Annotated in this window: 50 protein-coding genes and 1 pseudogene (2 of these 51 only partly in view); 28 read left to right on the top strand and 23 right to left on the bottom strand. The window is 33.0% G+C overall.

What is annotated here, in order from left to right; all coding sequences use genetic code 11:
- From ACTG3Y_RS00820 to panC, 8 genes are all read right to left on the bottom strand, one after another.
- Nucleotides 1-97, bottom strand: partial view of a hypothetical protein gene (locus ACTG3Y_RS00820; RefSeq protein ID WP_439151022.1) — the 5' portion only. The gene continues 74 nt to the left of window position 1, outside the view; only the first 97 of its 171 coding nucleotides appear in the window; it begins with the start codon at nt 95-97; its stop codon lies beyond the left edge, outside the window.
- Nucleotides 98-122: 25 nt separating this feature from the next.
- On the bottom strand, nt 123-296 hold the full coding sequence (locus ACTG3Y_RS00825; protein ID WP_439151023.1) for a hypothetical protein: 174 nt from the start codon (nt 294-296) through the stop codon (nt 123-125).
- Between the two features lie 319 nt (nt 297-615).
- Complete coding sequence (radA, locus tag ACTG3Y_RS00830; RefSeq protein ID WP_439151024.1) at nt 616-1,974, bottom strand: DNA repair protein RadA; 1,359 nt, start codon at nt 1,972-1,974, stop codon at nt 616-618.
- A 199-nt stretch (nt 1,975-2,173) separates the two neighbouring features.
- A complete protein-coding gene (locus ACTG3Y_RS00835) occupies nt 2,174-3,355 on the bottom strand; it encodes an alpha/beta hydrolase (RefSeq protein WP_439151025.1) in 1,182 nt (393 codons plus the stop codon).
- A 78-nt stretch (nt 3,356-3,433) separates the two neighbouring features.
- Nucleotides 3,434-4,582, bottom strand: a complete 1,149-nt coding sequence (locus ACTG3Y_RS00840) for an alpha/beta hydrolase (RefSeq protein ID WP_439151026.1) — start codon at nt 4,580-4,582, stop codon at nt 3,434-3,436.
- Nucleotides 4,583-4,631: 49 nt separating this feature from the next.
- Entirely contained in the window at nt 4,632-5,585 is a 954-nt protein-coding gene (locus ACTG3Y_RS00845; protein ID WP_439151027.1) for a lysylphosphatidylglycerol synthase transmembrane domain-containing protein, read from the bottom strand.
- A 4-nt stretch (nt 5,586-5,589) separates the two neighbouring features.
- Nucleotides 5,590-5,940 (bottom strand): aspartate 1-decarboxylase, encoded by a 351-nt coding sequence (gene panD, locus ACTG3Y_RS00850; RefSeq protein WP_439151028.1) that lies wholly within the window; start codon nt 5,938-5,940, stop codon nt 5,590-5,592.
- Nucleotides 5,941-5,953: 13 nt separating this feature from the next.
- Nucleotides 5,954-6,805, bottom strand: a complete 852-nt coding sequence (gene panC, locus ACTG3Y_RS00855) for a pantoate--beta-alanine ligase (protein ID WP_439151029.1) — start codon at nt 6,803-6,805, stop codon at nt 5,954-5,956.
- Between the two features lie 110 nt (nt 6,806-6,915).
- Here panC and ACTG3Y_RS00860 point away from each other — a divergent pair, with 110 nt between their 5' ends.
- From ACTG3Y_RS00860 to ACTG3Y_RS00890, 7 genes are all read left to right on the top strand, one after another.
- Entirely contained in the window at nt 6,916-7,728 is an 813-nt protein-coding gene (locus ACTG3Y_RS00860; protein WP_439151030.1) for a glycogen/starch synthase, read from the top strand.
- Nucleotides 7,729-7,736: 8 nt separating this feature from the next.
- On the top strand, nt 7,737-9,437 hold the full coding sequence (locus ACTG3Y_RS00865; protein WP_439151031.1) for a DUF4270 domain-containing protein: 1,701 nt from the start codon (nt 7,737-7,739) through the stop codon (nt 9,435-9,437).
- Between the two features lie 10 nt (nt 9,438-9,447).
- Nucleotides 9,448-11,295 (top strand): glutamine--fructose-6-phosphate transaminase (isomerizing), encoded by a 1,848-nt coding sequence (glmS, locus tag ACTG3Y_RS00870; RefSeq protein WP_439151032.1) that lies wholly within the window; start codon nt 9,448-9,450, stop codon nt 11,293-11,295.
- A gap of 169 nt (nt 11,296-11,464) precedes the next feature.
- Nucleotides 11,465-14,317, top strand: a complete 2,853-nt coding sequence (locus tag ACTG3Y_RS00875) for a TonB-dependent receptor domain-containing protein (protein WP_439151033.1) — start codon at nt 11,465-11,467, stop codon at nt 14,315-14,317.
- Nucleotides 14,318-14,329: 12 nt separating this feature from the next.
- A complete protein-coding gene (locus tag ACTG3Y_RS00880) occupies nt 14,330-15,874 on the top strand; it encodes an SGNH/GDSL hydrolase family protein (RefSeq protein WP_439151034.1) in 1,545 nt (514 codons plus the stop codon).
- 169 nt (nt 15,875-16,043) lie between these two features.
- On the top strand, nt 16,044-17,552 hold the full coding sequence (gene atpD / locus ACTG3Y_RS00885; RefSeq protein ID WP_439151035.1) for a F0F1 ATP synthase subunit beta: 1,509 nt from the start codon (nt 16,044-16,046) through the stop codon (nt 17,550-17,552).
- A 49-nt stretch (nt 17,553-17,601) separates the two neighbouring features.
- Nucleotides 17,602-17,880, top strand: coding sequence for a F0F1 ATP synthase subunit epsilon (locus ACTG3Y_RS00890; protein ID WP_439151036.1), 279 nt, complete (start codon nt 17,602-17,604; stop codon nt 17,878-17,880).
- Between the two features lie 78 nt (nt 17,881-17,958).
- Here ACTG3Y_RS00890 and ACTG3Y_RS00895 read toward each other — a convergent pair whose 3' ends face one another.
- Both ACTG3Y_RS00895 and ACTG3Y_RS00900 read right to left on the bottom strand, forming a co-directional pair.
- The gene (locus ACTG3Y_RS00895) at nt 17,959-18,132 is read right to left on the bottom strand and encodes a hypothetical protein (protein ID WP_439151037.1); all 174 of its coding nucleotides are present in this window, start codon (nt 18,130-18,132) and stop codon (nt 17,959-17,961) included.
- Between the two features lie 98 nt (nt 18,133-18,230).
- Nucleotides 18,231-18,998: an XRE family transcriptional regulator gene (locus ACTG3Y_RS00900; RefSeq protein ID WP_439151038.1), complete on the bottom strand. Its 768-nt coding sequence runs from the start codon at nt 18,996-18,998 to the stop codon at nt 18,231-18,233.
- Between the two features lie 76 nt (nt 18,999-19,074).
- Between ACTG3Y_RS00900 and ACTG3Y_RS00905 the strand changes: the two genes are divergently transcribed.
- Complete coding sequence (locus ACTG3Y_RS00905) at nt 19,075-22,098, top strand: DNA polymerase III subunit alpha (RefSeq protein ID WP_439151039.1); 3,024 nt, start codon at nt 19,075-19,077, stop codon at nt 22,096-22,098.
- On the top strand, nt 22,088-23,305 hold the full coding sequence (gene dinB / locus ACTG3Y_RS00910) for a DNA polymerase IV (protein WP_439151040.1): 1,218 nt from the start codon (nt 22,088-22,090) through the stop codon (nt 23,303-23,305). The genes ACTG3Y_RS00905 and dinB overlap by 11 nt, the downstream gene beginning before the upstream one ends.
- Here dinB and ACTG3Y_RS00915 read toward each other — a convergent pair whose 3' ends face one another.
- From ACTG3Y_RS00915 to ACTG3Y_RS00925, 3 genes are read right to left on the bottom strand one after another with little or no spacing between them, the layout of a single operon-like run.
- Entirely contained in the window at nt 23,306-23,512 is a 207-nt protein-coding gene (locus ACTG3Y_RS00915; RefSeq protein ID WP_439151041.1) for a helix-turn-helix domain-containing protein, read from the bottom strand.
- Nucleotides 23,513-23,514: 2 nt separating this feature from the next.
- Nucleotides 23,515-24,102, bottom strand: a complete 588-nt coding sequence (locus ACTG3Y_RS00920) for a DUF2975 domain-containing protein (protein ID WP_439151042.1) — start codon at nt 24,100-24,102, stop codon at nt 23,515-23,517.
- A gap of 2 nt (nt 24,103-24,104) precedes the next feature.
- Complete coding sequence (locus tag ACTG3Y_RS00925; protein WP_439151043.1) at nt 24,105-24,614, bottom strand: DUF2975 domain-containing protein; 510 nt, start codon at nt 24,612-24,614, stop codon at nt 24,105-24,107.
- Nucleotides 24,615-24,736: 122 nt separating this feature from the next.
- Here ACTG3Y_RS00925 and ACTG3Y_RS00930 point away from each other — a divergent pair, with 122 nt between their 5' ends.
- The 7 genes and pseudogenes from ACTG3Y_RS00930 (at nt 24,737) to ACTG3Y_RS00960 (ending at nt 31,433) form a co-directional block, all read left to right on the top strand.
- The gene (locus ACTG3Y_RS00930) at nt 24,737-25,150 is read left to right on the top strand and encodes a putative signal transducing protein (RefSeq protein WP_439151044.1); all 414 of its coding nucleotides are present in this window, start codon (nt 24,737-24,739) and stop codon (nt 25,148-25,150) included.
- Between the two features lie 29 nt (nt 25,151-25,179).
- On the top strand, nt 25,180-27,006 hold the full coding sequence (locus ACTG3Y_RS00935; protein WP_439151045.1) for a TonB-dependent receptor plug domain-containing protein: 1,827 nt from the start codon (nt 25,180-25,182) through the stop codon (nt 27,004-27,006).
- A 293-nt stretch (nt 27,007-27,299) separates the two neighbouring features.
- Nucleotides 27,300-27,944, top strand: coding sequence for a hypothetical protein (locus ACTG3Y_RS00940; RefSeq protein WP_439151046.1), 645 nt, complete (start codon nt 27,300-27,302; stop codon nt 27,942-27,944).
- A 32-nt stretch (nt 27,945-27,976) separates the two neighbouring features.
- Nucleotides 27,977-29,401, top strand: a complete 1,425-nt coding sequence (locus ACTG3Y_RS00945; protein ID WP_439151047.1) for a flotillin family protein — start codon at nt 27,977-27,979, stop codon at nt 29,399-29,401.
- Between the two features lie 58 nt (nt 29,402-29,459).
- Nucleotides 29,460-29,933, top strand: a complete 474-nt coding sequence (locus ACTG3Y_RS00950) for a hypothetical protein (protein WP_439151048.1) — start codon at nt 29,460-29,462, stop codon at nt 29,931-29,933.
- An 84-nt stretch (nt 29,934-30,017) separates the two neighbouring features.
- Nucleotides 30,018-30,887: a cupin-like domain-containing protein gene (locus tag ACTG3Y_RS00955; RefSeq protein ID WP_439151049.1), complete on the top strand. Its 870-nt coding sequence runs from the start codon at nt 30,018-30,020 to the stop codon at nt 30,885-30,887.
- 55 nt (nt 30,888-30,942) lie between these two features.
- A pseudogene (locus ACTG3Y_RS00960) lies at nt 30,943-31,433 on the top strand (DUF6646 family protein).
- A gap of 52 nt (nt 31,434-31,485) precedes the next feature.
- Here ACTG3Y_RS00960 and ACTG3Y_RS00965 read toward each other — a convergent pair.
- The gene (locus tag ACTG3Y_RS00965) at nt 31,486-31,962 is read right to left on the bottom strand and encodes a regulatory protein RecX (protein ID WP_439151050.1); all 477 of its coding nucleotides are present in this window, start codon (nt 31,960-31,962) and stop codon (nt 31,486-31,488) included.
- Between the two features lie 105 nt (nt 31,963-32,067).
- On the opposite strand from ACTG3Y_RS00965, the gene ACTG3Y_RS00970 reads away from it, so the two are divergent.
- Nucleotides 32,068-36,864 (top strand): hypothetical protein, encoded by a 4,797-nt coding sequence (locus tag ACTG3Y_RS00970; protein WP_439151051.1) that lies wholly within the window; start codon nt 32,068-32,070, stop codon nt 36,862-36,864.
- A gap of 58 nt (nt 36,865-36,922) precedes the next feature.
- On the opposite strand, the gene ACTG3Y_RS00975 is transcribed toward ACTG3Y_RS00970, so the two are convergent.
- The 4 genes from ACTG3Y_RS00975 to gdhA form a co-directional block, all read right to left on the bottom strand.
- Nucleotides 36,923-39,337: a TonB-dependent receptor gene (locus tag ACTG3Y_RS00975; protein WP_439151052.1), complete on the bottom strand. Its 2,415-nt coding sequence runs from the start codon at nt 39,335-39,337 to the stop codon at nt 36,923-36,925.
- Nucleotides 39,338-39,375: 38 nt separating this feature from the next.
- Nucleotides 39,376-40,095, bottom strand: coding sequence for a DNA repair protein RecO (gene recO, locus ACTG3Y_RS00980; protein ID WP_439151053.1), 720 nt, complete (start codon nt 40,093-40,095; stop codon nt 39,376-39,378).
- 6 nt (nt 40,096-40,101) lie between these two features.
- The gene (porZ, locus tag ACTG3Y_RS00985) at nt 40,102-42,486 is read right to left on the bottom strand and encodes a type IX secretion system anionic LPS delivery protein PorZ (RefSeq protein ID WP_439151054.1); all 2,385 of its coding nucleotides are present in this window, start codon (nt 42,484-42,486) and stop codon (nt 40,102-40,104) included.
- Nucleotides 42,487-42,607: 121 nt separating this feature from the next.
- The gene (gene gdhA / locus ACTG3Y_RS00990; RefSeq protein ID WP_439151055.1) at nt 42,608-43,951 is read right to left on the bottom strand and encodes an NADP-specific glutamate dehydrogenase; all 1,344 of its coding nucleotides are present in this window, start codon (nt 43,949-43,951) and stop codon (nt 42,608-42,610) included.
- Between the two features lie 219 nt (nt 43,952-44,170).
- Here gdhA and ACTG3Y_RS00995 point away from each other — a divergent pair, with 219 nt between their 5' ends.
- Nucleotides 44,171-44,959, top strand: coding sequence for a THC0290_0291 family protein (locus ACTG3Y_RS00995; protein WP_439151056.1), 789 nt, complete (start codon nt 44,171-44,173; stop codon nt 44,957-44,959).
- Between the two features lie 66 nt (nt 44,960-45,025).
- Here the strand turns inward: ACTG3Y_RS00995 and ACTG3Y_RS01000 are convergent, their stop codons facing one another.
- Complete coding sequence (locus tag ACTG3Y_RS01000) at nt 45,026-46,165, bottom strand: cystathionine gamma-synthase (RefSeq protein WP_439151057.1); 1,140 nt, start codon at nt 46,163-46,165, stop codon at nt 45,026-45,028.
- 139 nt (nt 46,166-46,304) lie between these two features.
- Between ACTG3Y_RS01000 and ACTG3Y_RS01005 the strand changes: the two genes are divergently transcribed.
- Nucleotides 46,305-47,024, top strand: a complete 720-nt coding sequence (locus ACTG3Y_RS01005) for a PdaC/SigV domain-containing protein (RefSeq protein WP_439151058.1) — start codon at nt 46,305-46,307, stop codon at nt 47,022-47,024.
- Here the strand turns inward: ACTG3Y_RS01005 and ACTG3Y_RS01010 are convergent.
- Nucleotides 47,021-48,268 (bottom strand): cation:proton antiporter, encoded by a 1,248-nt coding sequence (locus ACTG3Y_RS01010; protein ID WP_439151059.1) that lies wholly within the window; start codon nt 48,266-48,268, stop codon nt 47,021-47,023. The genes ACTG3Y_RS01005 and ACTG3Y_RS01010 overlap by 4 nt on opposite strands.
- A gap of 4 nt (nt 48,269-48,272) precedes the next feature.
- Nucleotides 48,273-48,728: a DinB family protein gene (locus ACTG3Y_RS01015; protein WP_439151060.1), complete on the bottom strand. Its 456-nt coding sequence runs from the start codon at nt 48,726-48,728 to the stop codon at nt 48,273-48,275.
- 83 nt (nt 48,729-48,811) lie between these two features.
- Between ACTG3Y_RS01015 and ACTG3Y_RS01020 the strand changes: the two genes are divergently transcribed.
- From ACTG3Y_RS01020 to ACTG3Y_RS01030, 3 genes are all read left to right on the top strand, one after another.
- Nucleotides 48,812-49,168: an arsenate reductase family protein gene (locus ACTG3Y_RS01020; RefSeq protein ID WP_439151061.1), complete on the top strand. Its 357-nt coding sequence runs from the start codon at nt 48,812-48,814 to the stop codon at nt 49,166-49,168.
- On the top strand, nt 49,158-50,051 hold the full coding sequence (locus tag ACTG3Y_RS01025; RefSeq protein WP_439151062.1) for a DMT family transporter: 894 nt from the start codon (nt 49,158-49,160) through the stop codon (nt 50,049-50,051). Before ACTG3Y_RS01020 ends, ACTG3Y_RS01025 begins: the two co-directional genes overlap by 11 nt.
- 238 nt (nt 50,052-50,289) lie before the next feature.
- Nucleotides 50,290-51,186 (top strand): hypothetical protein, encoded by an 897-nt coding sequence (locus tag ACTG3Y_RS01030; protein WP_439151063.1) that lies wholly within the window; start codon nt 50,290-50,292, stop codon nt 51,184-51,186.
- Nucleotides 51,187-51,188: 2 nt separating this feature from the next.
- Here the strand turns inward: ACTG3Y_RS01030 and ACTG3Y_RS01035 are convergent, their stop codons facing one another.
- Nucleotides 51,189-51,668 (bottom strand): acyl-CoA thioesterase, encoded by a 480-nt coding sequence (locus ACTG3Y_RS01035; protein WP_439151064.1) that lies wholly within the window; start codon nt 51,666-51,668, stop codon nt 51,189-51,191.
- A gap of 133 nt (nt 51,669-51,801) precedes the next feature.
- Here ACTG3Y_RS01035 and ACTG3Y_RS01040 point away from each other — a divergent pair, with 133 nt between their 5' ends.
- The 4 genes from ACTG3Y_RS01040 to ACTG3Y_RS01055 all read left to right on the top strand — a co-directional run bounded on the left by ACTG3Y_RS01040 (nt 51,802) and on the right by ACTG3Y_RS01055 (nt 54,272).
- A complete protein-coding gene (locus ACTG3Y_RS01040; RefSeq protein WP_439151065.1) occupies nt 51,802-52,659 on the top strand; it encodes a YicC/YloC family endoribonuclease in 858 nt (285 codons plus the stop codon).
- Between the two features lie 40 nt (nt 52,660-52,699).
- Nucleotides 52,700-53,290 (top strand): guanylate kinase, encoded by a 591-nt coding sequence (gmk, locus tag ACTG3Y_RS01045; RefSeq protein ID WP_439151066.1) that lies wholly within the window; start codon nt 52,700-52,702, stop codon nt 53,288-53,290.
- A gap of 2 nt (nt 53,291-53,292) precedes the next feature.
- Nucleotides 53,293-53,871 carry a nicotinate (nicotinamide) nucleotide adenylyltransferase gene (gene nadD, locus ACTG3Y_RS01050; RefSeq protein ID WP_439151067.1) on the top strand — a complete coding sequence of 193 codons (579 nt, stop codon included), beginning with the start codon at nt 53,293-53,295 and terminating at the stop codon, nt 53,869-53,871.
- 62 nt (nt 53,872-53,933) lie between these two features.
- Nucleotides 53,934-54,272, top strand: a complete 339-nt coding sequence (locus tag ACTG3Y_RS01055; RefSeq protein ID WP_439151068.1) for a hypothetical protein — start codon at nt 53,934-53,936, stop codon at nt 54,270-54,272.
- On the opposite strand, the gene ACTG3Y_RS01060 is transcribed toward ACTG3Y_RS01055, so the two are convergent.
- Nucleotides 54,269-54,628 carry a YraN family protein gene (locus ACTG3Y_RS01060; RefSeq protein ID WP_439151069.1) on the bottom strand — a complete coding sequence of 120 codons (360 nt, stop codon included), beginning with the start codon at nt 54,626-54,628 and terminating at the stop codon, nt 54,269-54,271. The two genes, ACTG3Y_RS01055 and ACTG3Y_RS01060, sit on opposite strands and share 4 nt — an antisense overlap.
- 204 nt (nt 54,629-54,832) lie before the next feature.
- Here ACTG3Y_RS01060 and ACTG3Y_RS01065 point away from each other — a divergent pair, with 204 nt between their 5' ends.
- Entirely contained in the window at nt 54,833-55,879 is a 1,047-nt protein-coding gene (locus tag ACTG3Y_RS01065; protein WP_439151070.1) for a helix-turn-helix domain-containing protein, read from the top strand.
- A 70-nt stretch (nt 55,880-55,949) separates the two neighbouring features.
- A protein-coding gene (locus tag ACTG3Y_RS01070; RefSeq protein ID WP_439151071.1) for a serine hydrolase domain-containing protein crosses the window boundary here: on the top strand, nt 55,950-57,671 show its 5' portion. Its footprint extends 390 nt past the window's final position; only the first 1,722 of its 2,112 coding nucleotides appear in the window; the start codon lies at nt 55,950-55,952; its stop codon lies off the right edge, out of view.

The following is a 57,671-nucleotide window of genomic DNA, read 5'->3' on the forward strand; positions in this document are numbered from 1 at the left end:
TTGTATCCCATATGGGATTTGAACTTTTATTTTCTGCCATAGTTCCATTAAGTCTGATATTATTTGCATTATGCCCAGCAGGACCTAATTGTGTCATTTCATAGCCAATAGGAGCACCGAAATTAAAAAATACTTCCGTTAACGGTTATACTTTCAATGGTAGCAGGATCTTTTCGATCTGTTTGAATATCGCTCCATTGAAACGAAACTCCCGATTGTATACTCGAAACATTGGTTTGCGCATAAATCAAACACCATGAAAATAACATTAAGAGCGAAAGTAGATTTTTATACATAATTTTAATAGTTTGGGACTATATTAATTGATGTACTTAAATCAAGTTTTATGTTAAATGGATTATAATACTTTGAGGGAAAGGGTTTTGTATGAGTTTAAAATTTATCTCATACAGCGCATAAGGATACTTAATAAGAACAAGTTGAGCAAGGAAACTGCTACTTTTATTCGTTAATCTGCATGTTATATTCGATAAAGTGTATATTTAAAAATATAAAATACACATTAAATCGTCGACTAACACCCTGTTTTTGAGGTGTTAGTCATTAAATATATGGTAATTTGATTATAAAAAAGTTATAAAGATGAAACTGAACTTAAACGAGTAAACCAACTAAGTCTTCAACTTTTGAAATAAGTTGAATTTTGATATTAGTAGTTTTTAATGAAAGCTTGTTGTACTTAGATATAAAAATAGTTGAAAATCCTAATTTCTCGGCTTCGAAAATACGTTGTTCCACACGTTGAACAGGTCTTATTTCACCAGATAAACCAATTTCTGCAGCAAAACAAAAATCACTCGGTAATGCCATATCTTCATTAGATGATAAAATTGCAGCCACAACTGCTAAATCTATAGCTGGATCATCAACCGTAATACCTCCTGTTATGTTTAAAAAGACATCTTTTGCACCTAAACGAAAGCCAGCTCGTTTTTCAAGAACAGCTAATAACATATTTAATCGCTTGGCATTAAATCCCGTTGCTGATCGTTGAGGTGTTCCATAAACTGCAGTGCTAACTAATGCTTGTACTTCAATCATTAAAGGTCTCAAACCTTCTATTGTTGCGGCCACTGCGTTTCCGGATAATTCTCCATCTTTTTCAGAAATTAGTATTTCAGATGGATTAGATACTTCGCGTAATCCTGAGCCTTGCATTTCATAAATGCCTAATTCATTGGTTGATCCGAATCTGTTTTTATTTGCTCTTAGTATTCTAAATACATGATTACGATCTCCTTCAAACTGCAGCACCGTATCTACCATATGCTCTAGAATCTTTGGTCCAGCTATATGTCCATCCTTTGTAATATGACCAATTAATAATACAGGTGTTGCGGTTTCTTTCGCAAATTTAATCAGCTCTGTTGTGCATTCTTTGATTTGAGAAATACTGCCAGCAGATGATTCTATATAATCGCTGTGAAGTGTTTGTATAGAATCTATAACTACTATATCTGGTTGCAAAGTAGTTATTTGTTTAAAAATATTCTGAGTCTTTGTTTCTGTAAGAATATAGCAGTTACTGCTATTAGGATTAATGCGCTCAGCACGCATTTTTATTTGTTTTTGACTTTCTTCTCCAGAAACATATAGTGTTTTGTAGTTGATTTGTAATGCTATTTGAAGTAAAAGCGTACTTTTTCCAATTCCTGGTTCGCCGCCCAAGAGCGTTAATGAACCTGCAACCATTCCGCCACCAAGAACGCGATTAAACTCAGCATCTCGCAAATCTAATCGTGCTTCTTGCGAGGTATCAATCTCATTTATTTTTAATGGTTTTGAGGTACGTTTTGAGGTTTTACTGGTGGTTTTCCAATCGCTTTTTTCAGGTTTTTGAATGACCTCTTCCGCAATGGTATTCCATTCCTTACAGGAGGTACATTGCCCTTGCCATTTAGCATATTGAGCACCACAATTTTGACAAAAAAATGTTGTTTTTACTTTAGCCATGTTCAGACCCAAAAATAATATGGAATCGCTTTAAAATTGAACTGCTAAATTAAGATAATTTTAATTGATGTCTTTAAACCAACTTACAATTGTCAATAGTTTTATGGCAGACAGTTTTGCAGGTAGATTGGTTAACAAAAATGACCTTACTTTTCTAAATAGATTCTCAAAATAGTAATCGGTTGACAGTGCGTTCTTTTTAATTTTCCTCATCTTCATCCTCCTCTCCTTCGTCATCTGTTTCTACAACAGTTAATTCTTCAATTTTTGAAAAGATTAGATCTCTGTTAATATGGCTAACATCATTCAATGTAAGTGCAGATTCATATAGCTTTTTTGCTTTTTTTGTTTTACCGATTCGTTCCGCATATTGCGCCAAATAATATGTACCAAGCAATGAGGTTGGGTCTAGTTTTTTAGCAAGTTTACCAATTTGCTCTAATGACTCTAAATCTTCACGTTGCTCTGCTACTTTAACTACTTTTTCAATCTCTTCGTTTGTTATGGACTTTTTAATTCCAAAAAAATCTTCGATTCTCTCATACCTATCCACTAAGTATTTATCTAAAGTATCTTCATATGGCAGTACCTTTTCTTCTAATTCTTTTTCTCGCAGTGGTTTATAGAGTTCAAAAATTTTATCAAAAGATCTTGCAATTGCACTTGTAACAAGCGTGTAGTGAGATTCATTTTTAAAATCATCGAAATAATATGTCAGAAATTGATTTTTTACTTCAGATATTTGGCTGTGTGCGTTCAGTACAGCTTCTCTTATTCCTGGCAAGTCTTTGTCAGAAGTTGCCATATAATAAAAAATATCATCTTTAAAAAACTCCAATCGTTTTCCTAAATAATCTCTAACAGTTCCAGATAAGTCAGGACTGATACACACATAGGCGTTAAACATTGGTTCTTCTTTAAATAGATAAGAATTGATAAAATTACCCATTAAATCATGCCCAACAGCAACTCTAAATTTACTGGTATTGTATTTATTATCTAAATATGGTATCAGTTCTTCTGAAATAAAGTCATGAAATCTTAAACCTGATTCTTTTGGCAAACCGTTTACCTCATCGCAATAACCATCGTAAAAACGCTCATTACCCTGCACAACACCAACAACTATTGAGCCTGGCATATCGTCAAAATAAGTTTGAAAATCTACTTGACCAGCGACTGGCTCAAATAAATAATCTCCATCAAACACAATAATTAATGGATACTTAATATCTGATGAAGGATCGTAATTTTTTGGAAGTTTAATCTTTAATTGTCTAACAGCATTGAGCTTAGAGGATCTAATCTCGTCATAACTCGTTTGAGCGCAAATAGGAATGCATAAGATACATGCAAAAACTATTAAAATAGTCTTTCTCATTAGTAAGTAGGTTTAGTTAAGGGAACCCAAACATACTAAAATATCGTTAAGTTGTAAATTTTTTTCGATGAAATACACTTAATCGTTTAGCGCATCTTGTACATCGTACATTTTTTCGAGCATTATTTCTTTGTCAATGTATTGGGAAGGTTCTAACAATAATCCTGCTTTATAGCGCTGTAACGCTTTTCTTAAGTTGCCTTCTTTTTCATAGTACATACCTAAGTAATAAGCACTTAACATAGATTCTGGAAACTCTTTCTTTACTAATTTAGCCAAAGATTCTAATGCCTTTAAATTATCTTTTTTGTTACAGGCGGCAGCAATTGCTCTGATATCGTTCTCAATTAACTTTTTTTCGAAACCATAAAAATATTCAATGTCTTCATACTTTTTAATCAGATAGTCGTATGGAGAGCCTTCAAAAGTCAGTACTTTTTCGTTGTATTCTTTTCCATTAATAGGTTTATACAATGCAAATATTTCATTTAGTGCTTTTGGAATACCACGACCTACAAGAGAATAATGATTTGCGTCTTCAAAAACATCAAACTTGTAATGTAGCTTAGCATTTTCAATTGGTTTTAATTTGGCATCACACTCTTTAATTGAATTTCTTAATACTTTCACATCAGCATCTGCTGTAGCCATATAATAAAATGTTTCCTGTTGCAGAGAGGCTAATCGCTCTGATAATCTATTTACCATTTCTGGTGCTAAATCCGGACTCAATGCCATGTAAGCTCTAAATAAAGGCTCATCTTTAAATAAATAGTAGTTGATAAAATTGGCACTTAAATCATGCCCTATTATAATTCTAAAATTTGAAGCGCTATAAGTGCCTTCAATATATGGTATTAATTCTGCGGAAATAAACTCATAAAAGTCTGCTCCTTCATGCGCCGGAAAGTAGACATCATCATCGTAATAAAAATCATCTTCTCTAGTACTGCCTTGTTTTATTCCAACTACAATACAATCTGGAATATCCTCCCAGTAGGCTTGATAATCGATATTGCCAGCGACAGGCTCAAAAAGATAATCACCATCTAAAACTATAACCAATGGGTAGGAACGTTTAGATTCAGGATCATAATTTCTAGGCAACTGAATTTTTAAATCTCTTTTGCCGTCAAGCTTATAAGAATCAATCGTTTCATAAATGGCTTGCGCATTCAATCCTAAAGCAACAAAACAGAGTAATAATAGTGTTAATGATTTCTTCATCAGTTAATTGACTTAATAAGTTGTAGCAAGGTAAAAAATATTTCTAAATTCAAATTTTCTTCCGATTAAAGATAGGTAAGTATATCAAAGATAAGCCACCTAGAATAACAATAGCTAAAGTTTGTGTTGTCCACATAATCCAACCAAATGCTCTACTTGGATCTTCAGATATATTAAATAATAAAAATGCAATGACTATGGCTTCTGGAAAGGAACCAATACCGCCATTAGTTGCTGCTATACTAAAACTAGCTAATATAAATGCAATGAGTATGGCTGCGAGAGAGATATTTTGTAATTCTGGTAAAGCAAATGTCGTCACGTAAAACATTAATACGTACATAACCCAAATAAAAATAGTATGAACGATAAATGCCCACTTATTTTTCATCTTAAAAATACTTAACGCACCTTCAATTAATCCATTGAAAAAGGTTTTTACTTTTAAGGCAAATTTAGATTGGCTTCTTCTAATGAAGATAATCAAAGTAATAGTAATTAGAGCTAATAATGAAGCACCAATTGCAAGTGCAATCGGATTGAATTTTCTCATAAAGAAGTCATAAATAAATTCAAACTCTAAAAAAAGAGCTGTGAGAACAATAATCAATAGCATAATGGTATCTGCCACGCGCTCTGCTACAATTGTACCAAATCCTTTTTCAAAGGGAATAGACTCATAGTTAGTTAAAATGGATGCTCTGGCTATTTCACCAGCTCTTGGAATTGTAAAATTAATAAGGTATGCTGAATACACCGCCATAAAGCTATTAGCAAACTTGGGTTTAAATCCCAACGGTTCTGCCATATATAACCATCTATAGGCCCTGGAGGAATGACTTAAAATGCCAAGTACTAAACCTAGTAGGATCCAGGTGTAATCTGCATCTTTAAAATATTGAACTAAAGTTGTAACAGAAATTTGAGATAACGAATACCATACTAAAGCGACTCCTAAGAGTAAGGGTAAAACAACTTTTAGGATGGTTTTAGGATTGTTCAATTAATTATTTTAGAAGATTTGTAGCTTCATCTGGGAACACTAAAGAGGGTTTAAAACCTTTAGCGTCTTTAATATCCATAAAAGCATAGGTAATAAGAATTAGAATATCACCAACGGCAACCTTTCTTGCAGCAGCTCCATTTAAAGTAATTTCGCCACTGTTTCTTGGTCCTGGTATACAATAGGTCTCTAATCGTTCTCCGTTGTTATTGTTTACAATCTGAACTTTTTCTCCCTGTATAATATTGGCAGCATCCATTAAATCTTCATCAATAGTTATACTACCAATGTAATTTAATTCAGCGCCTGTACATTTAACGCGGTGAATTTTCGATTTTACAACTTGTATTTGCATGAGGCAAAGATAATTAATTTAAGGCGATATTATCTATTAGTCTTATATCACCAGCATATACTGCTATAAAAGCTCTATATATCTTTTTTGTTGATTTTCGTTTTACTGGTTTTAAGGTTGTTTTATCTGCAATAATAAAATATTCCAAATCTAAAAGTGGTTCTTTTTTAAATTGCTTTTCAACCCATTCCGTTACATATTTAGCACTTTTTGTGCCAAACTTTGCTTTTGCAGTTTTTAATGTCTTATATATAAATGGCGCTACATCGCGTTGTTCTTTTGTCAGTCTAGTATTTCTAGAACTCATAGCAAGACCATCTTTAGCCCTATGAATAGCACAGCCTATTATTTTTACAGGAATTTTATGTAGTTCTACTAATTTTTTAATAATCTGTAATTGTTGAAAATCTTTTTCACCAAAATAAGCAGCATTTGGCTGTACAATTTCAAATAGACGCTTTACAATAGTGCCAACTCCATCAAAATGTCCGTCTCTAAACGCACCTTCCATTTCGTGTTCCAGACCATTAAACGTAAATTTTTGAGATTCTATTGCATCTTGATAAATATCCTTTATAGTTGGAGCATAGACTATAATTTTCTTATCGCAAACCGTTTTTAAAAGTGCTGTATCTGCATCTAATGTTCTAGGATATTTTTCTAAATCTTCTTTATTATCAAATTGGGTCGGATTAACAAAAATACTAACCACAACAATATCGTTTTGACTTAGGCCTTTTTTAACCAAAGATAAATGCCCATTGTGAAGCGCACCCATAGTAGGTACAAACCCTATGGAGTTACCTTTTGCTTTTAATTCATCAATATGATGAGATAATTTCGATTTATTATGAAATATAATCACTACTGTAACAAAAAATTAACGCGTGCAAACATAATATTTTACTGGCAATCTGCCCAAAATTTTGTAATTTTGCATGTTTTTTACTTTTAATTTTCAAAAGCAGCAGATATATGAAAGATAAACGAATATTGTATGTGTCCTCAGAAGTAGTTCCTTATTTACCAGAAACTGAAATTTCTTCAATGTCGTTTGAAGCACCTAGATTGGTAAACAAACAAGGAGGTCAAATACGCATTTTTATGCCACGCTTTGGAAATATTAATGAAAGAAGACACCAATTACACGAAGTGATAAGGCTCTCTGGAATTAACCTGGTAATTAATGATTTTGATATGCCTTTAATCATTAAAGTGGCATCAATCCCAAAAGAACGTATACAGGTCTACTTTATAGATAATGAAGATTATTTTAAGAGAAAGGCAACCTTAACAGATGAGGATGGAAATCTCTTTAAAGATAATGATGAGCGCGCTATCTTTTTTGCAAAAGGAGTTATTGAAACTGTTAAAAAATTAAACTGGGCTCCAGATATTATTCATGTTAATGGTTGGCTTGCATCCTTACTTCCACTCTATTTAAAAGAATTTTATAAAACTGAACCTTTATTTACAGAGAGTAAAATAGTGACTTCTGTATACAATCAAAGTTTTGAAGGAACGTTAGATAAAAAGATGATAAATAAAGTAGCCTTTGACGGCATAGACAAGGACGCTGCAAAAGCTTTAGAAAAGCCAGATTATATCAATTTAATGAAAATTGCAATTGATAACTCTGATGCTATTATAAGAGGTTCGGAAGAATTGCCGAAAGAGCTAGACACATATATATGTGATTTATCCAAACCTGTATTAGACTATTTTTCTATTGAAGAATTTGCAGATCCATACACTGAATTTTACACAAATACTGTTTTAAACGGTTAATATTACCTATGAAAAATAATAAGTTTGCCCTACAGATTATGTCATTTGGCCTAATCGTTATGAGTTTTACAGCATGTGATAAAGATTTTGCAACGCTAGAATCTGATATTATAAACAATCAAAATGCCACAAATTTCAATATCATAACTGACCAGTACGATATAATAACATATAACAAAGTAATAGGGCCAGTACAAACCAATAATTTAGGTTTAAATACACTGGGATTTTTTAAAGATGCTTATGGTAGTACTACATCAGAGTTTGTAACCCAGGTTTCACCTTCTAATTTTGCACCATCATTTGGTGAAAATGTAGTGCTAGACTCCGTTGTTCTTTCGCTACCATTTTTTGGCTCTATTACAGAAATTGATGAAGAAGGTAATATATTTTATCAATTAGATAGCGTCATAGGTTCAAACCCAATTAAACTGAGTATTTTCGAAAGTAATTATTTCCTTAGAGATTTTGATCCGAATGCAGAATTTAACGAAATACAACCGTATTATTCTAATAAATCGACATCTAATTCAGAAATGATTTCTAATGCTGTCCTAGAAGGAGAAGAATTAGATTTAATTCAAAACCCAGATGAAGAACGTCATATCTCATTAGATGATATAGGCAATGTAGTGATAAGCGATAGCGGGTTTATCTTAACAACTATAGATGCGGAAGGAGAAACACAGGTTACACAAAGGCAACCACCAGGAATAAGACTAAAATTAAACACTCAGTTTTGGCAAGAGAAAATCTTTGACAGAGAAGACGATGCTGTTTTAACAAACCAAAATAATTTTTCAGAATATTTTAGAGGCTTATATTTTAAAGCTGAAGCCATTAATGATGACGGAAGTTTTATGATCTTGAACGTTGGATCACCTAATTCAAACATCATTATGTATTATACAAGAGATTCTAATGACGAAGATGATGAGGATGGATTAGAACAAGCTACATATACCATTAACTTCGGTCCTAATAGAGTTAACTTTATTGATAATAATTTTAATATTGCTTTGACTGATGGTGATGACATAAATGGAGACGATAGATTATATCTTAAAGGGGGAGAAGGATCGTTGGCAAAAATTTCTTTATTCAATGGTGAAGATATTGAGAACGAATTTGGTATAAGATTGGAAAATGACGAATTAAATACCTTTGAAAACTGGAAAACTAACTTCGTTGATACAGATGACAACGGTAATTTTGTAAGATCTAAGCGTATTGTTAACGAAGCTAATTTGGTGTTTTATGTAGATCAAAATTTTGTAGACGGAAAAGAGCCAAATCGTATTTATTTGTATGACATAGAGAATAAATCACCGTTGGTAGATTATTTTTTAGACGGACTTAATAATACAGTACCTTCAATTTCGGTTTCAAATCATCTAGGTCCCTTACAACGGGTTGATGATGAACCAAATGGAGAAGGTATAAAATATAAGCTCTTAGTAACTGAGCATATAAATAATTTATTGTTAAGAGATTCTACGAATGTCGATTTAGGCTTATCAGTTTCTTTAAATGTTAATTTAGAAGAATTGTTACCACAAAGAGATGTATTAACAACAGATGAAGCTGATACAACAACTCCAATAAGTTCAATCATCACACCACGAGGAACAGTATTACATGGAAATAATACTGACGATGAAGCCAAAAGAGTGTATTTAGAAATATATTACACCGAACCAAATAACTAAAAATTAACCTATGTGTGGAATTGTTGGATATATTGGCCATCGAGAGGCTTATCCTATAGTAATTAAAGGACTTCAAAGATTAGAATATAGAGGTTACGATAGTGCAGGTATTGCGCTTTATGATGGAAAAAACATTAAACTTTCAAAAACTAAAGGTAAAGTCTCAGACCTTAAGGATAAGTTAGAAAACGAAATTTCAACCGATGGTTCCCTTGGAATTGGTCATACGCGTTGGGCAACACATGGAGTACCTAATGACGTAAATTCTCACCCACACTATTCAAATTCGGGAGATTTAGTAATTATTCATAATGGTATTATAGAAAATTACGACTCACTTAAAAAGGAGCTGATAAAACGTGGTTATACCTTTAAATCAGATACTGATACAGAGGTATTAGTCAATCTCATTGAAGACGTAAAGAAAAATGAAAACACCAAACTTGGTAAAGCCGTACAAATTGCTCTTAACCAAGTTGTAGGCGCCTATGCAATTGCTGTTTTCGATAAGAATAAACCAAATGAAATAGTGGTTGCTAGATTGGGTAGTCCATTGGCTATTGGTATTGGTGATGACGAATTTTTTATTGCCAGTGATGCTTCACCATTTATAGAATTTACAAAAAATGCCATTTATCTTGAAGATGAAGAAATGGCGATAATACGAAGAAATAAAGGTGTTAAAGTCCGTAAGATTAAGGATGACCGTTTAGTAGATCCTTATGTACAAGAACTTCAATTAAACTTAGAGCAAATAGAAAAAGGTGGTTACGACCATTTTATGCTTAAAGAAATTTACGAACAACCAAGTGCCATTTTAGACACATTCAGAGGGCGTTTGTTGAGTAATGAAGCACTAATAAAACTAGCAGGTGTTGAGGATAATATGAAAAAATTCTTGGCTGCTGATAGAATTATAGTTGTGGCTTGTGGTACATCTTGGCATGCAGGATTAGTTTCAGAATATATTTTTGAAGACTTAGCAAGAATTCCTGTAGAAGTGGAATACGCATCTGAGTTTAGATACAGAAATCCAGTAATTACAGAAAAAGACATTGTTATTGCAATATCACAATCTGGCGAAACTGCAGATACATTAGCTGCGATTAAGTTAGCTAAATCTAAAGGTGCTTTTGTTTTTGGTGTATGTAATGTGGTAGGTTCTTCAATCGCTAGAGAATCTGATGCTGGTGCATATACTCATGCAGGTCCAGAAATTGGAGTAGCGTCAACAAAGGCATTTACAACTCAAATCACAGTATTAACGCTGATGGCATTAAGATTAGCCAGAGCTAAAGGTACAATATCAAGTTCTGAGTTTAGACATCATTTAATAGAATTAGAACTAATACCTGATAAAGTTAAGGAAGCTTTAAAATCTGATGCCTACATTGAAACTATTGCAGATATATATAAGGATGCTAAAAACTTCTTGTATTTAGGTCGAGGATTTAATTTCCCAGTTGCCCTAGAAGGAGCTTTAAAATTAAAAGAAATATCATATATACATGCTGAAGGTTATCCTGCGGCAGAGATGAAGCACGGTCCTATTGCTTTAATTGACGAACAAATGCCAGTTGTAGTAATTGCAACTAAAAAAGGGCACTATGACAAAGTTGTTAGTAACATACAGGAAATAAAATCTAGAAAAGGTAAAATAATCGGTATCGTTACAAAAGGAGATGAAAGTGTCAAAGAATTGGCAGATCATGTCATTGAAGTTCCTGAAACAATAGAATCTTTGACGCCACTTTTAACTACCATTTCACTACAGTTATTGTCTTATCATATTGCAGTTATGTTAGATAAGAATGTCGATCAACCAAGAAATTTAGCAAAGTCAGTGACCGTAGAATAAATAACTATTATAGAATAATTTGGAAAGCCTAAAAATTACGTGATTGTCATTTTTTAGGCTTTATTTTTTTGTAATCTTTCTATGAATGCATACTTTTTTGCAGATTTCTTATCTACTTTTCATTTATTTATTTAAATTGCTCATCTAATAAATTAACTAATTCTCTAAAATGAAGACAATCTTAAAGCTTTTCACAATGCTTTTTTGTGTGGTATCTTTTGACCAAACCACAATAAAAGGTAAAATTACAGACAATACTGGACTACCCTTACCTGGTGCAAACATTGTCGTAGTGGGCACAACATCTGGTACTGTTTCAGATTTTGATGGAAACTACTCCCTAACAGTAGAACAAACTCCACCATTTTCACTTCGAGTGACTTATACAGGTTTCAAAGAACAAATTGTCGAAGTAACTTCAAACAACCAAACAATAAATGTTACTTTAGAAGAAGGTAATGAACTAGACGAAGTTGTTATTTCTGCTTCTCGTACACCAGAACGTATTTTTGAATCGCCTGTAACAGTAGAACGATTTGGTTTAAAATCAATAAAAAATACAGCATCTGTAGATTTCTACGGTGGATTAGAAAATTTAAAAGGTGTTGATATTAACACAAACAGTTTAACATTCAAATCTATTAACACTAGAGGTTTTGCAACGTTTGCGAATACCCGTTTTATGCAATTAGTAGATGGAATGGACAACTCTGCTCCTGCACTTAACTTTCCTTTAGGAAATTTATTGGGTATGACAGAAACTGATGTTCAAAATGTTGAGCTACTTCCAGGTGCGTCTTCTGCACTATATGGTGCAAATGCGTTTAATGGTATTCTATTTATGCAAAGTAAAAATCCATTTGATTATCCTGGAATAAGTGGTTATGTAAAACGTGGTATAACTTCGCAAGAAGCTGCGGGTAATAACGACTACACCGATATTGGTATACGAATGGCATATAAATTTAGTGATAAGTTCGCTGCAAAAGTCAATTTCGCTTACTTAGATGGAACAGATTGGTTTGCTACAAACTATGATGATAAAGATATGCCAGGAGGTACACGTGAAACTAATATAAATTATGATGGTGTTAATGTGTACGGAGATAATGTGACTACAAACATCAATGATGTTGCACAGACTTTAGAAGGCTTGGGACTTGCTCCAGCAGGATCATCTTCATTGGTGCCATCTGTTGCTGTTAGTAGAACAGGATATAGAGAAGTAGATTTAACAGATTATAAAGCAGAAAGTATAAAAGCAGATTGGGGATTATACTTCCGTCCTTGGGGAGATGACTTCGAAATTCAGTACGTTGGTAAAGTCGGTACTGGATCTACGATCTATCAAGGTGCGCAACGCTATAGAATTGACGGATTCTCACTACAACAGCATAAAATAGAAGTAAGAAATGATAACTTTTTTGTAAGAGGATATATTACATCTGACAAAGCTGGAGACACTTATGTAATGGATGTTGCTGGTCCTAATTTACTTCAGTCATGGAAAGCGCACGATGTTTGGTTCGGTGAATACGTTGGAACATACATCGGACAAACTTTAGCTGGCGTGACAAGTGAACAGGCACATGCTGCGGCAAGAGCTGTAGCTGAGCAAGGAAGACTTGAGCCTGGCACACCAGAGTTTCAACGCGCTTTTGACACAGTAACATCTGACACTAATTTCTTAACTGGTTCTGCATTTAGAGATAATTCTAAAATTTATCATGGTGACGCTAATTATAATTTTGGTGACTTAGTCGAATTTGCTGAGATACAAGTTGGCGGTTCTTACAGAACGTATAGATTAAATTCTTTTGGAACAATCTATGCAGATGCTAATGGACCAATTACCTACTCAGAATTAGGTATATATACACAATTACAACGCTCTCTTGAGTTAAATGAAAGTTTAGAACTTAAATTAACTGGATCTATCAGATATGATAAATCTGAGTTATTTGATGGATTCTTCTCACCTAGAATTTCTGCTGGTTTAACTGTGAATGAAAATCATAACTTTAGAGCATCTTTTCAAACAGGTTTTAGAAACCCAGATACACAGTCACTTTACATTGGTTTAGAGACTGCTCTTGGTACATTGATTGGTGGAGCAACAGATATTGGAGATCGTTATACTAGAGATTACGGTGTAAGTCAATTTGCTCAGAACAATCTCGGACAACCCTCTACAATCGCTCAAAATGGAGCTGCTGCCTATACTAATTCACTTTTTTCATCTGTCGGTGCTGCGTTATCGAACCCTAATTTAAATACAGATGGTAGTGAGTTTATTGGTAATTCTAATTTCGTTGATCCAGAGCGTGTAAGTTCTATTGAACTTGGTTATAGAGGTAAAATTCAAGATTTCATAATAGATGCTTCAGCATATTATAACACCTATAATGACTTTTTAGCAAATGAAACTGTAATTGCACCTCTTTATGGTGATGTTTCTAACTTTGATCTTACAGGTTATGATCCGAGCAACCCAGCAACAGTAGCAGGTCTTAATCCTGACACACAGCAAATTTTAGCTGCTTTACAAAATGATGACTTTGCGAGATATCAAACGTATACAAATTCAGAAGAAACTGTTAATTCTTATGGTGCAGCTATCGGAGTTTCAACAAAAGTTTTTGATGGATTTGATTTAAGCGCTAATTACACTTGGTCTAAATTAGATTTTGATGTGGCAGGAAATCCGGATTTCAGAACTAATTTTAATACACCAGAGCACAAAGTAAAATTAGGCTTTGGAAAAACTGAGTTATTTACAAACTTTGGCTTTAATGTTGCTTGGAGATGGAGTGACAACTATTTCTGGGAAGCTTCTTTTGGTGATGGTGAAATACCTGCATTTAATGTTTTAGATGCCCAGGTAAACTACAGAATCCCAAGTATAAAATCGACAATCAAAGTTGGTGCTACTAATTTATTAGCGGATGAATACTTTACAGCCTTCGGAACAGGGTTTATAGGTTCTCAATATTATGTATCATTAACAATAAACAATCTTTAATAAAATAAAGCAATGAAAAAAATAAAGTATATAATTTTATCAATGCTCACATTATGTTTTTTTGGATGTGAAAACGATGCATTAGATGAACTAAGAGATAAGAATCGTGAAGAAGTTGTTGTATTGCCAGATCTAACAGCTGGTACAGCTGACTTCTCTAATTATGTAGCATTAGGCGCATCATTTACAGCTGGTTTTGCTGATAACGGATTATTTATAGCATCACAAGAAAATTCATTCCCAAATACATTAGCAAACAAATTTGCTATTGCAGGTGGAGGCACCTTTACACAACCATTAATGAGTGATAACTTTGGTGGTTTGGCTATTGCTGGCAATCGTATAACTGACCCTAGACTAGTTTTCGGAGGAGCTGGACCAGTTCCGATAGAATCTTTAGTTGGACCAATTACAGTTGCAACAGATATTGCTCTTAATAACCCTGAAGGACCTTTTAATAATTTGGGTGTTCCTGGTGCAAAGAGCTTTCATTTAGTGGCACCTGGATATGGGAACATTTCTAATTTCCCAGCTGCTGCTAATCCATATGCAGTTCGTTTAACAGGTAATGCACCTAATGCTACCATTGTAGAATTGGCAGTGGCTCAAAACCCAACTTTCTTTACGCTATCAGAATTTGGTGGAAATGATGTTTTAGGATACGCCACTTCAGGAGGAGACGGAAGTAATCCTATTACTCCAACGGCAACTTTTGATGCAGCCCTAAGCGCAACGGTAGGTGCTTTAACAGCTAATGGAGCAAAAGGAGCTATCGGTAATTTACCAAACATTACAAGTTTATCATATTTTACAACTGTCCCGTTTGATGCTTTAGACCCAAGTAATCCGGCTTTAGCCCCTCAAATTGCGGTTTTAAACGCACAGTTATATGGTCCTTTAGACAATATTTTTACAGCCTTTGGTGAACCAGAGAGATTGAATCTTTTATCTAGCACATCTGCTAATCCAGTACTGATAAATGATGAAGATGCCGTAGATCGTTCTGCTGAAATTACGGCGGCTCTTACTCCAGTGTTAGGTGCTCCAACCGCAGGAGCATTTGGTGCCATTTTTGGTAAAGCGCGTCAAGCAACATCAGATGATTTAGTACTTTTAACGGCAGCGTCTGCTATTGCAACAACAGTCCCAGGACCTCCTGCTCCAGTTAATGTTAATGGTGTAAGTTATCCATTAGCAGATAACTTTGTATTAACACCAGAAGAGCAAAATGATATTGAAATAGCTACTCAGGCATACAATGCTAGTTTATCTACAGCAGCCAGTTCAAATGGTCTGGCCTTAGTGGATTTAAATGCTATTTTAGATGAGGCTTCTTCAACAGGTATTATCTTTGATGACTATAATTTAAATACAGATTTAGTATTTGGTGGATTAGTAAGTTTAGATGGTGTACATTTAACTGCAAGAGGTTATGCGCTAATGGCTAACGCTTTCTTAGAAGCAATAGACGCCACATATGGTTCTAACTTTGTTGAATCTGGTAATCTAGCTAAAGCAGATGACTTTATTGTCTCATACCCTGTAATAATACAGTAATTAAAAAACAATATAAAATAGAAAAAGTGCATTCGAAATGAATGCGCTTTTTTTATGGAAAAAAGCCAATAAAAAAGACTTTTATTTTTAAATAAAACTATATCTTTGCAGCGCAAAAAACAGCTCGTTTTTCATATTTAAATTATTGCAAAACAAAAACATATAAGTAATGTCAAAAGTTACAGGTAAAGTTGCACAAATTGTAGGCCCAGTTATCGATGTAGAATTCGCTGCTGGTTCAGAACTTCCAAAGATTTATGATTCGTTAGAAATTAAAAGACCTGATGGTTCTATATTAGTACTAGAAGTACAGTCTCACATTGGTGAAGATACAGTCCGTACTATAGCCATGGATTCATCCGATGGTTTAAGCAGAGGTACTGAAGTTACTGCAACTGGTGCTCCTATCCAAATGCCTATTGGAGAAGATGTTTACGGACGTCTTTTCAACGTAATTGGCGATGCTATTGATGGATTAGGTGATTTACCTAAAGCTGGTGAAGCAGGTTTACCTATTCACAGACAAGCTCCAAAATTTGAAGATTTATCAACGTCTACAGAAGTTTTATTTACTGGTATTAAAGTAATTGATCTTATTGAGCCTTATGCAAAAGGTGGTAAGATTGGTTTATTTGGTGGTGCTGGTGTAGGTAAAACAGTATTGATTCAAGAGTTGATTAACAATATTGCGAAAGGTCACGGTGGTCTTTCTGTATTCGCAGGTGTTGGTGAAAGAACACGTGAAGGAAACGATTTACTGCGTGAGATGTTAGAGTCTGGTATCATCAAGTACGGCGATGATTTTATGCATTCTATGGAAGAAGGCGGATGGGATCTTCAAAAGGTTGATAAATCAATCATGAAAGAATCTAAAGCAACTTTCGTATTCGGACAAATGAATGAGCCGCCTGGAGCTCGTGCTCGTGTGGCACTTTCAGGATTAACTATAGCAGAATATTTCCGTGATGGTGCCGGTGATGGACAAGGAAAAGATGTATTATTCTTCGTAGATAACATCTTCCGTTTTACACAAGCTGGATCTGAGGTGTCTGCATTATTAGGTCGTATGCCATCTGCAGTAGGTTATCAACCAACATTAGCAACTGAAATGGGTGCGATGCAAGAGCGTATTACATCAACTAAGAAAGGTTCTATTACATCTGTACAAGCGGTTTATGTACCTGCGGATGATTTAACGGATCCTGCTCCCGCTACAACGTTTGCCCATTTAGATGCAACAACAGTATTGTCTCGTAAGATTGCGGAGTTAGGTATTTATCCTGCGGTAGATCCATTAGATTCTACATCACGTATTTTAACAGCTGATATTTTAGGTGATGATCACTATAACTGTGCGCAACGCGTAAAAGAGTTATTACAACGCTATAAAGAATTACAAGATATTATTGCTATCCTTGGTATGGAAGAATTGTCTGAAGAAGATAAATTAGCCGTTGGACGTGCACGTCGTGTTCAGCGTTTCTTATCTCAGCCTTTTCACGTAGCAGAACAGTTTACAGGGATTCCAGGTGTATTAGTAGATATTAAAGAAACAATCAAAGGGTTTAATATGATTATGGATGGTGAATTAGATCACTTACCAGAAGCAGCATTTAACCTTAAAGGGTCTATTGAAGAAGCTGTTGAAGCTGGAGAGAAAATGTTAGCGGAAGCTTAATAACTGCTTAAAGCTGTAATGTAAGCTTAAAGCCTAAAGCATTAAAACTATGTATTTAGAAATTGTATCACCTGAAGCAACACTATTTAGTGGAGAAGTAGATTCTGTTACTGTTCCTGGTGTGACAGGTGAATTTGAAATGTTAAAAGATCACGCACCTATAGTGTCAATTTTAAAAGAAGGTAATGTAAAAGTTGCTGGAAGTAATATTCAATTAGAAGAAGAAGTTGAAGACAAATTCACAAAATCTGATAGAGGTGTTTGGTTAGCTATTAACTCTGGTACTATTGAAATGAAAGATAATAAGCTAATTGTTTTAGCTGATTAATTATCTTAATATAATACTATAAAAAACGCGAAGCTAATACTTCGCGTTTTTTTATTTCTTCTATAATTAAACTTAATGTTAATTATTTATTTGACCTAAATCGGCTATAGTATTTGAATATACTTCTGTTTCAAATGCACCCATTACTGCAATAACTGATTGTGCAAAAAAGACAAGAAATATAATAAATGCTATTAGCGTAATTAAATCAAAGGCTCTGTTATAGCGAAAATCTTGATTAAGTTTACCCATTTTAAATGATTGTGTTGGTTAGTTATCTTCTAATATACTAAATTATTTTAACATATCCTTAACTTTTAAGAATCTATATAATTGATTTTCAGGGTTTTTTATATTTTTCTTACAGCTTCCAACTCTACTTTTAACTCTTGAAACATTGTCATGATACTGCTAAGTTTAAGCTCTTTTTCATCATATTCTTGGGTATTGATGCAACATGTAAATTCCCACAATTCTAAAATTCCCGATTTAGAAACTAAATAGGGCTGATAGGTCTTATTATCAGAACTCAATAATAAGTCTTCATCACTATCTTTAGGAAGATATATGCGCTTATATACTAAACCATCATCCTTAGTCAATACAACATAAGTTCTTCCATTTTTTATATGATTTATATCCTCAACATATCTAGCCACTACAAAAGCACCATCTTTAACAGGCAACATAGAATCACCTTTTATCGGAAATGCACGATGTGTTCCTGTGGGTAAAAACGGTAGCTTAATTTTTTGAAGCTGTTCTATATATTCCGGATCATCATACCCAGACAAATAGCCAGCCGAAGCTTTTGCTGGTATAATCTCAATAAGATCTTCATTATCTTCATTAACGGTAACAGGAAACAACACACGCTTATTTCCCACTTCTATAAATGAGGTATCCTTGGCCATTCGTAAATCTTTACGCACCAAAATATCAATAGGAATATTGAAATAGTTAGATAAATCTATTAAGCGCTCAATAGGCGGTTCGCTTCTTCCCTCTTCATAAGAACCAACCATAGAACGTGTCCAGCCAAGATCATCTGCAAAGCGTTCTTGTGATACTTTCTTTAAAGACCTGAGGTGCTTTATGTTAGCTTGTATAGCTTTCAATCTAATTAATTTTAACAGTATTTACTACAAATATAAGCAATAAAAACTACATATAGTAGCTAATTTTGCTAGTCCCATGTATTTAAATTGTCACACATATTATAGCTTACGTTACGGTACCATAAAACCTGAGCAATTACTGGCTATTGCTTCAGAAAATGGCGTTCAAACTTTAGCACTTACAGATATTAATACTACCTCAGCATGCTTAGATATTGTGCGTCTATCAAAAAAATATAAAGTAAAACCGGTTCTTGGTGTTGATTTTAGAAACAAAGCGCAACAAGAATTTATTTTAATTGCAAAAAACAACAATGGATTTCAAAATATAAATGATTATCTATCCAGATTTCTTCATAATCACGATTTAAAAATTCCTGAGCGACCAGAACATATTTTAGACGACTGTTTTGTGGTATATCCTTACCAAAAAGGGAAAGATTTTAAACTAAAAGCTAATGAGTTTTTGGGCATTACACCCAAAGATCTCAATCAACTAAAATTTTCAAAATGGAATACACACAGAGAAAAATTAGTGGTATTAAAAACAGTGTCTTTTCAAAATAAAAAAGGGTTTAATACACATCGTCTACTGCGAGCCATTGATAATAATACCTTATTGAGTAAACTGCCAAAGTCTGAAGAGGGTAGTGAACATGATGTGATGTTGCCTTATAATGAATTATGTAATGTTTATAGTGAGTTTCCAAACCTCATCACTAATACCAAACAACTTTTAGATAACTGTTCGATAGATTTTGATTTTGAAAACCCTATCCCTAAAAACCAACGATTTCTCACAGAGAACATCGATTCTGATTATCAGCTTTTAGAAAAACTAACCTATGACGGTATTCCCTATCGTTACGGAAACACTATAGATTCTAAAATATACAGTCGTATAGAAAAAGAACTCAGTATCATAAAGCAAAAAGGCTTTGTGTCTTATTTTTTGATCAATTGGAAAATTTTAGAATACGCTCGTAGTAAAGACTATTATTACGTTGGTCGTGGTAGTGGCGCTAATAGCATTATCGCCTACTTGTTACGCATTACAGATGTAGATCCTATTGAGCTCGACTTGTATTTTGAGCGTTTCATTAACCTCTTTAGGCAAAATCCACCAGATTTTGATATTGATTTCTCGTGGAAAGATAGAGATGATGTTACCAAATTTATCTTTAAAACATTTAAAAATACAGCACTTATCACAGTCTACAATACCTTTAAATTCAGAGCATCAGTACGTGAATTAGGCAAGGTCTTTGGCTTACCTAAGTCTGAAATGGATATGCTTACTAGAGGCAAATACAACATCCAAAAACTCGATAGATTATCACAACTCGTTATAAAATATGCTAAATATATTCAAGGATTTCCAAATTACTTAGGTATACATGCTGGTGGTATTTTAATATCTGAAAAACCCATTCATTATTACTGTGCTACGTTTATGCCTCCAAAAGGTTTCCCTACTACACAATTTGATATGGTTGTCGCAGAGGACATTGGTCTATATAAATTTGATATTTTAAGTCAGCGTGGTTTAGGAAAAATAAAAGATACTGTAGATATTATTAACCAAAACTATCAAAACCAACCACCTGTTGATATTCATAATATTAAAGGCTTTAAAGAAGACAAACGTATAAAGTATTTGCTTAAAAATGCGGAAGCCATTGGTTGCTTTTATGTGGAATCTCCTGCCATGCGTATGCTTTTAAAAAAACTACAGGTTGATGATTATCTAGGCTTAGTCGCTGCCAGTTCTGTAATTAGACCTGGAGTAGCTCAAAGCGGAATGATGCGTCAGTATATTTTAAGATGTCGTTATCCTGAAAAACGAAAAGAAGCACATCCTGTATTAGCCAAATTAATGCCAGAGACTTATGGAGTTATGGTTTATCAAGAAGATGTTATTAAGGTTGCTCACCATTTTGGTGGATTAGATTTAGGTGAGTCAGACATGCTTAGACGTGGTATGTCTGGTAAATTTCGTTCCAGAGAAGAGTTCTTAAAAGTAAAGCAAAAGTTCTTTGAAAATTGTAAAAATGAAGGGAAATCCTATAACCTTGTTGCAGATATTTGGCGCCAGATAGAAAGCTTTGCTGGTTATGCATTCGCCAAAGGACACTCAGCTTCTTACGCTGTAGAAAGCTATCAAAGTCTATTTTTAAAAGCTTATTATCCTTTAGAATATATGACAGCCACTATCAATAATTTTGGTGGATTTTACAGTACAGAACTCTATGTACACGAAGCCAGAATGCATAATGGACGTATTGAATCACCTTGTATTAACAACTCACACAACCATTCTATAATTAGAGGTAAAACTATTTATCTGGGATTTATGTTTTTGCAATCTTTTGAGTCTAAAACTACAGAGTGTATTCTTAAAGAGCGTCAACTAAACGGAAAATTTAATTCGCTCGATGATTTTATAGAACGTGTCCCAATATCAATAGAACAAATTAGCATCTTAATAAAAATCAATGCTTTTAGGTTTACAAAAATCAATAAACGCGAATTACTTTGGGAAGCACACCTAAAGATTAGCAAAACTATTATTGAAGAACATGTCATTACACTATTTAAAACACAGCGCATTAATTACAATACACCAGAATTACCAAGTACAGCATTAGAAAACGCATTTGACGAGATTGAATTACTAGGCTTTCCGCTGTGTAATCCGTTTCAATTGTTAGAACTACCATCTACAAGTAGATTACGCGCCAAATATTTAGAGCAGTTAGAAGGTAAATATATACGTATAGAAGGTTATCTCATTACTATAAAAAACACTAAAACAGCTAACAGAAAACTAATGTATTTTGGAACCTTTTTAGATTGTGATGGTGATTTTATAGATACGGTTCATTTTCCTCCTGTTGCAGCAAAATATCCATTTAGAGGAAAAGGAATTTATGAAATTATAGGAAAAGTTATGGTTGAATTTGACTGTGTTACTATAGAAGTTTCAAAATTAGAGCGATTGGCTATTATTGAAGATCCTCGTTACTCTATAAAATCCTTAAATCCTACATTTCAAAAGAAGAAAAGTTTTAAAGATCTTAAAGCACAATATGAACAATAACCGCTCTATAGTACATATGGATTTAGACACTTTTTTTGTGTCTTGCGAACGTTTGCTAGATAGCCGTCTTAACGGAAAACCAGTACTCATTGGTGGTACTAGTGACAGAGGTGTTGTCGCCTCGTGCAGTTATGAGGCACGTAAGTTTGGTGTCCATTCTGCCATGCCTATGCGTATGGCAAAACAATTATGCCCTGAGGCCATTATTCTAAGAGGAAACTCTGGCATTTATACTAAGTTTTCTAAAAACGTTACCGAAGTTATAAAAGAAAGTGTACCACTTTATGAAAAGACATCTATTGATGAATTTTATATAGACCTTACCGGAATGGATAAGTTTTTTGGTTGCCACAAACTGGCTTCAGAATTACGTCAACGTATTATTAAAGAAACAGGTTTACCCATTTCTTTTGGTTTATCGCTAAATAAAACGGTTTCAAAAATTGCTACAGGCGAAGCTAAACCTAATAATGAAATAAGAATCTTATCCGGAACAGAAAAGCCATTTTTAGCTCCACTATCCGTAAAAAAAATTCCGATGGTAGGTAATGTTACTTATAAATCGCTTTGTGATTTAGGAGTAAAGCGTATTAAAACGGTACAAGACATGCCCATGGAATTAATGCATAAGGTTTTGGGTAAAAACGGACTTTCAATCTGGAAAAAAGCTAATGGTATAGACAACAGTCCTGTAATACAATATCACGAACGCAAATCAATCTCTACGGAGCGCACGTTTGGTCAAGACACTACTAATATTCATAAACTAAGAGGACTAGTTATTGCCATGGCAGAGAACTTAGCTTATCAATTACGTCGTGGTAATAAGCTAACGGCTTGTGTTACTTTTAAAATTCGGTATTCAGATTTTCAAACCTATACCCAACAAAAACGCATACCATATAGTGCTATGGACCATACTATTATTCCTATTGTTTTAGACCTATTTAAAAATCTATATAATCGTAGATTATTGGTTCGTCTTATTGGTATTAGGTTTAGTCATTTAGTAGAAGGTGGTCATCAAATACATCTATTTGAGGATAACGAAATACAGCTTAACCTTAGCAAAGCCATAGATAAGATGCGCGAACGCTATGGAGATAGAGTTGTAATGAGTGCTGCAGGAATGGAGGCTAAAACCATTAGTCGTTTTAACCCTTTTACTGGCGAACCTCCTCCACTATTGGCTAATAGACATCAGTAATTAATCTTCGGCATATTCTAAAATATCACTGGGTTGACAATCTAAAGCTTTGCAAATAGCCTCAAGTGTCGAAAAACGAATTGCCTTTGCTTTTCCAGATTTTAATATTGAGAGATTAGCTGTTGTAATACCAATAATTTCAGCGAGTTCTTTACTCTTCATGCCTCGCTTTACTAACATAATGTCTAAGTTAACTACTATTGGCATGCTTATATGGTTAGGTCGTTTTCTTCTTTCAAGTTCTCACCTTCTTTAAAAATCTCTGCCATTATAAATGCCGAAAGCAAATAAATTACTGGAGTTAATGATACATGTGTGATTGTTTGATGTCCAGTTTCGAAGCGAAGTACGGTATAACTTGTCAGAATTGTTATAAAAACAATATATACACCAATCTGCCTAAATAGTTTCGCATTGCGTCTACTAAAGGTATTCAATGTTTTTACAGATAGCATAATTGTTTCAAAAGCCTTAATAATAAGATAGATTAAAACTACAATAATCAGTATTTTAAAATAATTTATATACAACGAAACTGTATTTAGTTTCTCAAAAGTATAAGGTTTCAAATCAAATTCAGTATCCGCAGTATCCTCCTTCCAAACCGTTGATTTTAAGTATGAAATACGTGTAAGGCTTGGGTTAGCATTTAATACAATCTCTTTATCTGTGAAAGCATCTTCATCGATTTGAGCATAAACAAATAAACCTGTGAGAGCTATTGTGGCAATTATTAATATAATTTTTAATAGCCTTGTTACCAAAATAGCGATATTTAAAAGTGTATTTTTAGTCATAATTATATGGTTAGTTCATTTTCTTCTTTAGCATGTTTAGCTATCTTAAATACTTCACTTAGCACCATGAAAAATAGACCTAGACAAATTAAAACGAGATATGGTGTTATACCTAAATTTATCACTAACTCCCCTCGAAATAATAAACGAGATATAAATGATACTAAAGTTCCACCAGTGCCAACGCCTACAAGTAAATAACCAATTTTATAAAAATTACTAATGACATTATGATGAAATGGTTTTACTCGCTGAAAATAACGGATTGTTTTTCTGAAAAGGAACAAGCAATAAATTGAAACTGATGTTATGCCTATAAATACTAATCCAAAAATTTGTTTGATGTAATTCGGTATCCTATTTCCAAAGGTTAATTCACTAAAGACCACATCTAAAGTATCAGGCTCTATAAACATATAAATTGCAAAAAAGGCCAGTAATAATAGCATTGGAATACAGATAACAATCCATATAAAATCAATCAAACTTTTAAGAATAATTAATTTTCTCATTTTAAAAAATTATTGTTTAACAATAACAAATATATAAATATTATTGTTAAACAATAATTTTTTATTGAAAAAAGATAATTTAATTAACTAATAAACAAATCCGTCTTTACTATATTTACACCATGCAAGACACGTTTGTAACCATAGCACGCTACCCGTACTCTACTGAAGCCCAAATTGTAAAAGGTCGTTTAGAAGCTGATGGAATTGAGGTATTCTTAAGAGATAATATAACTATAGACACAGATCCACTAGTAAGTCAAGCCATTGGTGGCGTTAAACTAAAAGTACTCGCTAAAGATGAAAAAGCGGCTCGAGACATACTCGAATCTATACAATCTTACTCTATAGATGATAATGGCCAACCAGTGACTTGCCCAAATTGTAACAACCAACATGTAAGCTTATATTCTACTATCACAGATTTTAAATCTTTTATGGCTTTTCTTATAGGATTTCTTTTCGGAACACTGCCCTTTAGCACGAGATATCAATATAAATGTGAGGACTGTAAGATTGAATTCCCCGTAAAATAATTTTATCTTGCACCAAAATTAACTAACTAATGAACCCAAGGAAAAGGCTATTTTTAATAGTGTTCTCACTTTTAGGAATATACACTAGTATTGCTCAAAATATGCCTCAGCAAAATTTAGATTCAATAACACTCAAATCTGCTAGAATTGATATTCCTTTTAAAAAAAATTCAAGAACATTAAATATTATTACAGCATCAGATATTAAAAATAGTGCTGCGGTAAATGTTGCTGACCTACTACAACAAATTGCTGGTGTAGATATTAGAAGGCGTGGTACTGGCGGCAGTCAGGCGGATTTATACATTAGAGGTGGAGGTTTTGATCAGACCCTTTTGCTTATTGACGGTATAAAAATGGATGATGCACAAACTGGACATCACACTATGAATGCCGCATTGCCTATTGAAGTTATTGAACGTATAGAGATTATTAAAGGACCTGCTGCACGTATTTTTGGTCAAAATGCCTTTACAGGTGCCATTAATATTGTGACTAAAAAATCACTAAACAACACCATTTCTACAAATTTAGAAACTGGTTCTTTTGGTCAATTAAATGGCTCTGTAACGGTTGGCGGTGAACTTGACAATTCGTCGCATATTGTTCATGCAGGTAAAGTTACTTCAGAAGGTTATAGAGTTAATTCAGACTACGATAATTCTAATTATTTTCTTAAAAGTGTATTCAATAAAAAAAAGCAACCTATAGAAATGATTGCGACGTTTTTTGATCGTAAGTTCGGTGCAGAAAATTTCTATACAACTAACCCTTCATTTAATGAATATGAGGAAACACAAAATAGTTTAATTGCTTTTACAACAACGTTAAGGAAGAACAATCTTAAAATTCAACCACGTGTGTACTGGAAGAGAAATCAAGATATATTTTTACTACGTCGTAATGAACCTGATTTCTTTAGAAACTTTCACATTTCAGATAAAATTGGAGCAGAAGCTAATGCCTCATATGTCTCTAAAATAGGTATAACCGGATTTGGAATAGATATGTCTAAAATCTATTTGAGAAGTAATAATCTAGGAAATCGCAACCGATTTATGACTAATGTATTTTTAGAACATCGATTTAAATTAGCTCAAGACCGTTTAGATATAACTCGAGGTGTGGCTCTCACCTATTTTTCAGATTTTAAATTTCATGCATTTCCTGGTTTAGATATAGGATTTGCAATAACAGATAATTTAAGGGCTTATGGTAATATAGGATATACCTATAGAATTCCTACCTATACCGATTTATACTACAGTGATCCAAGAACAAACGGTAATGAAGACTTAGAGCCAGAAGAAGCATTTGCCCAAGAATTAGGTATAAAGTACATCACGCGAAAATTTAGAGCATCTTTAGCCGTTTTTAATAGAGATGCCGAAAACCTAATTGACTATATTAGACAAAATACTACAGAAGAAATATTTACCGCTACTAATATTACAGAAGTAAACACAAAAGGTTTAGAGGTTGATACAGCATACAATTTTACCATAAATAACTATGCGCAAACTTTAGCATTTGGATACGCGTATTTAGATGATAATATTTTAGAACAAAATGAAGAATTATCGCGTTACTCTTTAAATACATTAAAGCATCAATATACAACGCGCTTAAGTACTAAGTTATTTAAAAACATAAGCCAAAACATTGTTTATAAGTACGCAGAACGTACAACTGGTCAAACCTATAATGTTTGGGATGCTTCGTTGGTTTACAGACTAAAACAAGTAGAATTAACAGTAACTGCTAGCAATATTTTTAATGCAGATTATATAGAGACAGGCTTTACTCCAATGCCACCAAGTAACGTTTTGTTTGGGCTTCGCTATCACTTCAAATAAAAAATATTTTGAAGAATTTGTAACAAAATTCTGTCATTTACTACTGATATATAGAAAGTAGGTCAGTACTCAATACTTTTGAGCATTACATTAATGACCTTACCTACACTAACCATCATATTAAAATTGACATTCCTAATTTGGATAATTCATATCCAAAAAAAGATTTCAAAAGACCAAGACTGGTAACGTCTAATTTGGTGGTGATTTTGTGTCTAATTTACTTTCAAAATAAAGATGAAATAGTCACGCAATGATTGTATATTTATTAACGCATTTTAAATTTAGAAGTTATGGCAGATTGGTTTTCGAATTTGGATTTTTTAGCTAAGATATATTGGGCAGTTGCTATTATAGGCTCACTAATATTTACCGTAGTGATGATAATGGCTTTTGCAGGAGGTGACGCTGACGATTTAGGAGATGTTGACACTGATTTTGATGGAGATGTCGGTGCAAGTTTTCAATTTATTAGCTTTAAAAATCTAGTCGGCTTTTTTACCATCTTTGGCTGGAGCGGAATTGCCTGTATTGATGCTGGTTTATCTAAACCACTTACTATAATTATTTCCGTGGTTAGTGGATTATTAATGATGCTGGTTATGGCAACACTATTTTATTTCATAAGCAAACTATCAGATAGCGGTACATTAAAATATAAAAACGCATTAGACGCTGTCGGAGAGGTTTATCTCACTATTGGCGCAGATAGATCCAGTATGGGTAAGGTTAGTGTCAATGTTCAAGGAACAGTACGAGAACTAGATGCTTTAACCGATTCATTATCTGATCTAACGTCTGGCACTATAATTAAAGTTGTTGATGTAACTTCTAATGGTATACTAATCGTGGATCACACTCGTAAACCCATAGAGCCTTCAATATCAAATAATAAAGAACTAGATTCTGGTGGAAACCACCTGATAAGTAACGAATAAAAATAAATACTAACCATTAAAAAAATTGTTCTATGAAATTACTCATTCAAGAAAGTATAAATATGGAAGGCTTTGGTGGACCAATGCTTCTTATTTTTGTCGCCCTGTTTATTGTACTCACAATAATCATATTAATAAAACGCTATAAACGTTGTCCGTCTGACCGCATCTTAGTCGTTTATGGTAAAGTTGGCGGTGGCCAATCGGCAAAATGTATTCATGGTGGTGCTGCCTTTATAATGCCTGTAATTCAAGATTATGAATTCCTGGATTTAACACCAATTTCAATTGAAGTTAACTTAGTCAATGCCTTATCTAAACAAAACATTAGGGTTAATGTACCATCGCGTTTCACTATTGGTGTTTCTACTGAGCCTGGTGTTATGCAAAACGCTGCTGAACGTCTTTTAGGACTGGGATTACAAGATATTCAAGAATTAGCCAAAGAAATCATTTTTGGTCAATTGCGTTTAGTTGTAGCGTCTATGGACATTGAAGAGATCAATAACGATCGTGATAAATTCTTAACTAACATTTCTCAGAGTGTTGAAACTGAATTAAAGAAAGTAGGTTTAAAACTAATCAACGTAAACATCACAGATATTGTTGATGAGTCTGGTTATATCGAAGCACTTGGTAAAGAAGCAGCGGCACATGCTATCAACGCTGCACGTAAATCAGTTGCAGAAAAAACCAGAGATGGATCTATTGGTGAAGCCAACGCAGTACAAGACGAAAGAACACAAGTTGCTGCTGCTAATGCTCAGGCTGTAGAAGGAGAAAACTCAGCTAAGATTTCTGTCGCAAATTCAGATTCCTTACGTCGTCAAAGAGAAGCAGAAGCTGAGCGTGTAGCTATTGCATCAGAAAAAGTACAAGCTGCAAAAGCGTTAGAAGAGTCTTATGCCGCAGAACAACAAGCAGAATCTGCAAGAGCAGAACGTGAGCGTTCGTCTCAAATGGCTGATGTTATTGTTCCAGCAGAAATTGACAAACGTAAAGTGGAGATTGATGCAGAAGCGGAAGCTGAGCGTATTAGAAGACGTGCAAAAGGTGAAGCAGATGCGATACTATTTAAAGCACAAGCTGAAGCAAAAGGTTTATATGAAGTCTTAACCAAGCAAGCTGCTGGTTTAGATGAAATTGTGAAAGCTGCTGGTAATAATTCTAAAGATGCGGTACTTTTATTAATCGCGGACAAATTACCTGAGTTGGTTAAAACTCAAGCCGACGCTATTAAGAACATTAAGATAGATAAAGTAACCGTTTGGGAAAATGGTCGAGGAAAAGATGGGAAATCATCAACCTCTAATTTTATATCAGGAATGTATAAATCTGTTCCACCATTACAAGAAATGTTCAACATGGCAGGTATGGATTTACCAGAATATTTAAAAGGTAAAGACAAAAAAGAAATTGACGCAGAAGATGCCAAAATTGAAAAGTCTGAAGAATAGTCATTAAAATGCAAAGTCCACTTTAAATTAAAGTGGACTTTGCACATTTATGCGTTATATGGATACATTTACATTTAAGAGAAAGCTTCCGATATGGAAACTAATTTTAGGCACTATTGCTTTAGTTATTGGTGTCATTTCCTTATTCTCAAGTTATCAAGGTTTTATATCTATAGGTGTCGGAGTTTTTCTTCTGCTTGTAGAAGGGTCGGAATTTAATTTTAAAAATCAAACCTATCGTGAGATTAAATCAATCCTTGGAATTTCTATTGGCAAATGGAAACCAATACCAGAAATAGAATATGTTTCTGTTTTTAGAACAAACGAAACTACTACACTGAGACAATTAACAGCAGAAGCAAATGTTTCAAATGAAATTATAGTACTGAATTTATTTTATGATAGGAATAAAAAAATAGAAGCCTATAACACCTATGATATTGATGACGCTTTTACAAAAGCTAAAGAGATTGCTTCAATATTAAATGTAGATATTCTTGACGCTACAGAACGTGAATCTAAATGGCTTTGATGCACAAAGCACTCAAACTTCAATAAAGCAATAATAAAATTTTAGTATCATTTTATTAACTTTGATACTCTAAACATTTGGGTATTGGATTTAAATCTACAACAGATTCCTCGTGTTGAAACCATCACGAAAACCGATTTCATAAAACACTACTTTAAACCACAAAAACCTGTGGTTATTGAGCGTTTTATAGAGGATTGGCCTGCATACTCTAAATGGAATTTAGATTATATTAAATCTGTTGCAGGTGACAAAACGGTTCCGCTTTACGACGACAGACCTGTAGATTATAAAGATGGTTTTAATGAGGCACATGCCTCCATGAAAATGAGTTATTATGTAGATTTGCTAAAGCGCGAGCCAACAAAGTATAGAATCTTTCTTTGGAATATCTTAAAAGAAGTACCTCAACTACAAAATGATTTTAAGTATCCTGACTTCGGACTTCGACTGATGAAAGGGCTGCCTATGTTGTTTTTTGGAGGTAGAGGTTCGCACACCTTTATGCATTATGATATAGATTTAGCAAACATTTTTCACTTTCATTTTGAAGGTAAAAAACAATGCATTCTTTTTGATCAAAACCAAAATAAATACTTATATAAAATTCCTCATTCTTTAATAACAAGAGAAGATATTGATTTTGCCAATCCTGATTTTAAAAAATGGCCAGCATTACAGCATGCCAATGGTTGGATCTGCGATTTAAATCATGGTGAAATACTTTACATGCCAGAAGGTTATTGGCATTATATGCGTTACATAACTCCTGGATTTTCGATGAGTTTAAGAGCAATTGCAAGAAATCCAAAAAACTTAAGTAAGGCCTTATACAATGTTTTTTTAATGCGTAATTACGATAATCTTATGAGACGATTTAAGGGTCAAAAATGGATCGATTGGAAAAATGAAAAGGCGATTATTAACACTCATAAGAGTTTACAGGAAATCTAAATATTTTAAAAACTTAAAATATATTTGTCACTTCAATTTTTAGAAAAGAAAAATTATGAAAAAAGTACTTTTTATTATTGCATTAATTTCAATATCCTTTGTTAATGCTCAGGCATTTGAAGGAAAGGGAGATCAAAAATTTCAGGTTAGTGCAAACATTCAAGACGAAGCTACAGGCATCAATGTTACTTATGACTATGGTTTGGGACAGAACATTTCCGTTGGATTATCATCTTCTTATGCATTAAGTATTGATGACCGCTTAGATGCAGACTTCGGTGATCGCTTTGATTTAAAAGCAAGGTTTAATGCCAATCTTGGGAACGTCTTAAATATTGATGAGAATTTTGATTTTTATCCTGGTTTAAGTTTAAGCCTAAAGAACTTTGGCGGTCATACAGGCGCACGTTATTTTTTTCTGATGGATTTGGTGTCTTTTTAGAAGCAACATTTCCACTTGCAAAACACAGCAATGACAAAACAGATATTGGTTATTACCTCAATAATCAATTTGCTCTAAATATTAGTGCATCGTTTAACCTGTAGTAATAAGAACTAACATATTAAAAAAGCCCTTCGCGAAATTGAAGGGCTTTTTTTATTTTTTTAAGTATTCATTGAGTTTCTCATAAATTAAATGAGACTCCCAACCACGATAGAGTAAGTAGTCTGCGACTTTCTTCTTTTTCTTGTAGAAATTCTTTTCCTTAACCTGATCTATTCTTTTTAGTACTAATTCGTCTAGTGTTTTATAATAGTCATCTTCCTCAATTTCCTTTAGTGCCGAGTCAATGCTATATTTTGAAATCTCTCTAATTTTTAACTCTCTAAATAATCTATTTTTACCCCATTTTTTTATTCTGAATTTTCCTCTTACAAAGGCTTTAGCAAAACGTTCTTCATTTAAATAGTTTTGTTGAATAAGATGAACCATTATTTTATCCACAGCTTGTGGAATCATTTTCATTTCTTTTAATTTATTCCGTACTTCTTTATGGCAACGTTCCTGATATGCGCAATAGGCTTCTAACTTTTTTTGCGCTTCATTGACACTATACGTTTTTTGTAGGTTCATACAGCGAAAATATAACATTTTGTTAATAAAACCGTATCTTACAAAGTGCTGATTTAGAATGATTTTAACGTATCTTTATAACTGATTAATAGATAATTAGTCCCTATGAAAAAGAAATACTCCCTTATCTTAATAGCGTTCCTATGCTTTATAAACTTCGGTTATGGACAAATAAATACAGGCGACGTTGCCTTTGTCCAATATAATTCTGACGGTGCCGAAATAATAAAACTATTAGCATTTGCTGATATAGCAGCTGGTGAAACTTTTGATATAACTGATAATGGCTGGTTAAACACAGGTTCATTTAGAGGTGGAGAAGGAACTTTTACATATACTGTTCCAGTTAGTGGTCACACTTGTGGTGATATTATTACAATAGATTTATCTGGAGTTGCACTTTCTGGTAGTGGAGACCAGCTTATAGTATATCAAGGGGCAACTTTTATTACTGCCATTAACTCTGAAGGTGCAGGTATATGGCAAGCAAATGCAACTAACGCAAACACCTCAGCGTTGCCAACTGGTTTAACAAATGGAACAAATGCAGTTGCTTTAAACGAGATAGATAATGCAATGTATAATGGTGTTCTTACAGGTGATATTGCTACTCTCAAATCTGAAATTCATGATAATACCAACTGGATTGGTAATAATTCTACTGTACAAGATTTTACAAGTAGTTTCTCAATTTCTGATTGTGGTGGCTCACCATCATGCTCAATTACCGATATTTCCATTTCAAATTCCGGCTCTTGTAATGATAACGGTACAACTTCAGACGCTAGTGATGATTACTATATAGCAGACGTTACAATAACCTATGCAAACCCACCTACATCTGGTAATATTGATTTAACAGGCGCAGGAGTTGTAGGTGGTACAACTTCAGTTGCTATTGCAACTTCGCCTCAAACTATTACAGGTGTACAATTAGCATCCAATAGCAGTGATGTTGAAATAAGTGCTGAATTCAGTGCTGAAACTACATGTAATTATACAGAAACTGTAGTAGGTTCTGCTGTTGCATCTTGTTCTTCTACTCCAATTACAAATTGTGCATTCGAGACATTTGATAATTCTAACGCCACAGCTTCTTATGGAAACAACAGTTTCGTAGGTGATAATGGTGTAACATGGACTTATATTGAATCTAGAGATGAAAATGGAGACGCAAATGGCTCTGGAATTAATGGTAATGCACTTATGTTGAGAAGAAGCTCTGACAATAGTAGTGTTACATCTAGTTTAGTCCCAAATGGAATCGGTGATTTTACAGTAAAACTTTATAAAGGATTCACAGGTAGTGGAAATAGACAAGTAGAATTATTTGTTAATGGTATTTCGCAAGGAACATCTACTCCATTTGACAATTTTTCAGAACAGACATTTTCTGTAACAGGAATTAATATTTCAGGTGATGTTACTATAGAAATAAGAAATATCACTGGCAACCAAGTAATAGTTGATGATATTGAATGGACTTGTTATTCGGCCTGTACAGCACCTGCAGATCCTATTGGTACTATTTCTGGAGCAACACCTGTATGTGCGGTTAGTACATCTCTTAGTTTCTCTGGATCTGCACCGACAGATGTTGTCTATTATTGGCAATCAACGTCACTCGGTGAAGACCAAACCAATGATGCTGCGAGTGATTTAACAGTAACAACTTCTGGTGATTATTATGTAAGAGCTTACAATACGGTAGAAGGGTGCTGGTCAGATGGTGAGGTTGGACCATATTCGGTTTCTGTAACGACTGTTGCAACTATAATAAACTCGCAACCTAATGATGTTTCAGCTGTCGTTGGCGGATCGGCTTTTTTTACAGTAGTAAGTCATAACGCATCAAGCTATCAATGGCAGGTCTCAACAGATGGTGGAACTTCTTGGTCTAATATTGGAACAGATAATAGTGCGCTTACAATTACTAATGTACAACTTACTGATGATGGTAATTTGTATCAAGTTATTATTACCAATGCATGTGGCACGACTACATCAAATGCTGCAACACTTACCGTAACGGCATCCACTATCTTTAATCCAGGTGAGCTTGTTTTTGTAGGTTTTGATGGTCAAGTCAATGGATCTGGAGCCAATGACGAATTTTTAATTGCAACGCTTGTAGATATTACGCCAGGTACTGAATTCTCAATTGTAAACTCAAGGTATGAAGCTGGTGCTGCAGCTAATGTTAGAACTGAAAAATGGGGAGGTGGTAGTAATGATCCGAGTCAACCACCATTTGAAACTAAAATAACATATACTGGTAGTTCTATAATTTCAGCAGGTGCTGTGCTAAGTCTTGAAGTTACAACCTCTAATGCTTTTATAGTATTTGCAACAGTAACAGAAGGTACCACAACAACGACAAGAACAAGTGATTTTACAGCCAATGTGGTAAATGCTGGATTGTATGCTAATATCTCTACTTCTGGTTCAGATCAGTTATATTTAATGCAGGGAGACTTTATTTCAGATGGTATTATAGACGCTAATGAAGCTAATTATTTATTCACAGGAACCTTGTTGCACGGTATTACAATAGATACACCTTGGGTCCCATTAACTGATGCTTGCAGCGGCACTACAACAAGAGAATCTCGTTTACCGGCAGAATTAAGATGTTTTAATGTTGAAAGCGAATTTGACATAAGGGGTTATTATGAAAACGACAAAGAACACGGTTTAGCTACGATAAGACAAATTATAAATAATATTTCTGACAATTTAGGTAATTGGACTTTAGGCTCTTATAATTTCTACCCAACTGATAATACAGCTTCTAGTGGAGGTAAAACATTTTTAATTAATCCTAGTAATCCTGCTGGTCAATGGGTTGGAGATGTAGATACTAACTGGTTCAATTGTGCAAATTGGGAAGGTCTTGCCGTGCCAAAAACTGACACTAATGTACAAATAGATAATACAGCACTGAATATTGCTCGAATAGATTATACAGCAAGTTTTTCTAATGACTTTAGCGATATTGCGACTTGTAATAATTTAATCATATCTGGAAGTCGTGTAGATCTCTCTGGTAATAATGCAAACATTTTGGAAGTAAACGGAAATTTAATTATCGATGGGATGGGTACTGGTTATCTGGATATGGATGACGGGAATAATGCTACTGATGATGGTCAACTCTTTTTAAGCGGTAATTGGTCTAATGAATTAACAGAGGCTGCATTTCTAGAAGGAAATGGAACGGTTATATTTAGAGGAAGTAACACACAAACTATTACTTTTGGTGGTCCGCCAACACCACCAGGACCTTTTGAATCTGAAACATTCTACAATGTAGTGCTTGATAATGATTTTGATATTGGTACAACAGATCGTACTTTTATTATGGATGGTAATTTAACTATAAGTAGTGGCAGAACACTAAATGTTCAATCTGATCAATTTATACAAGTAGGTAATGTTGTGACCAATTTAGGCACGTTTAATTTACAAGACAGTGCTTCATTAATCCAAGTTAATGACGTCACTAACGTAGGTAATTTAACTATGAATCGTGATTATGTAGTAGATAGTGAATTCGATTATGTGTATTGGTCGTCACCGATTACCGGTTTTAATACAGATGACCTTCCAATAGGTGGTAACCATATTTATACTTGGAATCCTACAGCACCAAATACAGGTACTGGACAAGGGAATTGGGAATCTGCAGCTTCACAAACCATGTTAGAAGGCGCTGGTTATATTGCAAGAGTACCTTCTGGAACACCAGATACTATGATATTTCAAAATGGAGTTCCAAACAATGGTGATGTTAATCTAAATTTATCAAGAGGTACAGATAATTTAAGTGACGATGATGATTGGAATTTAGTCGGAAATCCTTATCCATCTTCAATTTCTGCAATAGCATTTCTAACAGCTAATACAAATCTAGATGGTTTTGTAAATCTGTGGACCCATGGTGCTGATCCAAATGCAGCTGAACCAGATCCTTTTTATGAAAATAATAATGGTTTTAACTATGATGAAGATGATTATATTACCTATAATAATACTGGTACAGTGAATGGGCCTGGTGGTTTTAGTGGATTTATTGCCGCTGGTCAGAGTTTTATGGTGAATACTGCAGATGGAGCCGCTTCAGCCACTATACCAATCTCATTTGATAACTCTATGAGACAAAAAGATTATAACAATTCTAATTTCTATAGACCAAATCCATCAATGAGTGGTAAACACAGAATATGGTTAGATTTAGGATCAGATAATTCTACGACTGCCGATAGAATACTAGTTGGTTATGTTGCTAACGCTACTATGCAGCAAGACAGGCTTTTTGATGCCGAATGGATTGGTGACGAAACCGAACAACGCTTTTATTCACTTATAGATGATAAGGCCTTTTTAATACAAGGCAGAGCTTTACCATTTGTTGATAGCGATCTTATCCCTTTAGGTGTAAATATTGCGACTTCGGGTAATTATACTATAGCAATTTATGCTGTAGACGGTTTGTTTGAAAATGAAAATAAGACCATTTACTTAAAGGATAATCTTTTAGAAATCACTCATAACCTTAATAATTCACCTTATACTTTTACATCAGAAGCCGGAGAATTTAATGACCGTTTTGAAATTGTATTTAGAGCGGACGCACTTTCAATAGATGATAATATTATTGGTGCAAACGAACTTTCTATTATAGAACTAAATGATAATGGAGATGTTCAATTTAAGGTTGGTTCTCAATTTACAATTACTAAAGTAGAAATATTAGATGTTTTAGGTCGCCAAATTTATAATTTCAAAGGCAATAGTTCTGTAGAAGTCTATAACCTATCTAAACTGAGCAGGGCACCATACGTTGCGAAAGTGACTTTATCTAATGGACAAGTGATAAGTAAAAAAGCTATTAAAAACTAGTTTAGTTTTACTAATTACAATAAATCATAGCCTCATTTTATTACAAGATGAGGCTTATTTATAAGCTGTACTTTAAAGCTAATATCAAATTTCTACCAGCTGCTGAAATACCAGAAGAATATGGTCTGTATCGCTGGTCTGTTATATTCTCTAAACTTGCTGTTAAAGTCAATTTATCATTCCACCTATATTGTGTTCTGATATTAATAGTATGCCACGACGGAGCATACGGATTACCGTTACTATCTTTAGCGTACAAATAATCCTTAGATAATTCTGAAGGTGCCAATTGACTAAACGACAATTCATTATTGTAGACTAAAAAGGCATCAAACAACAACTTTTCATTTTTCCATATTAAATGTGTTCTTCCAAAATTTGGTGCCACGTGTCTAATCGGTACTTCGACACCATTATTATCTTCCGTACCTCCTATAACATTATATTGAGATCTAAGTTTTAATCGCTCATTGAAATAATATTCTAAACCAATTTCAAATCCATAAATCCAAGCTTTAGATGCGTTTTGAATGGCTTGAATATTACTTTCTTCACCATCATAAATAATTTCAGATTCACCATTTAATTCAAAATCTCGTCGAATAAGTGCATTATCTAAAAATGTATAATACGTCGATAAATCAATAACAAACTTATTTTCTAAATTATATTTAAAACCTAACTCACCACCATAAGCATATTCTGGCCTTAAATCATTATTTGGTACCACAACAGATCCAGGCTCAGAATCAAACACTTTACCTATGTCATCAATATTTGGTGCTCTAAAAGCAGTTGAAAAATTTAAATTCCATTGCATCCTTTGACTTGGCAACCATGTAAAACCAGCAGTACCCGTTAACGCACCATTATTGATCTGTGTGTCACTAAAGGGTAAGTTCAAAAATTCATTGTTTTCGGTAAAATCAGCCCTAACCAAAACTTGATTATAGCGAAGTCCTGTTTGAAAAATAAATTTACTAATCGGTTTATATTTTAAACTAGCATAACCAGCTACTGACTGCCAAGTTGCACCATTAGGATAGCGGGTTACATTGGGCACAATGGCATTAGTATCTATATTCTCTTCCTCTCCTGTAGATCCAACTTTATTGAATAAATATTCCAAACCATACGAAATCGTAGTTTTTGAACTTAGCCGTTTCTCTATATCTAAATTAAAGGATAATGCATCTACATTTTCTTCACGCACTTCTCTCAATGGTGATTGGAAGTCTCTATCACTCCGGCTTTCTTTAAAGTTCTGATAGGCTAATGTTGATTGTATTTTATCATATAAATTAGAACTGCTACTTAATTTTGTAGCTTGAAAGTTAGCCATAAACCATTGCTGAGGACCATATTGCCATTCGGCTGAACGAAGTGTTTCCTCTCTCGGTCTAATTAATCGATCATATCTTGGATAATCAGATGTTCTTGTAAAATAAAGTCCAAAATCAAAATTGAGATTATCGGACGGCTCATACCTAACTTTTTGCATTAGATTTAATTGGCTATATGCCGTCGGTTTTTGTATTTGAGGATTAGAATTTTGTACTATTATATCTTCCCCATTTTCTCTTACAACGTATTCATTCCTTAGATACTCTTCTGGTCCATGACTTCCCAATCTTAAATCATCAAAATCCGTATAACTCACGTTAGTTAAAAAAGCCCATTTCTTAAAGCCAACATTAAAATCGAAATGACCTGTTTTTTCAGTATTAGCACTACCATATCTCACTAAAGAATTACCATTTATATAGATTTCGTCTTTATATGATAATTGAGGTTTTTTAGTATAAAAACTCATAACTCCTCCAATAGCATCACTACCATAAACAACAGAGCCCGAACCTAGTATTATCTCGGTATTTTGAATGGATAGTGGATCTATAGAAATGACATTTTGTAAATTTCCTCCTCTAAAAATAGCATTGTTCATTCTTACACCATCTACTGTTATTAATAAACGGTTGGCTGAAAATCCTCGAATCATTGGGCTACCACCACCAAGCTGACTCTTCTGTATAAAAATATTACCCGAGTTTTCCAATAAGTCTGCACTGGTTTGTGGGTTTGCTAAAACAATATCTTTTGCATTTAGACTAATTATACGTCTTGGTATATCACGTTTTCTTTGTTCAAATTTAGAAGCTGAAAGTACTATTTGTTTTAAATCTTCAACTTTAGGTTTTAGATATAAGATATAGTTTGTAGCTTTAAGATCCTCTTTAGTCGTTTGTACTTTTTCGTATAGAAAATTTTGAAAAAAAAGAATTTCATCTTTATAAAAATGGTCAATAAGGACTTTACCATTTAAATCTGTAATACCAGTTTTAGTTTTTTTTGAATTAAATATCGCAACTCCAGGAATAGGTTCATCTGTACCTTCTTCTAAAACTGTAATTGTTTGCCCAAAAGACAACTGAAAAAAGATAACACAAAAAATAAATAGGAAACTATACCTCATTGAAACTAATCTGCCTTTAATCCGATTGTAAAACTCGCTTAATTAAACACTTCGTTAAGCACTTTTAATGACTTAGGTTTATTAAAACCCCCTAAATGTAATTCAAAATAATACAATAACATATTTAAAAACTCCCGTCTTTGTTTTGCATTAATTCTCACAGTATCCAAGGCATCAAAATTTATGCCTAACAACAATTTTAGCAGTGTTAAATTTTCTCCAGAAATGGAATATACTCCATGATTAGAAGCTTCAAAAACACCAGTTTCTAAATTAAAATAAGGATATTCCATTTTTAGATTTTCGGGTTGAAACCCAAGATAGCGCGTTAGTTTGAGGAGAAATAATAAATGAAAGTTTGAGAACTTATCTTCATTGTCTAAATATTGTAAAGAAATTTGAATGTAATTAAATAGATCTTCATTCTTTTCTTCTTCTTTCAAGACATTAGATAACACCTCAGATAAAAATAAAACTAAAGCACTTTTATAGATATTAGTGTGAAGTGTTTTATAGATGTAATTTAACCTAACTTCTTTTATGCTATGCAAAGATTGATTGGGCTTATAAGTCTCAACGATTTGAAGCTGTGAAAGTACCTGAAAATAAACCGTTTTTGTTTGACTTTTTTTTGATTTTAATACACCTCTTAATATATAACTTACTACTCCACGTTCTTGGGTGTAACACTTTACAATAAGATCGTAATCTTTGTATTTTAATTTTGAAAGAACAATACTATTGTTTTTTGTAAGCATGGCTTATCATCTTACTATAAGAACCTTAAGTACTTTGGTTTCAAACGAGTCTAAATCTGAAATAAGTATTAAATAGACACCAGATCTCACCACTGAATTCCCTAGGTTCTTACCATTCCAAATAGCTGTTCCGCCATCAATGGCAAAATTATAATTGGCACTAGACGATCTTAGATTAACATTAGATTGCGCTTCTGCAACTAAATTACCTTCAATATCAGTGATTTTAATATTTACATTTTCCGTCAATTCACTTATTTTAATGCCTTTGTTTATATCATTTAAATCTCCATAACCTAATATATCATACTCAGGTCTTACCGGATTTGGGTAAACAAATGCATTGTCTAATGTTTCCTCTGGTTTTGAACCGCCAGAATTAAAAGCTAAAAGCCCTTTAATAGTGGCTATATAAACTATTCCATTATCTGCATCAATAGATATGTCATTAACTGTATTAGATGGTAATGGGGAGTTATCTACTGTAAAATGATAAATAGTCGTTTGTCCATCTGGGGAAAAATAAAATACACCAGAATCTGCAGTACCAACCCATTTATTATTAGACCCATCTACATCAATATCAGTAATCGATTGGTCTTCTAATAATTCCTTTGGAATACCATCTTCCAAAATTATAATTTGACTTAACGTTGGGTTTGGAGCTTCAAAAAACCCGCTTGTATTAAACAGAACTCTAAGCCCTAAAGTTGTACCAACCCATAACTGATTTCTATCGTCAAGTGCTAAAGATTGCACTCTACCGAGCGCAGGTAAATTCTGCTCTTCTGTACTTAAATTTTTAATAGGACTAGGTTTGTTTTCATTATACGCAATTAAACCATTGGTGTATGAACCAATCCACTTTGTACCATTATTATCTATTTCCATATCAAAAAATCCAACTTCATCCGACAATGCATTGTCAATTAAACTAGCAAAACTATAACCTTGCCAGGCTCCAGTCATTGGGTTAAAAGATTTTAATGCTCTATCTACCCTACTTGTTAATGACCAAAGCAATCCGCTGGAATCAAATTCTGCTCCGGAAACTCTTATACCCACAAAATTTGGATTATTTGGTAGTATTAAAGATTCTAGTCCACTATTAGTTTGATTATATACAATCGTTGGTTCAAAATCATTAAGTTCTAAAATCCCATCCTTGTAAGAACTTATAAAAACTTGGTTAGGATTAAATATATTCGGAGTAATTTCATTTAATTCTCTAGCGCCCAGTAAACTATCAAATGGGACATTTTCCCATACCTCATCTCTATAATAACTTATACCTCTTGAGGTTAATGGAAATGGATTTAATGCTTGTGTAAATTCACCATAAGTAGCATATGCATTGCCAGTTGTGGCGTTTATTCTAAAAATACCATTACGCGATGGTCCATTGGGTTTTATCTGTGTAAAACTGTTAACTTCCGAAAGTAAAATTCCCAGCACTCCAAAATCTGTAGTGCCAATATATACGAAATCATTAACCTGAGTTGCAGAAGAAAAGTTTGTGGTAAAATCTTCATTTGGCACATAAGAACTCACTAATTGAATATTTTCATCATAGACATAAACCGCGTTTGTTGCTGAAAAAATTAAGTTAGAATTCGACACTTCTGCATCAACCGGGAGTGAAGGAAGCGTTAGAATTGGTGTAAGACTAACACCATCAATTTCATATAAAGCTCTATTAGACCTAACTGAATAGACTTTATTGTTAATAGTACTCATAGTGACGTGATTACCACCTATTAATGTAGTCCATTGTTGATAATCTATAAGATTTGGGTTACTTAAATCTGCTTTTTTAATTCCGTTGTTATCCTGGCAAGCCACAAATATTTCATTGTTATTAATAGTCACTTGCTCTACTTTTATCTGTGAACCTCCATTACCTATAAAATAAGTATCACCGAATTCTAGCCTTTCTAAGTCATAAACTGACACACCATAATCTGTAGATATATATATAAAGCCATTATTCTCATAAAAATGATTTATTCTTTTATTTTCTGGAGTGATATTCTGTTTGTCAAGTATATCTACAACCGTAAGCACGGATCTATCGGTTTCAGAATAGACTTCGATTAAACCTGTTTCATAACCTATTAATAAATACTGATAGATTGCACTATAATATATTGATGTAATCTCCTGACCAGAAAGTCCTTCGACAGTAGTTATGGTTCTTAATTCACCGTCAAAAGTGTTATACTCAAACACGGCATTTTCAGCCGCTGCGTATATTCTATTTTCAGCACTCACAACATCAACTATGTCGTTATATGAATAGTGCGATTCCCATAGGACAGAAAAATCTTGACTGTATCCAAAGACTGAAAAATAAAGACTAATTAATAGTGTTCTAAAAACCGTTTTAATCATTAAAAAATGTTTCTTCAAATATATTTAATACTAACGATATTAAATCGTTAATCATATAATATGTAACAAAAAAAGCCTTCAAGAATATCGTCAAAGCTTTTTTAGTTCAATAAAATGTATTTTAAACTATGCCCTGTGCTAGCATCGCGTCTGCTACTTTCACAAATCCAGCAATGTTAGCTCCTCTGATATAATCTATTGATCCATCATCATTTTTACCATACTCAACACAAGAGTCGTGAATATCTTCCATAATATCCTTTAACTTATCATCAACTTCTTGTCTAGTCCAACTTAATCGTAATGAATTTTGACTCATCTCTAAACCAGACGTTGCTACACCACCAGCATTTGATGCTTTTCCAGGCGCAAATAATATTTTAGCTTTTTGGAATTCGTGAATTGCCTCTGGTGTAGATGGCATATTTGCACCTTCAGAAACACAAATGCAACCATTATCGATGAGTTGTTTTGCTTCCTCTCCATTTAGTTCATTTTGAGTGGCACAAGGCAGTGCTATGTCGCATTTAACTGACCAAGGACGTGCTCCTTTAAAATAATTTGCATTAGGATACTTTTCTACATATTCGCTAATTCTTCCTCTTCTCTCATTCTTTAAATCCATAACAAACTTTAGTTTGTCAGTATCTATGCCATCTTCATCAACAATATAACCACCAGAATCTGATAGCGTTAACACTTTAGCACCCAGTTCAATAGATTTTTCTGCAGCATACTGTGCAACATTTCCAGAACCTGAGATTACTACTTTTTTACCCTCAAATGAATCGTCTTTAGTTTTTAACATATATTGGGCAAAGTATACGTTTCCGTATCCTGTGGCTTCTGGTCTAATTAAAGATCCTCCCCAAGATTGTCCTTTACCTGTTAATACACCTGTAAAGCTGTTTTTTAACTTCTTATACATACCAAACATAAAACCTATTTCTCTTGCACCAACACCTATATCACCAGCTGGCACATCAGTATTATGACCAATATGTCTGAATAATTCACTCATAAAGGCATGACAAAAACGCATAATCTCATTATCTGATTTTCCTTTTGGGTCAAAATCAGAACCACCTTTACCACCCCCCATTGGAAGTGTGGTTAAAGCGTTTTTAAATACTTGCTCAAAAGCTAAGAATTTTAAAATACTAGCATTTACTGTTGGATGAAATCGCAATCCACCTTTATAAGGCCCAATAGCAGAATTCATTTGAATTCTATAACCTCTATTTACTTGTATTTCACCAGAATCATCTACCCAGCAAACTCTAAAAGAAATTAACCGTTCTGGTTCTGCCATTCTTAAAAGAATGTTCTTCCCGTGGTAAATGTCGTGCTGTACAATATAAGGTATAACTGTTTCTGCAACCTCTTGTACCGCTTGTAAAAACTCTGGTTCATGACCATTACGTTCCTTTACAAGATCTAAAAATGCATCAATTTTATCTTTCATTTATATATTTGTTAAGAAATTGTGATTTATCGGGCGTAAAGATACGTTATCTTTAAAAATAACTACATATTTTTTTTATATTCTCAATTATTTTTTCAATCTTTCAATTTGCGATAAAATTCTTATCCCTAACAAGAAAACTGCATTTTATCCGTTTTATTTGGTAGTTCGTCGGGTTTTAATATATTTGTTCGGCAAGAGCCTCAATTTTAGAATTATATGGCAAGAAACATAAAGAAAGTTTTCGTTACGCTTATATTGCTTTTAGCAATGCAGCTTAGTTTTTCTCAATTAGGCTTCTCTCACGAAATAGGCGTTATTACTGGTCCTATAGCATATCAATCTGATTTTGGTCTTCGTTACGATTTTGAAACAAATTCTGGGAATACTGGATTTGGAATCGGTATTGTACATTACATAAACTTTGCCTATAGAGCAGATTGTAATTGTTATTCTACAGATACTTATTTTAATGATCACTTTAAATTAAGAAGTGAGATTGCCTGGAATAAAACATCATTAAATCACTTCGGAAAATGGGTAGATAGTGATAGAACAAGTGCAGATGCCGATAGATTAAGGGCTCATTCTGGTGAAGCACAAAATTGGGATATTGGTATGCAGTTAGAATATTTTCCTAGAAGTATTAGAGCTTTTTCGGCAGGCGTTTATTCATTTGCACCTTTTGTGAGTTTAGGAGCACACTATGTGTCTTATAATCCTAGTGTAGAAACAAGTTATGGTGATATGAATATTGCCAATGCGAGTAATTTTTATTCAGGATGGGAACCAGGATCTGTTAGTAATGAAAGTGGCTCAACGTGGTCTGTAGTTACAAGTGTAGGAACACGATATAAGTTAACCATATTATCAGATTTAATGGTCGATTTAAGGTTTCAATACTTTTTCAGCAATTGGACAGACGGCTTAAATCATCAACTCGACTCAAATAAAGCTAATGATTGGCTTGTTTGGCTCAACTTTGGTTACATCTATTATTTAGATTAAAAAAACATGATATAAATAAAAAAACAGACCACGTGTTTGGTCTTTTTTTATTTATGATTAGTTCAGTTACTCAATGGCTTGTTTTAAGTCTGCAATTAGATCTTCTTCATCTTCTATACCAACGCTTAATCTAATTAATGAATCTACAACACCTATTTTTTCGCGTTCCTCTTTTGGAATACTCGCATGTGTCATACTTGCTGGATGACCTGCTAAAGACTCAACTCCACCTAAGGATTCTGCAAGTGTGAATATCTTTAAATTCTCTAGAATTTTAATAGCTTCCTCGTAGTTATTTCCTTTTGTTGTAAAGGACACCATACCACCAAAATCATCCATTTGAGATTTTGCAATGTGGTGATTTGGATGATTTTCAAAACCAGACCAATACACATTCTCAATCTTTGAATGGTTATTTAAATACTCTGCTACGGCTCTACCATTTTCACAATGTCTTTGCATACGTATGTGCAACGTTTTAATACCACGTAATGCTAAAAACGCATCTTGTGGTCCACAAATTGCTCCACTTGCATTCTGAATAAAATATAATTTATCTGCTAAAGCTTTATTTTTTACAATTAAGGCTCCCATAACCAAATCGCTATGGCCGCCAAGGTATTTAGTAGCAGAATGCATTACGATATCAGCACCCAAATCTAGTGGTCTTTGTAAATAAGGAGTAGCAAAAGTATTATCTACTGCTAATAATACATTGTGCTTCTTAGCAATAGTAGATGCAGCTTTAATATCTATGACATTCATCATTGGGTTAGTTGGTGTTTCTACCCAAATTAATTTAGTTTTTTTATTGATATACTCCTCAATACGTTCAGCATTCTTCATACCAATAAAGTGAAAATTAATTCCGAAATCTTCGTAGATTCTTGTAAATAATCTATACGTTCCGCCATACAAGTCATTCGTTGAAACAACCTCATCACCTGGTTTTAAAAGCTTTAAAACTGCATCTATGGCAGCCAATCCAGAAGCAAAGGCAAGACCATAATTACCATTCTCTATACTTGCAAATGCATTTTCTAAAGCATTTCGAGTTGGGTTGTGCGTTCTTGAATATTCGTAACCTTTATGTCCTCCGGGTGTAGATTGAGCATATGTTGATGTTTGATAAATCGGTGGCATCACAGAACCATATGCAGGATCATGTTTTTGACCACCATGTATTGTTTTTGTATTAAATTTCATGTTATTATTTTAGTTAGAATAACTTAGTAGAATGTTGATTACAACAATGCATTTAAAAACATAACAAATTTATAGTATAATTCGTTCTATTGAAATCTATACAATACCTTTATTGTATGTTTAACATAACTCTTTTGTATTGAAACGCTATTTATTTTTTCTTTTGAGTCTTATTTTTTTCAGCTCTTGTAATACAGATTATCAACCCGTTTCATTTAAGTCTGTGTCCATAGATAATACTTTTGAAACAGATATTGAAACTAATTATAATGAAGCCACTGGACACAATACTTTAAGTGAAACTATTAATACCAATATTAAAAATACCATTATTAGCACTCTCAACGGTGCTAATGATAAAACAGAATTATTAGACGTTTTAAATGAGTTTAACTTAGAATATTTAGAGTTTAAGGAAGATTTTCCGGAGGCTGCTCAACCTGTATGGGAATTAAGTATCGAATCTGAAATAAGTTATCAATCTGACAATATCATTTCAATTCCAATAAGTATTTATGAATATAAAGGAGGTGCGCATGGTAATGACCAGATTAGATTCCTCAATTTAGATGCAAAAACCGGTAATATATTAGCCTTGAATGATTTTATTGAAATTAACAACTCATTTATTAAGCTAGCTAAATCTTATTTCATCAAAAATTTAAACGAAAATGATACTAATTTAAAAATGGAAGATTATTTCTTCGGAAAATCATTTCACTTACCAGAAAACATGGGATTATGTGATGAAGGCTTAATTTTACTTTACAATGTATACGAAGTCTCATCTTATGCTCAAGGATATACTGAATTTGTTATTCCTTTTGAAAAGGTTGAGTCTTTTTTAAAACGCTATTAACTGACTTGTTTACTTAACTTCTTAATTATTGGTTCTACCGTTAGACCTTGCCCTACAATTGAGACTACAACGACAACATAAGTAATTACTAAAAACAATTCTCTATGCATTTCTTGGGTTAAACTTAGTGCTAATGCAATAGAGATACCTCCACGTAAACCTCCCCAAGTCATAATCAAAGTAGTTTTTGGAACAAAATCTAGGCGTTTTGCAAAAAACTTAATAGGTAACCACAATGACACATATCTACATAATAGTATTATAGGAATTGCAAGCAAACCTGCATATATATAATCACCTTTAAGAGTTAACACTAACATTTCCATACCAATCATCACAAAAAGCACTGTGTTAAGAAGTACATCTATTAATTCCCAAAATTTATCTACATATGTCTCTGTCGTTTCTGACATTGCTGAGTCCCGCACAGTGTCATTACCCACTATCAATCCTGCGGTCACCATAGCTAAAGGTGCAGAAAGATGATACTTATGAGCAAGCATTGTACCACCCATTACTGTAGCAATAGTTAAAATGACTTCTACATCATAATTATCTATAGATTTCATTAATCGATATGTAATCCAACCAATTACTAATCCTAGTCCAATTCCACCAATAACCTCTTGCCCAAATAATGTTGCAATTTCAGAGAATTCAATAGCAGCATCTGGTTTTGCAGCAATTGCAAAAATGGTTAAAAACACCACAACACCCACTCCATCATTAAACAGAGATTCGCCTACAATTTTTGTTTCAAGTTTTTTAGGAGCTCCTGCATCTTTTAAAATTCCTAACACAGCTATTGGGTCTGTAGGAGATATTAAAGCACCAAAAAGTAGACAATTAATAAAACTAATCTGTAAACCAAAGAGTTGTAAAACATAAAACATGATAGTACCCACCAGAAAAGTGGACACCGAAACACCAAACGTAGCGAATGCCAATATAGGCCATCGTTGTACTTTTAGTTGATTAAAGTTTGTATGTAAAGCTCCTGCAAATAGCAAAAAACTCAGGATAATATCTAGTAAAACTGTTTCAAAATCTATACTGGAAATGAATTCTTTTTCTCTAACTAAAAGTGTATCATCAAACTGAGCAATTACTATTACAATAGCTGTAAACACTATGGTAATAAGCATTAAACCAATGGTTATTGGCAGTTTTAAAAATTTTACATTGATATATCCAAATATGCCAGACAGTACAATTAAAATTGTTGCTATTGAGTAATATTCCATTGTTTTACAGTGATTTTCTTAATGCTAAAATATAACCTAAATGTATGCCTTCGTGAAAATTATTAAACTCTATGGCTTCTTCAACATTACTTAAAGTGCTCTTAGTTGTTACAGTATATTGATTATAAGTTTGAAATAATTTTGCTTTATAATCCTCTTTCGTTTTTTCAATCGTTGAAAACAAAAGGTTTTTTACTGCGTCTATTTCTGCTTCCGTTAAGTCTCTTTTTGGCTTTGTACCTTTTCTATAAGATGCTATCATCTCTTCAGAAACAATTGTTTTAAGACCAGATAGATTATAAACTAATAATTGCTGTGTTACTATCACGTGTGCTATATTCCATATGATATTATTTTTAAATCCTTCAGGAATTGTATTGAGTTGTTTTAGCGATAGGTTCTCTATAAAACTCTTTAAAAGTTGTCTATTTTTTAAAGTAATATCAAATGCCCAATCCATATAATTATAAATTTCTTAAATGTAATTAAAATTACCTTTAAATAAGGTTACTTTGCAATCTCAAAAATATATACATTTCGGATATGAATAAAATATACTTTTTAAGTACTTGCAATACGTGCACTCGTATTATTACTGAATTGAATTTGCCTGAGAATTTTTATCTTCAAGACATTAAAACAGAGCCCATCACAAAGTCACAAGTTGAAGGCATGAAATCCTTGTCTGGCAACTATGAGAGTTTATTTAGCAAACGTGCCAGATTATATAAAGAACTTGGTTTAAAAGATAAATCACTTTCTGAAGAAGATTACAAATATTATATTTTAGAACATTACACATTTTTAAAACGCCCAGTAGTTATATACAACAATCAAATTTTTATTGGTAATTCAAAGAAAACTGTAGCAGCTGCTAAACAAGCCATACATGGAAAGTAGACGCTTTGCCATTTTTGCATTATTTATGGTGCAATTATTATATGGTCTCAATTATACCATCGCAAAAGTGGTAATGAATGAAAGCTATATAAAACCCTTTGGATTTGTGTTACTGAGAGTTGCAGGTGCAACCCTTTTATTCTGGATTGTAAGTTTATTTGTACCTCAACAAAAGATTGAAAAGAGAGATTTTATTAAGCTTTTTGTTGCAGCACTTTTTGGTGTAGTTATAAATATGTTATTCTTTTTTAAAGGTTTAGAATTTACATCGCCCATACATGCTTCTGCTATAATGACCATCACACCAATCATTATACTAATTCTCTCTGCCTATATTCTTAAAGAAAAAGTTACAACACTCAAAATAATTGGTGTTGCTTTAGGACTTACAGGAGCTTTAATTCTTACTATTTACGGTAAATCTGCACGAGCAGGCGACAATGTGCCTCTTGGAAATTTACTGATTTTTTTAAATGCAATATCTTATAGTATTTACGTAATACTAATTAAAAAATTAACTGCAAAATACCATCCATTTTCATTTATAAAATGGTTGTTTTTGTTTGGTTTAATCATTCTAATTCCGTTTGGTTATAATGAATTTTTAGAAGTGCAGTGGAAATCATTTACACCACACATAACCTTCTCTGTATTGTTCGTAATTGTCGGTGCCACTTTTGGCACTTATGTGTTCAACCCACTGGCTTTAAATAAGCTAAAAGCGTCTACTGTTGGGATATTTATTTATCTTCAGCCGGTTATTGCTGGGCTTTTTGCGCTTTATATTGGTGCGGATTTCATAGATTCTTTAAAAATATCGGCTATGTTACTGATTTTTATAGGTGTATATCTTGTAATTAAAAAACCAAAATTGTCAAATTAGACTGAAACTAAAATCTAAAATATTTAAATCTGTAGATGACATTCCTAAATCGTATTGGGATAGTATAAATTGTTGTACCAGTATTTACTATTCACCTGAATTTTTAAAAGCATTTGAAATTTCAAACACAGATATAGACTTCAATTATATATTTATTTTAAAAAATAAAGAAGCAATAGCTTTTGCGAATACTCAAATCGTTTCAATAGGTATTGAAACCATTACAAAGAATATAACAATGTCTGATAGAATCAGACGATTTGTAAATAAGATATTTTGCAGAAATCATCTACGTGTTTTGTTTTGTGGCAACGTTTTTTTGAGTGGAGAATATGGTACCTATTTAAAGGATGGTGAAGATAAAATAGCCACTTTTAAGGCGATAGCTAACGGAGTAAGAAAGTTATCTAAAGTCACAAAAAAACTAAACGCCATCTTTATTAAAGATTTTGAAGATGATTCTTTACACATTACAGAACACTTAAAATCCTTTGACTATGCATCAATGCAAGTAGAACCTAATATGATTATTAGTTTGAAACCAGAGTGGTGTTCATTTAATGATTTTAAAAACGCATTAAGGTCTAGGTATCGCGTTAAAGCAAACAAGGCAGATTCTAAAAGCGAATCTTTAGCAACAAAAATTTTCTCAGAAAAAGACATTAAGAAACATAAAAAAGCCTTACAAGAATTATATCAAAACACCATTGATAATGCTGATTTTAATGCACAAATATTAAATCTTGATACCTATATTGAACTTAAAAAATTATTCAAAGAAAAATTTATTGTTAAAGGCTATTTTTTAAATGATCTGTTAGTTGGTTTTCTATCTGCAATGCAAAACGGTACTCATCTCGATGCGCATTTCATTGGTATAGATTATTCTAACAATAAAGAATATGCCATTTATCCTCGAATATTGAATGATTATGTAAGGCTTGGAATAGAGACCAAATCTGACCAGATCAACTTAGGTAGAACTGCTTCTGAAATAAAAAGCACTCTGGGTGCACAACCTAGAGCATTAACCTGCTACTGCAAACACAAACTATATTTGCCAAATCAGATTCTAAAGCCATTTATAAAAAATGTGCAAATTAAATCTTACAGACAACATCGACCTTTCAAATAAATCTATAACATCATTGGTTTTGGTCTAACACCATACTTGCGTGTATCTTCTTTGGTTAGCACTTTAAAATTTTCAGACTTCGGGAATTTCTCTGCTAATTCTAGCATCTCTTTAGGTAACTCTGTAAGCTTTCGAACTTTCAAATCTATCCATGCACCTTGCATTTCACAATAGGCTAAGTTTTCTCCTTTATGATTATAAAAATTATGCTCAAACATAAATAGCATGCCATCTTCACTTAGCCCAGAAACTTCAATAGTCACGGTAATTGGTGTGCCAATAAAGGATTCTTTAAAATAGTACATATGCTCATAAAACACGACTGGACCAACATTGTATTTATGTATTTCCTTCATAGAAAATCCCTGCTCATTAAAAAAAGACATTCGTGCGTGACTCATAAAATTAGTGTAGGCAGAATTTGCCAGATGTCCATTGGCATCAACATCACTCCAACGAATTTCAAATTGTTTTTTGTACATAGTTTTATCTTAAAAAAAGAATCACAAAGTTAAAAAAGTATGTGGTCTACTAAACATACTATTCAAACATTTTCATAACCTTATATAACCATTCAATTTTGTACCTTTGCTCAACTTTAATTAAAGCTTTTTAATGATACAATCCATGACAGGTTATGGGAAATCTGTTTTACAGCTCCCAACAAAAAAAATATCTATAGAGTTAAAATCACTTAACAGTAAGAGTTTAGATCTCAATGCGCGTATGCCTTCTATGTATCGTGCAAAAGAATTAGAAATTAGAAAACGCATTGCTAAAAATCTTATAAGAGGGAAAGTAGACTTTTCTCTTTATGTAGAAATTACAGGCGAAGACACAAGTTCTAAAATAAATAAAACCGTTGTTAACGAATACATTAAGCAACTAAGAGATGTCGTGGATGGTGATTCTACTGAACTTTTAAAAATGGCCATAAGATTACCAGATGCAGTAACTACAGAGCGTGATGATATTGATGAAGAGGAATGGACACAAATTGCGGATGGAATTAATAAAGCCATTAGCAAAATAGTTGCTTATAGAAAAGATGAAGGAGCGACTTTAAAACAAGATTTTAAGGATAGAGTTACTTCTCTAAAACGTTTATTACAAGAAGTTATAACAATGGATCCTGACCGTATTGATGGTGTTAGAGCACGATTAGAAAGAGGAATATCTGATATTAAAGAAAAGGTAGATGAAAACCGATTTGAACAAGAATTGGTTTACTATATAGAGAAATTTGATATCACTGAAGAAAAAGTACGACTAGATAATCACTTAGATTATTTCATGAAAGCCCTTAACTCAGATGATTCAAACGGTAAAAAATTAGGATTTATTTCTCAGGAAATTGGCAGAGAAATCAATACCATAGGTTCTAAATCTAATTATGCACCTATGCAAAAGCTTGTAGTCCAAATGAAAGATGAACTGGAAAAAATTAAGGAACAATTATTGAATGTGCTTTAAGTAGTTTTTAGTCGCAGTAGTAGTATTTAGAAAATAACTAATGTCAGAAATAAAAAATAAAAAACAAGGTAAACTCATAGTGTTTTCAGCTCCTTCTGGATCTGGTAAAACCACCATTGTGCGTCATCTTTTAAAACAACCCGAGTTAAATTTAGAATTTTCTATTTCTGCAACATCCAGAGAAAAACGTGGTACAGAAGAACACGGTAAAGACTATTATTACTTATCTCTCAAAGAGTTTAAGAATAAAATTAAAAATGATGAATTCTTAGAATGGGAAGAAGTCTATAGAGATAATTTTTACGGAACTTTAAAGGAAGAAGTAGAACGTATTTGGGCAAAAGGTAAACACGTAATTTTTGATATTGATGTATCTGGCGGACTTCGTATTAAACGAAAATTTCCAAAGGAAACCATAGCTATTTTTGTGAAACCACCTGATTTAAACGAATTGGTAAGACGATTAAAAGATCGCGGAGAAGAAAGTGAAGACAAAATAAATATGCGAGTAGCAAAAGCACCTGCAGAATTAGCTACTGCACCTTTGTTTGACACCACTGTTGTTAATTCTAATTTAGAAGATGCATTGCAAGATGCCTATACATTAGTATCTGATTTTATAAATAATTAATTATGAAGATTGGACTGTATTTTGGTACTTTTAATCCAATACACGTTGGTCATCTGACTTTGGCAAATCATATCGCAGAACATAGCAATCTAGACCAGGTTTGGTTTGTAGTGACTCCTCAAAGTCCTTTTAAAAAGAAAAGTAGTTTATTAGATAATCACCAAAGGCTAGAAATGGTTTATAGAGCTACTAAAGATTATGATAAATTAAGACCTAGTGATATTGAGTTTGGTTTAAATCAGCCTAATTATACGATTGATACACTAACATACCTACACGAAAAATTTCCTAATCATGAATTTGCTCTAATTATGGGAGAAGACAACTTAAAAAGCTTTCATAAATGGAAAAATTATGAAATAATCCTAGAAAATCACTATATTTATGTGTATCCAAGATTAACTAAAGTTAAAACTGCTAGTCAATTTAAGGATCATCCTAAAATTTTTAACATTTCTGCCCCAATAATGGGATTGTCTTCAACGTTTATAAGACAAGAAATAAAAGCTGGTAAAAATATAAGGCCAATGTTACCAGAACATGTTTGGGAATATTTAGATGAGATGAATTTCTACAAATAATTTTAACGTAAAAAGCTTATCTTATTTAATTAGAATTATTAATTTTATTCAAATTTTAAAAAATGACATTCACTATAGTTTTTTTGACGGCAATTATTGCTTTAATCATATCAAAAACAAGAACTATTATCCTAAGAAATAATTTAGACTCCAAAAATGAAAAACGATTATTAATTACAGGGTCTCTCATAGTGTTATTTTTAATCACAAATGCCACATTACCTTATCCACAATCACTTTATTGGTTTATAGCTTTAGGAGTTGTCTCATCGAGTTCAATTTTATCTTACAGTGTCATTAAAAGAGAATTTAAAAGATTTATGGCATTAGAAACTAAAGATCGAGTAGTTAATGTATTATTCTACAGCCTGCTTATTATTGTAACAAATCTTTATATTTAGAAGTGATAGAAAGCATTTGGTAAATGCTCTATACTAAATCCATTGTTTTCTTTTACTACAGCAATTATATCGAATCGAACTTCAGATTCAAGATCATTTTCAATTACATACTCATTAACTGCTTTTACTAAATTTTTTATTTGCTTAGGTTTTACAAAGTCTTGCGGATTACCAAAGTCTTTAGTTGACCGTGTTTTAACCTCTATAATTGCTAAAATATTATCCTTCTTGGCAATAATATCTACTTCTGCCTTATCAAATCTATAATTACGTTCTACGATTTTGTAATTTTCTTTTAATAAAAAATCTACAGCAAGTTGTTCTCCTTTTTTACCTAGCTCATTATGTTGTGCCATTTTACTAAAATAGAAAATTAGTCTTACTTTTAAGTAATAAAACAAATACCTATACACATCAATTTAATATTTGACTTTCCATTTTCTTTCGGCCAAAAGAGTTCGCTACTACTGATATTCTTTTTTCATGGCATTGTATTCTCTTTTTTATTATTACGAAAAGGAATTTTCCATAACAATAAAGCAAGTAAATGGCTTAGTCTTTTGCTGTTTTTATATGCGATGTATATTTCGCCATATATGTTGGGTTATGCTAATTGGTATTCCAATGAATTAACCCGAGAAATTCTATTCTTTGTACCATTCATGCAGGTGTTACTAATTGGTCCCGTGGTTTATTTTTATACCAAAAGTCTACTGAATTCTAGTTTTAAACTTTCAAAGAAAGATTATTGGCATTTTGTACCAGCAATAGCTTATCTTATTTATAGCCTGATTATTTTTGTTTCGGATAAGCTCATCTTAGACGAATTTTACTTTTACGCAGATGGTAGAGACAAGGATTTAGCAAATTGGTATCAAGGAACAGGACTCATCTCTATGGCATTTTATTTGGTGTTAAGCCTTCGCTATTATTTCAACTATAAAAAACTAGTTTTTGATAAAGTCAGTTATGCCGAAACCGTTTTGTTTGGATGGATTAGGAATTTTATGATTGCCTTTCTAAGTATTCTAATTCTAAGAGTGTTATTTTTTATACTTAATCCAGAATGGGGCGAATTTGGAAGCCAATTTTGGCACTACATAGCATTCTCGTTTGTTTTTTATTATATCGCTGTTACAGGATACAGTAATGTTATAAAACAAACGACTCTGAGGAGCGAAAAACTAAAAGTAGTCAATGTTTTTGAAGATGAAAATTTAGCCTTGAAAACTGAACCCAAGTCAAACCCTTCTGAACCGGACACTTCAAAATGGAAAGACAAGCTTTCAAAATTAATGATAGAACAGTATTTATTTGAAAATCCAAGATTAACACTCTCTGATGTTGCGAATGAATTGGATACGACTACAAAGACTGTGTCTTCAATTGTAAATTCTGGTTTTAATATGAACTTTAACGATTTTGTAAACCATTATAGAATTGAAGCAGTTAAAGAAAAATTATATAAAGGCGAACAAACGACATCTACACTATTAGGAATTGCTTTGGATTGTGGCTTTAATAGTAAAGCTACCTTCAATAGAGCTTTTAAAAAAAGCACCTCTTTATCACCTAAAGATTATTTAGAAAAATTAACAAAAGAATAGGTCTCAAATCAAGATTTGAAGCGTTTGATATGGCTTTTTAATTGAAATTTGCTTCAAACAATAATTCATCATGAAAAAAATCTGTATTCTATTTAGTTTACTTATTTCAGTTATAGCACCTGCGCAACACCAATTAAAAATTATTGACTCTATTATAGATTCAAAAATAAAAGAAAGCGACCCAGGAATAATGGTTGGGATTGTACAAAATGGAAAAGTTATCTTCGAAAAATACCGAGGTTTAGCCAACCTTCAACATCAAGTTAAAATTACTAAAAAAACTCGCTCTAATATTGCTTCTACAGCGAAACAATTTACAGCATTAATGGTGCTAGACTTAGCGTTAAATGAAACACTTAGCTTAGACGATGATATTAGAAAATATCTACCAAAACTGTATAAGAAAGTTGAAGATAGCATCAAGATAAGACACCTAATCAATCATACCAGTGGTATTAGAGATTATGTTGAGTTACTCAGTTTACAAGGAAATATCTGGTGGAAACAATTTGGTTTAGATAACGATGATGTTATGGCTTTGATAGAAAAACAAAATGACTTAGGGTTTAAAGCTGGGTCACGATATTCATATAGTAATTCCAACTATAATATTCTTGCAAAACTTATCGAGGCCGTTACTGGCAAAAAATTTACGGATTATTCAAAACAATTCTTTGTTAATTTAGGCATGAATGAAACAGCATTTGCTGAACGTTATATGGGCGTCATTCCAAATAGAGCAGAACCCTATAATGATTGGGGTTATGGCGAATGGTTTCAAACACCAACCGTGACCAAAACCAGTGGTGAAGGTTTTTTATTTACTACGTTAAAGGACCAACTTATTTATGAACAAGCCGTTCAGAATGCCATTTCAGCTAATAACACGTTACTAATAAAAAGTCAACAAACTATCCCTAATAGCGAAATAAACACCTATGGCTTTGGGCTAGAACTCAATAATCAATTAGGTCATACCTCTGTATATCATTCTGGAGGCACGTATGGTTATAACTCACAAGTTGATAGGTATACTGAACACGGTATAACAATATTTGCTATGAGCAACAATGGTAATATTAGTACTAATTTAATCTCAAAAGAGATAGCAAAAATTTTACTCCCAAAATCAACAAAAAGCGATACGTATAACAACAAATATTATGATTTAAAAGCGGGTGATGAAACCATAAGCATCTTTGGAAAATATACCTATCCTAACGAAAATTCTATTGTAGAAATCCTTAAAAAAGACGTTAAACTTTATTGGAAAGAAAAAAACTTTACCGTAGAGATGATTTCTGAAACAAATAATAGCTATGCGTTTGTTAATAATCCAAAGTTAAAAGTTGCTTTTTACCATAGCAAGATGGTCGAATTTTACCCATCTGGAAAAACCATGAGTTATAAAAGACAAAATGAAGCACCTGTATCATTAACTGATTTAGAAGGATTAGAAGGCACTTACCACAACAAAGACATAGATGTCAGTTTTAAATTAAAACTCACAGATGGAAACATATTAAAATTTAAGCTTGATAGTGATGAAAATTTCGAAGATGTAACGGTTTATAATAAGACATACCTATTAGCAGATAACTATTTTTTAAAGACAAAAAGAGATAGCTTTAATAGAGTGATTGGCATTTCATTTACTTATGGCAGAGCCCTAAATATGGCTTTTGAAAAAAACACAAATCTAAAATATCAACCTAAAATTGAAACTAAAAATGGATACATACAGGTTACAACCATTGAGTCTGTAAATGGCGATGCTTCAGACATTCTATTA

Source organism: Winogradskyella sp., from assembly GCF_965656915.1.
Lineage (GTDB): Bacteria > Bacteroidota > Bacteroidia > Flavobacteriales > Flavobacteriaceae > Winogradskyella.

Coding starts and splice junctions, on each gene's coding strand:
- ACTG3Y_RS00860 (WP_439151030.1), top strand. CDS start 6,916: ATGAAAGATAAACGAATATTGTATGTGTCCTCAGAAGTAGTTCCTTAT.
- ACTG3Y_RS00995 (WP_439151056.1), top strand. CDS start 44,171: ATGGCAAGAAACATAAAGAAAGTTTTCGTTACGCTTATATTGCTTTTA.
- ACTG3Y_RS00905 (WP_439151039.1), top strand. CDS start 19,075: ATGTATTTAAATTGTCACACATATTATAGCTTACGTTACGGTACCATA.
- ACTG3Y_RS01025 (WP_439151062.1), top strand. CDS start 49,158: ATGGAAAGTAGACGCTTTGCCATTTTTGCATTATTTATGGTGCAATTA.
- gmk (WP_439151066.1), top strand. CDS start 52,700: ATGTCAGAAATAAAAAATAAAAAACAAGGTAAACTCATAGTGTTTTCA.
- dinB (WP_439151040.1), top strand. CDS start 22,088: ATGAACAATAACCGCTCTATAGTACATATGGATTTAGACACTTTTTTT.
- nadD (WP_439151067.1), top strand. CDS start 53,293: ATGAAGATTGGACTGTATTTTGGTACTTTTAATCCAATACACGTTGGT.
- ACTG3Y_RS00945 (WP_439151047.1), top strand. CDS start 27,977: ATGAAATTACTCATTCAAGAAAGTATAAATATGGAAGGCTTTGGTGGA.
- ACTG3Y_RS00970 (WP_439151051.1), top strand. CDS start 32,068: ATGAAAAAGAAATACTCCCTTATCTTAATAGCGTTCCTATGCTTTATA.
- ACTG3Y_RS00940 (WP_439151046.1), top strand. CDS start 27,300: ATGGCAGATTGGTTTTCGAATTTGGATTTTTTAGCTAAGATATATTGG.
- ACTG3Y_RS00975 (WP_439151052.1), bottom strand. CDS start 39,337: ATGAGGTATAGTTTCCTATTTATTTTTTGTGTTATCTTTTTTCAGTTG.
- ACTG3Y_RS00950 (WP_439151048.1), top strand. CDS start 29,460: ATGGATACATTTACATTTAAGAGAAAGCTTCCGATATGGAAACTAATT.
- ACTG3Y_RS00875 (WP_439151033.1), top strand. CDS start 11,465: ATGAAGACAATCTTAAAGCTTTTCACAATGCTTTTTTGTGTGGTATCT.
- ACTG3Y_RS00880 (WP_439151034.1), top strand. CDS start 14,330: ATGAAAAAAATAAAGTATATAATTTTATCAATGCTCACATTATGTTTT.
- ACTG3Y_RS01020 (WP_439151061.1), top strand. CDS start 48,812: ATGAATAAAATATACTTTTTAAGTACTTGCAATACGTGCACTCGTATT.
- ACTG3Y_RS01035 (WP_439151064.1), bottom strand. CDS start 51,668: ATGTACAAAAAACAATTTGAAATTCGTTGGAGTGATGTTGATGCCAAT.
- radA (WP_439151024.1), bottom strand. CDS start 1,974: ATGGCTAAAGTAAAAACAACATTTTTTTGTCAAAATTGTGGTGCTCAA.
- ACTG3Y_RS00930 (WP_439151044.1), top strand. CDS start 24,737: ATGCAAGACACGTTTGTAACCATAGCACGCTACCCGTACTCTACTGAA.
- ACTG3Y_RS00920 (WP_439151042.1), bottom strand. CDS start 24,102: ATGACTAAAAATACACTTTTAAATATCGCTATTTTGGTAACAAGGCTA.
- ACTG3Y_RS00965 (WP_439151050.1), bottom strand. CDS start 31,962: ATGAACCTACAAAAAACGTATAGTGTCAATGAAGCGCAAAAAAAGTTA.
- ACTG3Y_RS00925 (WP_439151043.1), bottom strand. CDS start 24,614: ATGAGAAAATTAATTATTCTTAAAAGTTTGATTGATTTTATATGGATT.
- ACTG3Y_RS00895 (WP_439151037.1), bottom strand. CDS start 18,132: ATGGGTAAACTTAATCAAGATTTTCGCTATAACAGAGCCTTTGATTTA.
- ACTG3Y_RS01015 (WP_439151060.1), bottom strand. CDS start 48,728: ATGGATTGGGCATTTGATATTACTTTAAAAAATAGACAACTTTTAAAG.
- ACTG3Y_RS00840 (WP_439151026.1), bottom strand. CDS start 4,582: ATGAAGAAATCATTAACACTATTATTACTCTGTTTTGTTGCTTTAGGA.
- ACTG3Y_RS01030 (WP_439151063.1), top strand. CDS start 50,290: ATGTCTGATAGAATCAGACGATTTGTAAATAAGATATTTTGCAGAAAT.
- glmS (WP_439151032.1), top strand. CDS start 9,448: ATGTGTGGAATTGTTGGATATATTGGCCATCGAGAGGCTTATCCTATA.
- ACTG3Y_RS00865 (WP_439151031.1), top strand. CDS start 7,737: ATGAAAAATAATAAGTTTGCCCTACAGATTATGTCATTTGGCCTAATC.
- ACTG3Y_RS00825 (WP_439151023.1), bottom strand. CDS start 296: ATGTATAAAAATCTACTTTCGCTCTTAATGTTATTTTCATGGTGTTTG.
- ACTG3Y_RS00935 (WP_439151045.1), top strand. CDS start 25,180: ATGAACCCAAGGAAAAGGCTATTTTTAATAGTGTTCTCACTTTTAGGA.
- ACTG3Y_RS00890 (WP_439151036.1), top strand. CDS start 17,602: ATGTATTTAGAAATTGTATCACCTGAAGCAACACTATTTAGTGGAGAA.
- ACTG3Y_RS01055 (WP_439151068.1), top strand. CDS start 53,934: ATGACATTCACTATAGTTTTTTTGACGGCAATTATTGCTTTAATCATA.
- panD (WP_439151028.1), bottom strand. CDS start 5,940: ATGCAAATACAAGTTGTAAAATCGAAAATTCACCGCGTTAAATGTACA.
- porZ (WP_439151054.1), bottom strand. CDS start 42,486: ATGATTAAAACGGTTTTTAGAACACTATTAATTAGTCTTTATTTTTCA.
- ACTG3Y_RS01040 (WP_439151065.1), top strand. CDS start 51,802: ATGATACAATCCATGACAGGTTATGGGAAATCTGTTTTACAGCTCCCA.
- ACTG3Y_RS01060 (WP_439151069.1), bottom strand. CDS start 54,628: ATGGCACAACATAATGAGCTAGGTAAAAAAGGAGAACAACTTGCTGTA.
- ACTG3Y_RS00835 (WP_439151025.1), bottom strand. CDS start 3,355: ATGAGAAAGACTATTTTAATAGTTTTTGCATGTATCTTATGCATTCCT.
- ACTG3Y_RS00915 (WP_439151041.1), bottom strand. CDS start 23,512: ATGCCAATAGTAGTTAACTTAGACATTATGTTAGTAAAGCGAGGCATG.
- atpD (WP_439151035.1), top strand. CDS start 16,044: ATGTCAAAAGTTACAGGTAAAGTTGCACAAATTGTAGGCCCAGTTATC.
- recO (WP_439151053.1), bottom strand. CDS start 40,095: ATGCTTACAAAAAACAATAGTATTGTTCTTTCAAAATTAAAATACAAA.
- gdhA (WP_439151055.1), bottom strand. CDS start 43,951: ATGAAAGATAAAATTGATGCATTTTTAGATCTTGTAAAGGAACGTAAT.
- ACTG3Y_RS01010 (WP_439151059.1), bottom strand. CDS start 48,268: ATGGAATATTACTCAATAGCAACAATTTTAATTGTACTGTCTGGCATA.
- ACTG3Y_RS01000 (WP_439151057.1), bottom strand. CDS start 46,165: ATGAAATTTAATACAAAAACAATACATGGTGGTCAAAAACATGATCCT.